The following is a 57168-nucleotide window of genomic DNA, read 5'->3' as shown; positions in this document are numbered from 1 at the left end:
TAGTTAATTTACCACTTATATAAAATCTCTCCCACATAATATACGTATTATTGTTTATAATTTTTATGATTGCATATCGTCTGAAAATATCACGATTTTGGGATGATTTTCCTCAAATGTTCGATTTATCTTTGTTTGTATAAGGAAAGCATTTATTATAATAAATGGTATTCTTAGAGATATTATGTTGAAGGGGTGTTGAAGTGAAGGAAAGTTTTCTATCATATAAAGAAGAAGAAAGGAATGCCAAAATCTTTTTGTGGGTGCTATACGTCATTGTTGTTTCATACCAAATTTTCTATGCAATCGTATTAGAAAATAAATCACTAACGGATAAGGGACATAGCATACTATGGCAAGTTATTTGCGGAACTGCAATACTCGGTGTAAATGTATATTTAATAAAAAAAGAGAAAGTGAATTTTGTGAAATATGCATGTGTATTTGCATACATAGGAATAGAAATTGCTAACATATTTTCGTATATGCTTTATAATGAGGCGGCATTTGATGGGGGAAATATAGTAGAAATTATTCTTATCTTCTTTGTACCTATATTTTTAAATAAAAAATATTTTGTGTTTGTACTTTCAACTATTGTAGGGAAATATGTAATTTACTTATTTGTATTAAAAGAAGTAAAAGGATTTATGTTCCTCATTATGTATACACTCGTATTAATAGCAGCATACATCATTTTAAATCGATTTATACAATACCTTTCAGCAGTAAAGGAAAGTATTAAGATTGCTAGTGAATCACAAAAATTAGCAGTAATCGGAAAGATGGCAGCGACAGTGGGACATGAAATTAAAAATCCACTTGCTTCATTGAAAGGGTTTACGCAATTACAACGAGAGAAGCATGAAGAGGACCCTATTTATAAACAGATGATTTTTGAAATAGAAAATATGAATAATATGATAAAAGAATTGATGGAAGTTGCTACATGTAAACCTTCTATTTATAAAAAACATAATATAGGTGAAATTGTATTACAAGCAGTAGCAATTCTTCGAGAAAAAATGAATGAATCTAGTATCCAGCTTATTTCTAATATCGAAGAAAAGATGATAGAAATTGAATGTGATGAGCGGAAAATGCGAGGAGTTTTTCTATATGTCATAAAAAATGCTCTGGAGGCAATGGAGCAAGGTGGCACATTAGAGTTACGGTTAGAAAATAAAGGACAAGATTATGTAATGCTAAGTGTAATCGATAATGGTTACGGTATTAAGAAAGAGAATGTGGCTCGTGTTACAGAAGCTTTTTATACAACAAAACAGGATAAAATTGGTTTGGGACTTACGGTAGCAGATCGAATTGTCAACGAACACCTTGGTACGTTACATATTTCAAGTGAAAGAGATAAGGGAACGAGAATAGATATTATTCTTCCAAAAAAGTGTGGAAATAATGAAGTACAAGTGGGAGAAAAGCTAGGAGTTACCATATGAATAAAGACGATATATTTAAAAATGAAGAAATGAAGGCGCTGAAAATATATTTAAGTTTATTTTTCATTATATTTTTTGTATACGATCTTGCCTACGAATTTATTGTACCTTTAATAGGAGGAGAGCAAGAAGGAGTAGGACAATTTGAAGATGGTTTAGGTTTATGGCTTTATTTTCTGATGGTGGTTTTATTTTGCATTGGAATATACTTTATGAAATGGAAAAATCCATTTGCAGTAAAGTATATTATTCTAATTGGATATAATCTATTAGATTTTATCCATAATATTATGATTTACTACGGTAGTGATGCTGAGTTTGATGGTGGGAATATAGTAGAAGGATTTTTTATTTTATTTGCCCCACTTTTTGTGAATAAAAGATATTTTTGGTTAGTTCCGAGCATACTTGTTGGAAAATATGCTCTTATAGGAATCATGATTCACTCATCACTCGTTTTAATCCCGATGGCATTATATAGCGTATTTACTATCATATGTTGGATTATGTTTGTAAGGTTCCAATCTTACGTTCGTACGCTTGAGATGATGAATAAAGAAATACAACAAACAGAAAAGTTAGCAACTGTTGGGAAAATGGCTACAGTTATTGGTTCCAAAATTAAAAGACCTTTAGCCAATTTAGATAAATTTGTGAATAAGCAAGCGATTAAATATCCAGAGGATAAAATATATAGTGATATTATGAAACAAGAAGTAGAACGAATTCATACAATCGCTACAGAACTTAGTGGATTTGAGAAATCTAAATCAATAGAATCAGAAGTTCATAATATAGAAGAAATTATCGCTTATGTTATTCGAGTTATGGGGAAGCCTGCTTTAAATCAAGGTGTGCACATACAAGGTATTTATAGTAAAGACATACCATCGATTACATGCGATGAAAAACGATTAAAACAAGTATTTTTTAATTTAATTAAAAATGCGATTGAAGCAATGTCAGTTGGCGGAACGATTACGATTAAAGTGACTGTAGAAGATGCAATCATTGTTCAAGTTAAGGATGAAGGTTGCGGCATTCCAAAAGACAAAATCCCGAAGCTAAATGAAGCCTTTTACACAACGAAAGAAACGGGAACAGGTTTAGGCTTAGTAGTTACAGAAAAAATTATTAAAGACCACAACGGTAAAATGAGTTTTGAAAGTGAAGTTGGGGTTGGAACGACGGTGAAGGTTATGTTGCCGATACAATAAAAAATATATTTTAAAAAGGGAAATCATTTATTTGAGAGTGATTTCCCTTTTTTGTGAATAAAAATCCGGAAGTGTTTACACTATTGGTGCATTATGTATAATTACGAATCTAAGATATGGGTATTTTTATGGTGGTAATATATAGTGAATTTGTCTGTTATTGATTTTTTTAGAATTGAAATGGATATATCTTTTATATACTATAACCACCATTTTTCCTGTGGAACCAAAGTAACATCCACTTCAAAATTTTCTTTAAACCAATTATACATCAATGTTTCTTTCACTTACTACATACATTGTATATTGTTCGTAATTTTCTGTATATATTTTTAAAGAAAAATGGTGGTACAATATATGAAGGATACGAGAAGAGAGGATGAAGATTAGAGTATGTACGTTACTGTAACAGAAGCAGCATATAAAAAGATTGTGGATACGATTCCAAATGAAGCGAAATATATAAAGTTATTTTACGATAATGAAGGTTGCGGTTGTGTAATGAGCGGAATTATCGATTTAGTAGCTGTAGCAGAAAAAGATGAGCGCGATGTGGATATCGAATCTAGCACAATGAATTTTATCGCAGATCGCACAAAGCTTGTATTTATGGATGATAAATTAACAGTTGATTGGCATGAAGGTGGAGGGACGTTTCAGCTGAAGAGCCCGAGCCAATTTTATAATCCAAATATGAAGTTACACGTTCGAGTGTAGTAAAGAAAAGGTGGTTCCAAAACGTATTTTGGAACCACCTTTTTTATTGTATAAGTCGCTATTCTTGTCGTTTTTTGTTGATAAGTCGATATATTTAAAAAATCGCTGATATAATTTCATGCCCCCAAACGTTTCATACAATAAAAAGATTTTTTTCACATAATGAAATGTACATATGATTGAATTTTCTGTATAATTTTATTTGCGGAGGGGATACGCATGGGAAGATGGGGAATTGAGTTATTAATTTTAGCAGTCGTTATTATTTGGGGGATTAATTTTACGATTGCGAAATATGGACTTTTAGAATTTACAGCAATTGAGTTTACTGCACTTCGGATGATATCGGCGGCACCGCTTATGTTACTCCTTACATTTTTTATTGAAAAGTCGGTTTATATGGAGAGAAAAGATATACCTAGATTAATCATCGTTAGCGTTGTAGGTATTGTACTGTATCAAACGTTATTTATGGAAACTGTTAAATATACATCCGCTACAAATGCCTCTTTACTCATTTCTATTTCACCTATTTTTACAACTGTATTTGCGATTATCTTAAAACAAGAAAAGTTTTCTTCTCGAAAGCTTATCGGTTCGATTATTGCCTTTTGTGGTGCAGCCTTAGTTTTAGTAGCAGGGCATTCACTGGCTAGTTCTTTTTACGGGAATGGGATTGGACTCATTACATCAATATGTTGGGGGCTTTATCCTGTTTTAGCTGGTCCATTAATTAAAAAATATTCAGCGCTACGTGTTACCGCATGGTCAGCACTAGTTGGCGCGATTCCACTCTTGCTTTTAAGTGGACCATACGTATTTATAATGCCATTTCATATTACACATGGAATAACACTATTCGCTTTACTATATTCTATTTTCTTTGTAACAGTATTTGGTTTAGTAATGTGGTATGTAGGCGTTCAAAAAATTGGAGCATCACATACGATGGTATATATGTATATAACGCCACTTGTAGCTGTTTTATTTGCAGCTGTATGGGCAAATGAATACGTATCGTTTCAACAAATAATCGGTGGAATTATTATTTTCTTCGGTTTATGGTTTGTGAAATCGGAGAAAGTAAAAGTGCATTCTACTGCGGGGGAACCTATATCAAAATAGGAAAACAGATCACCTATGATCTGCTTTCCTATTTTTTTATTTTTGGTAAGAAGATGAGAAATAAGATCGCAGTAATAAGTGGAATTAAGTTTAAAAATGGAATACGGAAGAGTGTAATAAGAATAATACCCGGAAGAAGGACACCGAGGACAGCGTAGAAAATACTATGGTTTTTCGTGTACCAATATAATGAAAGTCCAATAAGTGCAGGGATAATGAGGTGAATGAGAGCCATTAAAAAATAAATCATTAGACGCCCCCTTTATTTGTGTACTTATTACATCATATCCGTATGTTCATACATTGATATCAATTTTTTCATAAATGGACGAAAAATGTTTGAAAAAACGTCACAAATTATGGGGGGATGATCTTTGAAATCTTGTATAATATTATTTTCTAAAAATATTTAAACAACATAAACATACCGTTTATGTTGTTTTTAATTTGAGTGAAATAAATGTAAGTAGTATAGACTTGAAAAAATTTATTGTTGGATAGATAAAAATTACGGAAGAGGAGAACATCATGATTAGTATGTCATTAAGGTCGTTTAAAATTCAATAGTATTATATACTAGGTATTCTTTTACTAGGCTGGATGGTAACGCCGTTTTCAGCACATTTTTTAGGTGCAGGAATTGGACTTATCGTAAGTATGTATTGCGTTTGGCTTTTAGGGAGACGAATTGAGAAGCTTGGAGATAGTATCGTAAAGAAAACGAAAGCGCCGACGCTCGGTATGTTTAATCGTTTTGCGGCTGCTATTTTAGGCGCTATTATTATGTACGAAATTGAGCACCATATGGTAATGTGGGCATTTGCAGTAGGGATTATGGGCGGTTATTTTTTAATCGTTGTGAACTTAGGTTATTATAGTATGAAAGATGAAAAGGAACTAACAAAAAGATAAAAAGCCTCTTTTTAGATGGAATAGAGGATCTAGCGAGGGATAGAAGCGTTTAAATCCTTTTTTAGCTCCATACGTTGTGAAACTAGAGGGATGTAATTTATATGTTCGAATCCGTAAGTTGTATGTGTAAAAATGAATTTACCCTAGAATAAGGAATCCAGCGATGAATAGTACAACAGGAAGCGAAACATTGCATAAAATACAGGTTTTTGCTTCCGATAAGTTAACATGAAATTACGTATTAGTATGACTTTTATGTTCTTTAAAAAAGTTGGATATAATACAAAAAACTATTCCGGTAATTAGAATAATATATTTTATCGTTTCACTTGTATGCTCAAATAAATTAACGTTAAGCATTACAAGTCCCCAAAACATTTAAATCGCTCCATAACTGAATAAAATTTTTCCTGTACGAGAAAAATTTTTCATAGGTTTCACCCCTTCCTATATATGTAAATTATATCATGAAAAACTAAAAATAAGTAAATATAAAGTGAAAATTCTGTAAATTAACAAACGAAGTCACAGATGAAGAGAGTAACGTTTTACTTTATATAAGATATAGAAAGAAGCTTACGTAAAAAACGTAAGCTTCTTTTTTATGTAAGTGTGTGTAACCGTTAAGCCGCATTGGGTTTTGTCGGTGAGTACGCGAAACTTTACGGTTACACGACACTTATTCATATGAGTAAAGGGTTATTCCAACAGAAAGTTTGCGCTTAAGCGATTGGGCCGCCTAAGTTAATAATGTCTTCAGATACGCTGTCGAACTTTTTGAAGTTAGCTTTGAATTCATTTGCAAGTTCGATTGCTTTTGCTTTATAAGCAGCTTTATCAGCCCAAGTTTGTTCAGGCATTAACACTTCGTCAGGTACACCTGGTACGTGAAGTGGAACTTCAAGACCGAAGATGTCATGTTTAGCTGTTTCAGTTTTCGCAAGTTCACCGCTTAATGCTGCTTGAATCATTGCACGAGTGTAACCTAAGTTCATACGTTTACCAACGCCGTATTCGCCACCAGTCCAGCCAGTGTTTACTAAGAATACTTTCGCATCGTGTTTCTCAATTTTTTCACCAAGCATTTCAGCATAGCGAGATGCATCAAGTGGTAAGAATGGTGAACCGAAGCAAGTTGAGAATGTTGCTTGCGGAGATGTAACACCGCGCTCTGTTCCTGCTAGTTTACTAGTGTAACCACTTAAGAAGTGATACATAGCTTGTTCTTTTGATAACTTACTGATTGGAGGCAATACGCCAGATGCATCAGCAGTTAAGAAGATAATTGTATTTGGGTGTCCTGCAACACTTGGCAGTACGATATTGTCAATCGCATGCATAGGGTATGCAGCACGAGTATTTTCTGTTAAAGTAGTATCGTTATAGTCTGCGATACGCGTTTGGTCATTAATGATAACGTTTTCTAAAACAGATCCAAATGTGATTGCATCGAAAATTTGTGGTTCTTTCTCGTGAGAAAGGTTTACACATTTCGCGTAGCAACCGCCTTCAATATTGAATACACCGTTATCAGACCAACCGTGCTCATCATCACCGATTAATTTACGGTTTGGATCAGCAGATAATGTTGTTTTACCTGTTCCAGATAAACCGAAGAATAATGCTACATCGCCTTCTTCACCTACGTTTGCAGAGCAATGCATAGAAAGGATATCTTGTTCAGGTAATAAGAAGTTCATAATAGAGAAGATTGATTTTTTCATTTCTCCAGCGTATTCTGTACCACCAATTAGTACGATACGTTTTTCGAATGAAACCATAATGAATGCTTCAGAGTTTGTACCGTCAACAGCTGGATCAGCTTTGAAATTCGGTGCAGAAACAATTGTGAACTCTGATTCATGAGTTGTTAATTCTTCTTCAGTTGGACGAATGAATAGTTGATGTACAAATAAATTGTGCCATGCATATTCATTAATAACTTGAATTGGTAGGCGGTAATTGCGGTCAGCGCCTGCAAATCCTTTGAAGACGAATAACTCTTCTTTCTCTTTTAAGTATTCTAAAACTTTCGTATATAATTTATTAAAATGTTCTTCAGAAATCGGTTGGTTCACTGCTCCCCAAGCAATTTTGTCAGCAACCGATGCTTCTTTCACAATAAATTTATCTTTAGGAGAACGTCCTGTATATTTTCCAGTTGAAGCAGAAACGGCACCAGTCGAAGTTAATTTCCCTTCATTTCGCATTAATACTTTTTCCACTAATTGCGGAACACTTAGTTGAATCTGTGCATTGCTTCCGTTCAATAATTCGTGTAAACCAATTTGGACATTCACAGTACTCATATTTATATACCATCCTTTTCATTTAATGAAATATTTCTCGTAATCCCCAACAAGAGTATAACACAATTATATAAATAATGTATACTATTTATTTCTTTTTGTTTGTGTGAATACATTATTTCCTTATTAATATTTCATTTTAGGCGCATTGAGAAAAACTTTCACGAAAATGTGAATATTAATTGACAAATGAATATCATTTCTTTAGTATAGGTTGGGACGGATACTCTCTTATCCCGAGCTGGCGGAGGGACAGGCCCGATGAAGCCCAGCAACCTCACTTGTATTGGTAAACACAAGTGAATAGGTGCTAAAACCTGTGCGAGGCTACAGGTCTCGAACGATAAGAGCGAAGGGCAAAAAGCAGTATGCAAGTAGCAAATTAAACCTTTCCTCTCTATTATGTAGGAAAGGTTTTTCTGTATGCTTGTGTGGGAGAATAAATGTATGTCGCAATCTGTGGCAAATTAAGGATGAGTTCCGTACAATATATACAATTACTGTAGGGAGGTTTACCACATGACAAAAAAACGTCATCTGTTCACATCTGAGTCTGTAACTGAAGGACATCCAGATAAAATTTGTGACCAAATTTCTGATTCAATTTTAGATGCGATCTTATCAAAAGACGCAAATGCACGTGTAGCTTGTGAAACAACTGTAACAACTGGTTTAGTATTGGTAGCGGGGGAAATTACGACTTCTACTTACGTAGATATTCCAAAAATCGTTCGTGAAACAATTCAAGGCATTGGTTACACACGCGCAAAATACGGATTCGATGCAGAAACTTGTGCAGTTTTAACATCTATCGATGAGCAATCTGCTGACATCGCTATGGGTGTTGACCAAGCGCTAGAAGCACGCGAAGGTCAAATGACTGACGCTGAGATTGAGGCAATTGGTGCAGGAGACCAAGGTTTAATGTTTGGTTTCGCATGTAATGAAACACAAGAGTTAATGCCACTTCCAATCTCGCTTGCTCACAAATTAGCTCGCCGTTTAACTGAAGTACGTAAAAATGATACATTATCATACCTACGTCCGGATGGAAAAACGCAAGTTACAGTTGAGTATGATGAAAATGGTAAACCAGTACGTGTTGATACTATCGTAATTTCTACACAACATCACCCAGATGTTACATGGGAAGAAATCGATCGCGACTTAAAAGAGCACGTAATTAAAGCTGTAGTACCAGCAGAATTAATCGATGGAGAAACAAAATTCTTCATTAACCCAACTGGCCGCTTCGTAATTGGTGGACCACAAGGTGATGCTGGTTTAACAGGACGTAAAATCATCGTTGATACTTACGGTGGATACGCTCGCCACGGTGGCGGTGCATTCTCTGGTAAAGATGCAACAAAAGTTGACCGTTCTGCAGCATATGCAGCTCGTTATGTTGCGAAAAACATCGTAGCAGCTGGTCTTGCTGAGAAAGCAGAAGTACAACTTGCATACGCAATCGGTGTAGCACAACCAGTATCAATTTCAGTTGATACATTCGGCACTGGTAAAGTATCTGAAGACGTATTAGTAGAACTAGTTCGTAACAACTTCGATCTTCGCCCAGCTGGTATTATTAAAATGCTAGACTTACGTCGCCCAATTTACAAACAAACAGCAGCTTACGGCCACTTCGGACGTACTGATGTAGATCTATCATGGGAACGTACAGACAAAGCTGCAGCTTTAAAAGAGCAAGCTGGTCTATAATATATGAAAAAAAGCTTTGCGCGGTGAGCGCAAAGCTTTTTTTTATATATAATTACGTTGGAATAAAGCGAAGAATTCAATATCATGCCAAGTGCCATTGCGGAATATAGCTTCTTTACAAGTTCCTTCATGTTGAAAACCGAGCGATTTATATAATTTAATTGCTCTATCGTTAAAAGAAAATACTCGTAAAGAAAGGCGATGTAAATTTAATTCTAAAAATGCATAATCCAATAATAAGATGAAAGCTTCCTTCCCATAACCTTGCCCCCAGTAACCCTTGTTACCAATATCAATAATACATTCAGCGTTTCGATTATACGAATCAATATGAATTAAAGAAGTAATACCAATTGAAAGATGCGTAGCTTTTTCTTCAATGATATAGCTCTTAGAGTTCGGAGAATGAATAAATTGCTGGCAAAGTTTTTCTGTGTCTTGAAGGGAATATTTATCAAGAGTGAGAGTAGTTGAACTCATAACGTCCATATCATTATGCCATTTATAATATGTTAGAATATCATCTTCGGAAAACTTTCGTAACTGGATACGGTTTGATTCAAACAATGTAAGTCCCCCTTTTGTATTTACTATTTTTTGTTCATTATTTCAACAAAAGAGCTACAATAAATCTCTCCTTCTAGCTCAATATACTTTTTCATATTCGTCATGCCATTTGCCGGAAGCGGCATATGAATCCATGCTTTTTCATATGTTTGCATTTCTTTTTGGCATGATTTACAAACAGTTGGCTTTTTTTGAAACATGTGAAATCAACCTTTCATTTGACGTGCTTTGCCCGCGCAAAATGCACTGCTTAGTAAAAATAGCGTGGCGCATATAATACTTACTAATGTAGCGTATGGAATTGCGCCTTTTAGAGAAAAGCCGACAGTGATGGAAGCGATAAATAAGAGGATGAATGTTGTTGTTAATTTTTTGTATAGTTCCATAATAGGTAGACCTCCAATTTATTTTTTAGTACAAGTTTTAAAATTGAATTCTATGTATGTAGAAAATATAAAGAGTAGCTAAAGGTATGTAGTCTAAGGAGTATAAGAAAGTGCGCTTTCCTTTTTATGGTTTTTCATACTTATATTGTATCATGGCGCATTGTTGGCTTCATACATAATTGTGTAAAGATATGTATGATAAAATGAAGAAAAGTCTTTAAGAAAGGAAAGATGAAAAAATGAGCGTAACCGAACATAAAAAACAAGCGCCAAAAGAAGTGCGCTGCAAGATTGTAACGATTTCCGATACACGTACAGAAGAGACAGATAAGAGCGGGCAACTATTACATGAATTGTTAAAAGAAGCAGGCCATACAGTGACTTCTTATGAAATTGTGAAAGATGATAAAGAAAGTATTCAGCAAGCTGTGTTAGCTGGTTATCATAGGGAAGATGTTGATGTTGTATTAACAAATGGTGGAACTGGTATTACGAAACGCGATGTCACAATTGAAGCAGTATCAGCGTTATTACATAAAGAAATTGTCGGATTTGGTGAGTTGTTCCGCATGATTAGTTATTTAGAAGATATCGGAAGCAGCGCAATGTTAAGTAGAGCGATCAGCGGCACAATTGGGCGCAAAGTAGTCTTCTCGATGCCAGGATCTAGCGGAGCGGTTCGCCTTGCGATGAATAAATTAATTTTACCAGAATTAGGTCATATTACATTTGAGTTGCATCGCCAATGAGTAAGTATGCTGGAATTGTATTGGCAGGAGGTATGTCGAGTCGATTCGGTGAACCAAAAGCGTTAGCGAGCTGGCAAGGGAGTACTTTTATTGAGCATATTTTAAAAGTGATGACAAGTACGCTCCAAGAAGTTGTAGTCATTAGTCATTCTGATATAAAAGAGCGAGTAGAGAAACTCGTACAAGTTCCTGTTATCGAAGATATTCCGCACTATAAAGGGAACGGGCCACTTGCTGGAATTGTATCAGGTATGGAATATATAGAAGCAGATTGGTATGCTATTATGCCATGTGATGCGCCAAATGTTTCGCATGAGTGGTTTACCATTTTACTGGAGCAAACAAGCAATGAGTATGATGCAGTTGTACCTATTATTAATGGAAGGAAACAACCGCTACTTGCAGCGTACCATAACCGCGTGAAAGAAAAGATTTATACTTTGCTTCAAGAAGAAAAAAGAAGTATGGGTCAGCTTTTATCACAATGTAATGTGAAATATATTGCTGGTGAAGATATACAAGCAAATGCGGATTGGTTTATAAATGTGAATACGAAAGAAGAATATGTGCAGGCTCAAAAAGACCTTTCAAATGAATGAAAGGTTTTTTTGTATACAGAAATTGGGGAACAATTACTGTATAAAGGTATGTGAGTAAGTTGATTTTAAGGGGAATTCTTAAAATCACTATACAGTTAAAATACTGTATAACCATATATTAATTTTTATGGGTTTTTATTACAAGTCTATTTGTTTATGTTTGTTTTTGTTATAATGAATATAGAAATAATATAATATTTCACCTTGTGTATTATTTATCCGACTTTAATGGGCAGTAAGACCCCCACCTCAAAATTCAGGAAAAGCAAAGAAGTTAGGTGGGGGATGAAGAAAACCCCCACTGATTAAAGTTTCACTTTATTTAAGTAAATTTTACAATTGTATAATAAACTCCCTTCGTTTTTTGAAGGGAGTTTTTCTATTTAAGCAAGCAACTCTGATTCGTTATGCTGAAGGACTTCTTCATATTCGTTAAGCAAGCCACGAAAGATCTCATCCCAGCTTTTTGATTTCGCATAAGATAAAGCTGCTACTCCCATCTGCTCCAATTTTTCTTCATTTTGCAATAAAAAATAAATGGATGATAGAAATGCGTCCTCATTTTTTGGCGGGCAAAGAACTCCCGTTTTTCCATCTGTAATAATATTTTTAACCCCGCCACTATTTGCACCGATGACAGGTGTGCCGCATGCAAGCGATTCAAGTACAACATTTCCGAATGTTTCAGTGGCTGATGGAAATACCATCATGTTAGAACAAGCATATGCTTCAGCTAAATCCACGCCTTGTAAATAGCCAGTAAACGTGACATTTGTTTTCGGAACAGCTTCACGAAGACTTGTTGCTAGAGGACCGTCTCCTGCTATAAGCCAATGAATATCGTTTCGAGTATGCGCTGATTTAACGATAAGATTTTGCAACGTATCAATATCTTTCTCAGGAGCAATCCGTCCAACATAGGAAAGGACATACTTCGCTGTAATATTATATTTTTTCCGGAATACTTCTGTATTGTAAGCTGGATGAAAGAGTGTGCAATCTACACCCCGTCCCCAAATAGAGAGGGCCTGAAAGCCTTTATGTTTTAATTGATGTAATGTTTCAGGAGAAGGGACAAAATTTTTTTGCATATGACTATGAAACCATTTTAAATAGTTCCAAAGCATATTGGAGAGAAATTCGATTTTGTAATAGCGCAAATAAGCATCGAAATCAGTATGATAAGAACCGACAACTGGGATGTTTAACTTTTTCGCATAATACAATCCACAAAGTCCCATGTTGAAAGGTGTAGCAATGTGAATTATGTCAGGTTTAAAGGAAAGAAGTTCTCGCTTAATGCGCGGAGTAGGAAAAGAAAAGCGACATTCTGGATATAATATTGTTAACGGGATACTTCTCATCTTGTTCACATTCGCTACGAAATTATCTTCAGCTGTATGCTGAGGGGCGAAAACAGAATAGGCGATTTTTTCTTTCTGAAAATATCGTGTTAACCGCTCTAACGTTTTCGCAACCCCGTTCACTTGTGGCGTAAAAGTATCGGTAAAAATGGCGACTCTCATCATATCACTCCTTTATGTGAAAAGTGGGATGAATTGATAAAAAGAGATGATGCCAGAGCAAGTGCCGAGACACATACCGACGAATACATCAGATGGATAGTGAAGCCCTAAATAAATGCGAGAAATACCGACGCATAATGCTAACGGTAATAGGAAAATAAGTAAGCTTGGATTATAGCAAATAAATGGAATAAAGACAGAGAAAACGGCTGTTGTATGACCAGACGGGAAAGAGTGGTCTTGTAATGGATGGACTGGATATTTTGCATCCTGAATTGTTAAATAAGGACGTTTTCGTGGATACCATCTTTTTAATATTTGCACAGGAATATGGCTAATTGCTAGCGAAATAGCAGTTGCAATTGCAGCTTGATGCAAAGTTCCACTTGCGAAAATTAAAAAGAACAGTGTGAGTGCGATAGAGAAAGTCGCGCCACCGATATGAGTAATATTGCTGAAAAAGAGATTTAACGTTTTTTGATCAAAGTAGCGGTTAATTCCTCTGAAAATGTAACATTCTATTTTATATAATCCACTGACCTTCATGAAAATTCTCCTCCCTCATCTACATATATATGGAGATATTAGCTTTTATTTTAATAAGATTTTGTTGAGGGAGTAATAATGTTTTGTAAAGAAAAAGTTAGATTTTATATAAAAAAACTGCCAGTATTATGGCAGCTGTAAAATCATTTTTGTAGTGATTTATAATATTGGCCTTTTTCAACGTATTGCGTGCGAATTCGCTCCATGTCTTTACGGTCTTCTTCTGTTAACTCACGAACGACTTTCGCTGGACGACCGAAAGCTAATGTATTCGGCGGGATTTTCTTTCCTTGTGAAACGAGGCTTCCAGCACCGATAAAGGCTCCTTCGCCAATTTCAGCACCATCTAATATAATAGATCCCATTCCAATTAAAGCATCTTTCTTAATATGGCAGCTATGTAAAATCACTTGATGCCCAATTGTTACGTCATCTTCTAAAATAAGAGGATATTGCGGGCTTTGGTGGAGTGTACATTGGTCTTGTACATTTACTCGGTCTCCAATAATTGTCGGTGACACATCACCACGTATGACTGTATTAAACCAAATACTTGATTCCTCGCCAATTGTCACATCACCAGTAATGGTTACGTAGTCAGCGATAAAAGCACTACTCGCAATTTTCGGATTTTTTTCTTTGTAAGGATATATCATGTAAAGCCTTCCTTTCCTAGAGACTAGTTTCAGTGTATCAAATTATGAGAAAGAGTGAAATGGAGGAGAGCCGTATGTGGAATTATGAAGCTGAGCAAGCAAAGGCTGTCATCGTTATTGTGCACGGCGCAATGGAATATCACGGACGTTATGAAGCTGTTGCGGAAATGTGGAATCATATCGGCTATCACGTCGTGATGGGGGACCTTCCGTCACATGGAACGACTTCAAGAAATAGAGGACATATTGATTCGTTTGATGAATACATAGAGGAAGTTAAATTATGGGTGAAAGAGGCAAGAAAGTATCGATTACCTATTTTTCTATTTGGTCATAGTATGGGTGGTCTTATCGTCATTCGTATGATGCAAGAGACGAAGAGAGAAGATGTAGACGGCATTATTTTAAGTTCGCCATGTTTAGGCGTATTAGCTGGACCTTCTGCACCGCTTCAAGCTGCCTCAAAAATATTAAATATTATCGCTCCGAAGTTACAATTTGCAACGAATCTTACAGTGGAAATGTCAACGCGTAATCATGAAGTGAGAGATGCGATGGAGAACGATTCATTGTTCTTGCGCAAAGTATCAGTACGTTGGTATAGTGAATTGATTAAGTCTATTGAAATCGCTCATAAAAAAATAGATGATTTTCCAGATGTTCCGCTCTTGCTAATGCAAGCATGTGAGGATAAACTTGTAGATAAAACACGTGTCCGCACTTGGTTTAATAATGTTAAAATAAGTGATAAGGCTTTTAAAGAATGGCCGAATTGTTATCATGAGTTATTAAATGAGTATGAGCGTGATGAAATTTTGAATTATATTCAGTCATTTACTGAAATACGCATCAATAACATAATAGAAACAAATAAGTAAATTATTTGTACATTGAATAGAGGAGATGAAGGAAGAAGTGAACGTACCGAGTAATCCCATAACGCTCATGGCGAAAGTATACCGTGATGTGTTTCCGGTTGTACACCATGAGCTAGCGATGTGGAAAGAGCGTGCCTACCATATTCCGAATGATGAGCTTCATAGTCAGGCAATCGCAAGTATTGAGCATAAAACGTTTCATTGCGAAGGCGGTGGCATTTTAGCACTATTAGCAAATGAACACCGTGAGGAATGTATTCGTTTTATCGTCGCATATCAAACGATTAGTGACTACTTAGATAATTTATGTGATCGCAGTACATCACTTGATCCGAATGATTTTGCCGCACTGCATGAATCTATGTTAATGGCATTATCACCTGAAGTAGAAGGTGGCGGTAATTATTATCGCTATCGTGATGATCAAGATGATGGTGGTTATTTAGATGAACTTGTTGAAACATGCCAAGATGTTTTAAAGAAAACGAAGCACTATGACAAAATTGCTCCTATTCTTCATGAACTTGCTTGTTATTATTGTGATCTGCAAATTCATAAACATGTGAAATTAGAAGAAAGAGAACCAAGATTACAAACATGGTTTGAAGCACATAAAGAAAACTTACCGGAGATGAGTTGGTTTGAATTTTCAGCATGTGCCGGTTCTACGCTTGGAATCTTCTGTCTTGTCGCATATGCCTTTCATGATGAATTACATGATGAAGATATTGCGAAAATTAGACAAGGATATTTTCCTTACGTACAAGGACTTCATATCTTACTTGATTATTTCATTGATCAAGAAGAAGACCACATCGGCGGGGATTTGAATTTCTGTAGTTATTATGAAAACGAGCAAGTGATATTAGATCGTATGAAACATTTTGTAGAAGAAGCAGAGAAGAGCATTGGTGATTTGCCTCATGCGAAGTTTCATCGTCTCATAAGCCGAGGATTACTTGGTATTTATTTATCAGACCAAAAAGTATCAGCACAAAAGAATATGCACAAAATGGCACGGCGCATTGTAAAATACGGTGGTCTCACTTCACGATTCTTCTATTGGAACGGGAAGATGTACCGAAAGAAAACGGCGCAGTGATGAAGAAAACCACTCATGTAGAGTGGTTTTTTGTTATAATATGGTAAAGGTGGTGGCAGAAATGAAGAGATTGTTTCAAAAGCTATATAACCATATTGAAATAACGTTACTCGTGCTACTCTCCATTTCATTTGTAACTGGAATGTATATGAGATGATGAATAAAGCCGGTGGTCCTACAACGATGGATTATGTAGCTCAAGTTATTATTGTATTGATTATTATAGTAGATATTGTCTTTTTAATAAGCGGTAGAAAAAAAGAAAATAGTAAATAAAAAAGCATTTGTACACGGTAGTACAAATGCTTTTTTACTATGAGTGTATTTTTGAAAATACATATATAAGAAGTTCAATCACAAAAATAGCTAAAACAGATAGTCCGAATAAAGGCATGACAGCGCCTAGTATAACCATCATGATAAAGAAAACGATTATGCTTTTCTTATCTCTTTGCTTTGGCGGTGCTGCTAATTTTCCTTTCGGCTTTCTTGCTAGCCACATTTTTACTCCGTAATAAATAAGGAGCAATAAAGATAATGTCGTTAGTAAGCATAATATTTTATTGGGCCATCCGAATAAATGACCTTCGTGAAGCGGGATACCGTAAGTGAACCATTGCGCAAGTAATCCATAATCACGATAGTCCGTTTTGGAAATAAGTTCTCCGCTATATTGATCAAAGTAAGCTGTTATTTCTTCATTTGGTGCAACATGCATACCTGTAATACCAGAACCGCTCGATTTCGAAACAGTAAACACACCTTTTGGATCAGCTGGTAGTGAAATAACATATGGTTTCTTTATTTTAATTCCGTTTCGCAATTCATCGACAGAAATTGCTTTTGGCTCATTCGAATTCGATTCAGGAGGTGCTTCTTTTCTAGTTGCCCACGGCAATTCTTTTACCTTCGATTCAGACGGTGCCATATACAATTTCGGATATCCGAGTGATTCATTTGACGATGCAATTTTATAAATTTGGTTACCCATAAATCCTGACCATGGCAATCCAGATGCAACTAACAAAACGAGAGGAATTGTAAATATAATACCGATAATAGAATGACGTCGTTTTGCTTTCTCTCGCTTATTGGATGCCGGTGTGTTTTTGAATCGGCGTATACTCATGTACAACCCAGTTACAATTAAAAAGATTGTCCAACATGCCGCAAGTTCTACCGTATAGTTGATGATAGTGCCACCAACTAAAAGAGAACTATGTAATTCCCTCATAATATTGGCAAACGTTTCACTTGCGTTTTGATCCCCAACAATTTGATTATTGCTATCTAAATACACATATTTTTGTTGCCCAGTATACTCATTTGCAATCGTAAGTCTCGTATTATAATCCCCATTAAACTCACTAATTTTCGCCACACTATAATGTGGATATTTTTTCTCTGTTAAGGAAATAGAATCAGCCATCGAAATAGATTCTGTTTGAGCACTCTTCCCAAAATATAAATCTTTATAGATGAAATCCTCAACCTCTTCCCGAAATAAATACCCAATTCCGCTCAGTGACAACGTAATAAGAAGCGGCGTAATAAAAAGCCCAGCATAAAAATGCCAACGCCAAAAAATGTAATGAAGCGAACGATTTACTTTCATGCTCTTAGTTCCCCTAACCTTCCCTATATGAATAACTACTTATTTAATATAGCGAGATTAAGTGTGATTACTTTGAAAGAATTGTGAAGAAAGTTAAAAGTTTTTAAGTATTTTTATGGGTGAGACATACAATACGCAATGCAAAGCTTATTTGAATGAATTAGCTCTGCATTTCCTTTTTGTAGCCTAATTTGAAGCGCTTTTTGAAAACAAGTAAGGGCGGTGTGGAAGTCACCTTCATCTAATTTACTTTTTCCGTAATGTTGGTAGAAAAAATCTTCATAAGCAGGTAAGTCTGGCAGTGTTTGTAGAAGTTCGGCAAAGATTGTATTTGCAGCAGAAAAATTTCTTTCCCAATGATATGTATGTGCGAGACGAAGTTTGTTAATAAAGAGCCCTTGGATGTTGTCTGTTTGTGTGTAATATTCAATGGCCTTCTGTAAGTAATACTTACTGTCAGAAAGGTTGCCAGTGATTCGTTCATAAACACCGATTAATCCGCAGTTTTTCCCATATAACGGTCCTTCATGTAAATGCTCTTTCAAAAGTACAATCCCTTGCTTCATTTTAACAAGGGATAAAGGTTTTTCTCTAAGGTTTTCATCAAACGTGTATCCCATTTCAAAAGGTATATTCATTGGGACCCCCTTATATTTTCTACATACATCTTAACAACCGCTTTCGCAAGACATTGAGAGGAATCAACAAAATCCTCAATCGCCACCACATTCAAATCAGTACATGCAATAATTGCAGTATCAACTTCCTCTCTCAATTGTAAAACGAGCGCATTCCACAATTCGCGAGCTTCTTCAACTTTTCCACTTTTAATATAAGTAATAATTTGATTAATCATATCCTGCCATTTTTCATGATGAATGTACTCTATATTACGCTTTGCAATCCCATCTTGGTAAATACCAGCTTGAACAGTTGCTTCTGTTGCGAGAAGAGCGACTCTTTTTGCAGTTTCAGGAATCGCTTTTAACGTTTCACCAACTATATTCAAAATAGGAATAGAAAGAGATTGCTGTAATTCTTCAAAATAAAGATGCGCTGTATTGCACGGCATAGCGATAAAGCTTGCGCCAGTACTCTCGAGTTTTTGTGCTCCTTCAATAATCGCTTTTTTCATCGCTGCATGATCAATAGGGCGATCCATATAAAACGGTGTTGGGCACGAGTAAATCATCATATGAGGAAAGTCCATATCATGCTTTGCTCCGTATATTGTTTGGCACTTTGCTACAACTGTATCGACGAATGGTCCAGTTGATTTTGGCCCCATTCCTGCTAGTATTCCGATCATTGTTTCGTCTCCTTCAATATGTAATTAAAAACGTTTTTTGCGAACGATAAAAAGAAATAAGGTAAATAATAAAAATGAATATACGATAGCCCAAGCTGTGAGCCATAGCGTGTGAGTCAGTATATTATATTTGTATTGTCCAAGCATTAGAAAGCTTTCGACAGGTGGTAAAAACCATAGTAACTCTTTTTTAAACCGGATAGATGCAATCGTTATAAGCAATATAAATGTAAGACTAAGCCAAGCGGTGCTTGCTTTTGGAATCATATTTCTAGTAAATAAAGATGCGATTGAAATTCCAAGTATAGAGAAAGACATATGAGCGAGAAATCCGACTAAAAATAAAGAAACTGTCATTTTTTCATTAAACATTTGCAAAATAATTGGGTAGATTACGGATATAAAAGATAAAACAGTACAAATGAGAAAAGCTGTAATATATTTCCCTACATATAGTGCGGAAATATTATTTGTGTGAGAAATCGTAATTTGTTCTTGTACAGGATCTTCCGTATGAAAAATTGTGACCGTAATCCAGGCAGATAATAAATAAAGCGCGAGAGCTGTTTCTAAATATGTCGGTACAATAGGAGTCGGTTTATATGCATATACAAAAAGTAAGCTCATGAAGTACATCGCAATAGGAGGGACGTACTTATACGATTTTGTATAGTCGAGAAAATGGTAACGAATAAGAGCAAACATAATAAACCTTCTTTCGATTTAAAAGTTAGGTTGTAGCAGTGTGATAGATGCTTTTTTATGCAATAAAAACTGAAGCATTTCGTTTGTATATTCTTTTTCAATTTGTAATTGAATAAGGTTTTGATTTGAATTGTGTGCAACGTGTATAAAACCGGATTGTTTTTGTAGTTCTATCGCTGAAAATGTTTCGTGAACAATTGCTTCAATATAGACTTGTTCTGCTCCTTTTTGTGCAGAGATATTTTCTGTGATTGTATGATTTGCTAACGTCACAATTCTGTCGGCGAAGTTTTCTAGTAGCTGTTTTTTGTGACATGTGAAGAGTATAGATATACCTTGTTGTTTTAATGAGAGTAAAATATGTTCTAATTCTTGCTGAGAGTTAGGATCGAGCCCAGAAAGCGGTTCGTCTAAAATTAATAAATGTACGTCCGTAAGTAACGCTTGCATAATACCGGTTTTTTGTTTCATACCTTTTGAAAAGTTTCGTATAACGGAATGCCTTGCATGAAGTAAATGAAACCTTTCAAGAAGCAGCGGAATTTTATCTTTTACATATTTTGTTGATAAACCGTGAATGCGGCCGAGATGAAATAGATAATCCTCTAATGTAAAACGAATCCCTTCAGGAAAATGTTCAGGTACATAGCCGATTTGTATATGTTCTTTCCTTTGAATTGTCCCTGCCGTATGTGAAATAAAGCCTGCAATTATTTTGAGTAGAGTACTTTTTCCAGTCCCGTTCCCGCCAATAATGGCGAGTGCTTCTCCTTCTGGAATGGATAAATCAATGTTGTCTAGTATAAGTGATTTGCCATACTTCTTTTGAATTCCCTTTAGTTCTACTAGCAAAGTTCTATCCTCCTATACAGTGTATATATCCATTATATAGGAGAATAACAAAAAGACGTGCAGTGAGTGCACGTCTTTTTTTGTTATGTTTTGTCGATAAGTCGATATAGTGTGTCGAATCGTCGATATATCGAAAAAATCGTTGATATATTCGAAGTTACGATAGATATAATTGAAAAATCGTCGATATATTTATCGCTTCTCAATCGCTACAATAAATGGCGGGTTATTTTGTTGGTTAATGAAGCCGTAGCGCAGTACGTGTGCTTGTTTTTGGTCTAATTCTTCGGCAAATTTGAGAACAGCGTCCCGTTCTACTTGTCCTTCTGGATGTCCGTGGTAAATAACAAGGACGATGATTCCTTCAGGTGCCATTACTTCTAGTAATTGTTCGATCGCTGAAATTGTTGAGTTCGGTTTTGTAACGATATGTTTGTCTCCGCCTGGAAGGTAACCTAAGTTGAAAATTGCGCCTGTTACTTTTCCTTTTGCATCTTCTGGTAATACGGATAGAAGTGTATCGTGACTATCGTGAACTAAAACAGTACGTTCGAAAAGTTCTTTTTCTTTTAAACGAGTTGTTGAGCTTTCAATTGCCTCTTTTTGAATATCAAATCCAAATACTTTTCCGTTATCGCCAACGATTTCGGCTAGGAAGCATGTGTCATGCCCGTTTCCTAAAGTTGCATCTACAGCGTAATCGCCTTCTTTTACTGCCGTTTGCAAGAGAGTGCGAGCAAACGGTAATACACGTTCTAATTTCATTTTTGTTTCTCCTCATTTGCATATTTTCCTTGCCAGCTTCCGCGGCGTACAAATTCTGCATCGATGGAATTTAATACTTCCCATTTATTTAAGCTCCACATTGGACCAATCATTAAATCAGGTGGACCGTCACCTGTGATGCGGTGCACAATTACGTCCTCTGGAATGATTTCAAGTTGATCAACAACGAGACTTACGTAATCCTCAAGAGAAAGGAACTCGAGTTGTCCTTTTTCATATTGCTTCACCATTGGCGTTCCTTTTAGTAAGTGAAGTAAGTGGATTTTAATTCCTTGTACGTCAAGCTTTGCTACTTCACGAGCTGTTTCCATCATCATGTCGTAATCTTCAAGTGGAAGGCCGTTAATAATATGAGAGCAAACTCGAATACCATGCTTACGTAATTTATTTACGCCTTCCACATAAGACGGATAATCGTGAGCGCGGTTAATAAGGTTTGCAGTTCGTTCATGAACAGTTTGTAATCCGAGTTCAACCCAAAGATATGTGCGTTTATTTAAGTCCGCTAAATATGCAACGACATCGTCTGGTAAACAATCTGGACGAGTTGCGATAGAAAGACCGACAACGTCTTTTTCAGCTAGAAGCGGTTCGAATTTTTCTTTTAATACTTCAAGAGGTGCATGTGTATTTGTGTAAGCCTGGAAATAAGCGATACATTTTCCATCTTTCCACTTTGAGCGCATTTTTTCTTTCATTTCATGATATTGCGTTATAACATCATCGCGGCGATCGCCAGCGAAGTCACCAGATCCAGCAGCACTGCAAAATGTACAACCGCCATAAGCAACTGTACCGTCACGGTTCGGGCAATCGAAGCCAGCATCTAATGAAACTTTAAAGATTTTTTCACCAAATTCATTTCGTAAATGGTAATTCCATGTATGATAACGTTTATTGTCGTTTGTATATGGAAAAGGGTTTTGAACCTTCATTACTTTCCCTCCTAAGCCGAGTCAAAATGAAACAAAATCCATTATAACATACTCATAAGGTTCATATGGAAGGGACACACTAAAGGGGAATTGAAGCAAGGAGGGACAATTATGGCAGAGCGTCAATCACTTGAATCGTATATTACACAAGCAGAACAAGCGGTGGAATATGCGAAAGAACAATTAGATCTTGGTATGAGACAAGAGCATTACAATACGATGGAGTATTCGGATGCGCAGTTACAATTAGAACAAGCATATAACGATTTACAAACGATGCAACAACATGCGAATGATGAGCAACGTGAGCAATTAAATAGAGCACGTATGGCAATTCGCCAATTGCAACATCAAATGATTATTACACCGCATTAATAAGGAGTGAATGTAATGGCGAAACGTTCAGATCAAAATAACCCAGAGCAAAAAACGCAAAATGGACATAACGCTGAGTTTTCGAATGAGCTTGATCCAGTTGTTCAAGTGAAACAGCGTAACAGTAAAAAAGGACAACCTCAAAGATCGAAACAATCAGAGTAGACCAGGTCGCAATATGACCTGGTTTTATTTTGTTATATGACAATAATGTAAGATTACTGTAAGGTTTGTCGATAGTTGTAAGAATACATTTCCAGTAGAGTAGGGGAGGATTAAATTTTATACAAGGAGTTGCTTTATGGGGAACAATATGACAAACAAACGAATTGATGAGTTAGATTACATTCGTGGCTTCGCATTACTGGGGATTATTTTAGTAAATATTCTTGCACTACTTAACATTAAAATCCCAGATCCTAATACAGTGGATGCTAGTTATCAAAGGTTTTTATACTTATTTGTAGAAGGTCGTTTCTTCTCAATCTTCTCATTCTTATTTGGAGTGGGATTCTATATCTTTATCTCTAGAGCAATTGCAAAGGGCAAAAATGGATATGTTTTATTTTTACGCCGCTTAGTTGCACTATTTATTTTCGGTTTGATTCATCAAATGTTTCAGCCTGGAGAAGCATTAACGTTATATGCAATTTGCGGGTTGATCGCTTTACCATTTTATAAAGTGAAAAAACAAGTGAACTTAGTTATTGGTCTTATTTTAACAATTGCCTTTAGCGTAATGGGTGCTAAGGAACTATTGCCACTTGGCTTAATTTTATTAGGGCTTGCTGCAGGGCAATATCGTACATTTGAAAATCTTGCGCAAAATATAAAGAAAGTCGCTATTTTTACAGGTGTTATGTTTGTTTTAAGTGTCGTAGCTGTATGGTATCAATACGGGCACGTGCCTGCTGATCCATTTGTAAATATGATACTAATGAATGAGGACGGAACAATGGATGCTGCAAGCCAATTTTTAAAAATTGGTGTTACAGTTGGCCCAATTATTTCAGCTTTCTATGTTGGAGCATTAATTTTACTACTTCAATTAAAACTAGTTCAAACATTGTTAGCGCCACTGAAATATTATGGTCGTATGGCTTTAACGAATTATATCGGTCAAACTGCAATGATTTTAATCGCAGGAAGTGTATGTAACTTTGCGGGAAATTTAACTTACATGCAGACGTTATATGTGTGTATTGCAATTTATGCAATTCAAATTGTGTTTAGTGTGATTTGGATGAAAATCTTTAAAATGGGTCCATTAGAATGGATTTGGCGTGTTATTACGTATTGGACGGTAACGCCTTTAAAGAAATAAAGAGAGAAGTGGGCCGTTCCTTTTGTGGAACAGCCTATTTATATTGTCGGGTTTTGTCGATAAGTCGATATATTTTGAAAATCGCTGATAAAAGTAGGAGAATCGTCGATATATTTGAAAAATCGCCGATATAATTTCAGTTACCGATTCACTATTTCACTAGTATTAATAGCCAAGCTTACAAACACACCTTTTTTATCTTACAAAAGTGTAAGGTAATTGTAATGTTAACAAATAGCAGTTCAGCTCCAAAAGGCGCAAAATAGGTAATGGAAAAACAAGCGTAGGAGGATATATATGACGAAACCAGTTGTAGACGTGAAAAACGTTCAAAAAGTGTACGGTAAAAAAGGTGAGAATCAATCACACGCATTAAAAGGTGTATCATTCTCAATTCAAGAGGGTGAGTTTGTTGGGATTATGGGACCATCTGGTTCTGGTAAAACGACATTATTAAATGTAATTTCAACGCTAGATAAAGCAACGGGCGGCGTTATTGAAATTGCGGGAACGGATATTACAAAAATGAAGCAAGGTGAGCTTTCAGATTTCCGTTCACAAAAGTTAGGATTCATCTTCCAAGATTTTAACTTATTAGAGAATTTATCTATTTACGAAAACATTGCACTTCCATTATCTCTTCAAGGTGTCTCATCACGAAATATTGGACCAAAAGTAGAAAAGGTAGCAGATATGTTAGGCATTTCGGCAATACTTCAAAAGTATCCATCTGAAGTATCTGGTGGACAAAAGCAACGTTCAGCAGCAGCACGTGCGTTAGTGCATGAGCCTGCAATTATTTTAGGGGACGAGCCAACAGGAGCGCTTGATTCTAAAAATGCAACGAGTTTACTTGATGCGATGACAAACTTAAATAAAGATCAAGGCGTATCTATTATGATGGTTACACATGATCCTTACAGTGCAAGTTACTGTCAGCGTATTTTATTCATTCAAGATGGTGAGCTATATAAAGAAATTCACCGAGGCGGTACACGTGAAGAGTTTTATAAAGAGATTTTAGATGTGCTAGCAGACTTAGGCACACAAAAAGCGTAAGAAAGGAGGTTCTAAGGCATGTTATTCAAACTTTCCATGTCAGGACTAAAAAGTAAGCTGAAAGATTATATCGTCTTACTTGTTGGTCTTGTCATGTCGATTTCAATTTTTTATATGTTCCAAACGTTAGCACTAAATAAGGCGTTTATTGAATCCAACTCAGTTATTCAATCAATTGGATTTGTATTCCAAGCAGGTTCATTTTTACTTGCTATTATAACGTTCTTCTATATTTTATATGCGAACTCTTTCTTATTATCTCTTCGTCAAAAAGAGTTTGGTATGTATATGATGTTAGGAGCAAAAAAGCATAAAGTTACATTACTTATGTTTATCGAAACAATCGTATTAGGCGCTGCGTCTCTTGCGATCAGTATTACAGTTGGTGTAGGACTTGCAGAAGGTATCGGACAGTTGTTAATGAAACAATTAGAGTTTGCTGGTGAAGGCTATAAAGCATTTTACCTTCCATCAATGACCGTTACTTGCATTTTCTTCTTAGCACTATTTGTATTATCAGCAATTATGAATAGTATTAAGTTATCACGTATTTCTGTACTGCAACTTGTACATGCAGATGCACAAACAGAACGTGTTGCGGTAAAAGGAAAAATGACAGGTGTAGTTGCATTCCTAGCGGTTATTTTATTAGGCATTGGCTATGCATCGATGATTTACATGGAAAAACTAAGAGAAATGGGAATCCTTATTGCATTAGTGACAACAACAGCTGGTACTTACATGTTATTTGGATCACTTCTTCCTGTTATTATTAAAAAGTTAAAAAGTAATAAAAAGCGTAGTGAAAAAGGGCTTAACGCTTTTACATTTGCACAATTAAACTTCCGTATTAATAGCTTAACAAAGGTACTTGCAACAGTAGCGATGTTAGTTGCGCTTGGAGCCGGTGCCATTTCAGGTGGTATGGCGTTTAAAAATAACGTTATAAAAATGGTTGATGGTTTCGTAATATATGATTCAGTAGTTCATAATCCAACTGCTGAAGAAAAGAAAATTTTAGACGATATTACATTTAAAGAGAAAAGCGAATATCGTTACAAAGTCGATGATAAATACGTTTACTATGTAAAAGAAGATTTAGAGAAAAATCGTCCTTTAGTAAAAGATATGTCAAATATCAAATCAATGAAGGATATAGTGAACACGAAAAAAGTTTCAGAGGAACTACCAGTGGGTGCAGTTTCTAGAGAAATGAATGAAAAAGGTGCGAGTGCTAAAGAACTTCCACAAGAATGGGACGAGGCTTTCAGAACAATCGAGCCATTCTACGTACATGAAGATCATGCAATTAAAATTGTAGATCAAAAAATGTACGATACTGTAAATGGTAAAGAAGGAATTGTATTTACTGGAAAAACAGATGATTTTGAAGCACATAAAAAAGAATGGAAAAAACTTGACGAGTTGCAGCTAGATAAATATAAAAATGTAAAAGCTGAAAGATTAGATAGTAAATATCAAGCTTACGACATGTTCTATGGCGTTGCGAGCGGAACAGTGTTTATGGGATTCTTCCTTGGAATTGCTTTCTTAGCAATGATGGCAAGTTGTTTAATGTTCAAAATTTTTTCTGGTGCATCAAAAGATATTACACGTTATCAAATGCTTCGTAAAATCGGGGTGCGCCGTGAATTATTAACGAAATCCATTTATAAAGAGTTATTCTTAGTCTTCTTATTCCCAGCAATTGTAGGTATTGCTCACGTATTAGTTGGTATGAATATTTTCGGATTTATTTTAATCGATCCGTACTTCCGTATTTGGGTACCAATCATAATTTTCGTAGTTATTTACACGATTTATTACTTCATTACAGTTCAATTGTATAAAGGAATTGTTCTTCCGAAAGAAGAATAATAAAAACCGAGCGAAATTGCTCGGTTTTTATTATTTTCAGAAAAAACACTTTAATGTTACTGAAATATATAATATAATGTAAATAAGTAACATAATATAAAAGTAGAAGCAGCTGGATAAGGAAAGGAGGAATCCGATCTGTAGAAAGAGGCTGAACTTGTATCCCCTATTATTCCTACCCCTACTGTATTTGCACAATTATAAATTTCCGAGCTTAAAAGTATATTGTAAAAATAATGGATAATACATGGAAATCTCATAGCGTGATAAGGTAAAATGGACAACATGATGAGAAAATTACCGTTCATAAGATGAGGAGAATACATGTATGGAAGTTGTAGAGGCATTAAAAGATATAAGCCAAATTGAGGCGATGAAAAAGTATTTAAAAGAGCACTCACAGCGAGATTATCTTTTATTTGTTATTGGAATTAATACAGGATTAAAAATTACTGAGCTACTTAGTATGAAATTTGAAGAGATATTAAATGAAGATGGAACTGTTAAAGAGTTTTATTCTCTTCCTGTGAAAGATGAAAAGTTTAAACAAGATATTTATTTAAATACAAAAGTAAAAGAAGCACTTTTAGAGTACGTACAATCTATTGATGTGAAAAGAGAAAACTACGTATTTCAATCTAATAAAACGAAAAATTCAATTACACGTCAACAAGCGTATCGTGTCATTCATAATGCTGCTGAAGCGGTTGGGATTGTTGGTAAAATCGGAACAAACTCAATGAGAAAAACGTTTGGATTTCATGCATACAAAAGAGGGATAGCGATTGCACTATTGCAAAAGCATTTTCATCACGCAACGCCATCAGAGACGCTCAAGTATTTAGGAATCTCAAAAGATGAAGAATTTAAAACCGAGATTGATGTTGATTTGTAAAAGCCGTAACTAAAAACTTTAGGAGGCGGGAATATGAATATTCGAGAGAGTGAATTACCGGGCATTGGATGTAAGTTTGAAGTAATTACAAAAGGTAATGAAAAGCTGGTTATTGTTATTCACGATGATGGCCGAAGAGAAATGTATCATTTTGATGCAGATCATGATGAAAGTATTTCAAGCATTTCTCTTCGTGATTCGGAAGCGAGACAAATTGCGGCTATATTAGGCGGAATGGTATATAGACCGCAAGCTTTAGACACAATTGAGATGGCTTTTGAAGGATTATCAATTGAATGGTTTAAGGTGGAGAATCATGCACCAGTCGTACAAAAAACAATTGGTAGCTTACATGTCAGAAAAACATATAACGTAACGATTATTGCTATTTTAAAAAAGAATATGAAGAAATTCTTTAATCCAGGTCCAGACTCTATTATTGAAGCTGGCGATATGCTCGTGTTATCGGGCGCGAGACATGAAGTGAAAAGAATTATTAATGAATTGCTTTCATCAGGAGGTGATTCATAATCGATGGATACTTTAATCTTTGAAGTTGGAACTGCGTTAGTATTAGTAGCTTTTGCAGCTATCCTCGCTGCGAAGTTAAAGTTTTCGATTATTACGTTTCTCATTATACTCGGTATGTTAGTGGGGCCTCATGCCCCCGATTTAGGACTTATCGATTTAAGGTTTATTGAAAGCGGAGAAGTTATTTCCTTCCTCGGCCGCGTTGGCGTCATATTCCTCCTATTCTACTTAGGTTTAGAATTCTCAATTAAAAAATTAATTAAATCAGGAAAATCAATTGCTTTCGGGGGGACTGTTCACATATCACTTAATTTCTTATTAGGTTTGCTTTATGGATATGTGGTGGGATTTCCCTTATTAGAGACGTTAATTATTGCTGGAATCATTACAATTTCATCAAGTGCAATTGTTGCAAAAGTCATTGTTGATTTAAGAAGATCTGGTAATAAAGAGACTGAATTAATATTAGGAATCATCATGTTTGATGATATTTTTTTAGCTGTATATTTATCAGTCGTTTCAGGGTTAGTACTCGGTGGTGCCACATCATTTGTAGGTGCTCTTACATCGGTGTTAATCGCAGTAGGGTATATGCTACTATTCTTTGTAATCGCTAGAAAAGCTACGTCGTTTTTAAATAAAATATTAGATATTTCCTCAAATGAAATTTTTATTATCGTAATATTCGCTATTTTATTCTTCGTAGCAGGATTTTCTGAAACGATTCATGTCGCTGAGGCAATTGGAGCGTTATTGTTAGGACTCGTCTTTTCTGAAACAGAGCATAGTGATCGGATTGAGAAGCTCGTCGTCCCATTCCGTGATTTCTTTGGAGCTATATTCTTTTTCAGTTTTGGTTTAAGCATAGATCCGTTTTCACTTGGAGGAGCAGTGTGGTTGGCCTTAGGTGCAGTTTTCATTACTCTAATCGGTAATTTTACTGCTGGAATGATTGCGGGACGTAAAGCCGGGTTATCCCATAAGGCTTCTACGAATATCGGTTTAACACTCGTATCACGCGGGGAATTTTCTATTATTGTAGCGAATATCGGCATTGCCGGTGGCTTAATGGTAGCGATTAAACCGTTCTCTGCTTTATATGTTTTAATATTGGCATCGTTAGGACCGTTATTAACGAAAGAGTCTGGGAGAATATACTCTCTACTAGATAAGGTATTTAAATGGAGTGCGAAAGAACGTGCAAAGCGAGAAAAAGAAGTTGGATAGTATAAAGAGGCTGCATGAACTTCATGCAGCCTCTTTATATAGTGTTGCTGTTGTCGTTTTTTGTCGGTAAGTCGATATATTTTAATAATCGCTGATATATTTCGAGAATCGTCGATATATTTTCAAACAGCAATCAATATAATTTCATTTACCGACAAACCATTATCTGAATTTCATCAACTATTAATCAGTTGCCTTCCTATTTAAAAACGACTACAATTTTACTGTTATAGATGAACGAAAAAATAGAATAGGAGGGGAGACTATGCCAAGGAAAGTATGGCTATTAGTAGCTGGGATGATTATTAATGTCACGGGTGCTTCTTTTTTATGGCCTTTTAATACAATTTATTTGCATGATCACCTAGGAAAATCTTTATCTGTGGCCGGAATGGTATTAATGATCAATTCGCTTACTGGTGTAATCGGAAACTTGCTCGGCGGTGTTTTATTTGATAAATGGGGCGGTTATAAATCAACTTTAGTAGGGATTGTCATTACACTCGTATCGATTTTAGGTCTTGTGTTCTTCCACGGTTGGCCATTATACGTTGTATGGCTAGCGTTAATCGGTTTTGGTTCTGGAATGGTCTTCCCATCGATGTATGCGATGGTTGGTACAGTTTGGCCAGAGGGCGGAAGACGAGCATTTAATGCGATGTATGTTGGACAAAACGTTGGTATTGCGATCGGAACAGCGTGTGGTGGATTAGTTGCATCGTATCGTTTTGATTATATTTTCTTAGCGAACTTTATTTTATACTTTGTTTTCTTCTTAATTGCTTTTATTGGATTCCGTGGTATGGAAGACAAAAAAGAGCCAGGAGCGCAAAAAGAAGCCGAAACGGAAAAAGGCTGGTCACTTACACCAGGATTCAAAGCACTTCTTATCGTATGTGTAGCATATGCTTTATGCTGGGTTACATACGTACAATGGCAAGGAGCAATTGCAACACATATGCAAGAGTTAAATATTAGTCTTCGTCACTATAGTTTATTATGGACGATAAACGGAGCGATGATCGTTTGTGCACAGCCACTAGTTAGTATGTTAATTCGCTGGATGAAGCGTTCGTTAAAACAACAAATTATGATTGGGATTCTTATTTTTGCAGTGTCATTCATTGTATTAAGTCAAGCGCAGCAATTTACGATGTTCCTCGTTGCGATGGTAACATTAACAATTGGTGAGTTATTCGTATGGCCAGCAGTTCCAACGATTGCAAATATACTTGCGCCAAAAGATAAGTTAGGGTTTTATCAAGGTGTTGTAAATAGTGCGGCGACTGTAGGGAAAATGTTCGGGCCAGTCGTTGGCGGAGCAATTGTGGATTTATACAATATGGAAGTATTGTTTATAGCAATCATGGTAATGCTTGTAGTAGCGCTTATCGCAACGAGTATTTATGATAAACGAGTAAAAGTAGAAGAAACAGTTGAAGAAAAAATTGCAGTTTAGTTTGACGGAACATGTTCACATGTTTTAGAATATATTTAAATAAAACAACCTTTAGAACAAGGGAGATAGCTCGGCTGTCTTAAGACGAATTCGTTAGTTATTAAAAGTAACGATTAACCGAGAAGCCCCGCTTTAAGTAAGCTCTTTAGAGATACGAAGTGGAGGGTAGTTCAAATTAACTCATATGTGTAATAACAGTGAGAAGGAGTAGTAGTAATAGAAGCTGGTTTAGAGAGTTGACGGTCGGTGCAAGTCAATCCACGTTTCGTTATGAACTCGCCTTTGAGTTGCAGTTGTGAAACTAATAGTAGCAATTGCCGTTAATCCACGTTACGGATCTAAGCGAATGTATATTTGTACATTAATTTAGGGTGGTACCGCGGGAATCTATAACCTCTCGTCCCTTTCTAGGGATGAGAGGTTTTTTGTATTTTGGGCGGTGAAAATAAATAGAATTTCAAGGAGGGTATCTCATGAGCTTTAATCATCAAGAAATTGAGAAGAAGTGGCAAGGGTACTGGGAAGAGAATAAAACATTCCGTACGCCAGATGAGACAGAAAAACCAAAATTTTATGCACTAGATATGTTCCCATATCCATCAGGTGCAGGCTTACACGTAGGACATCCAGAAGGTTATACAGCAACAGATATTTTATCTCGTATGAAGCGTATGCAAGGATATAACGTTCTTCATCCAATGGGATGGGATGCATTCGGTCTTCCAGCAGAGCAATATGCACTTGATACTGGAAACAGCCCAGCTGAATTTACAGAGCATAATATTAATACATTCCGTAACCAAATTAAATCATTAGGTTTCTCTTACGATTGGGACCGTGAAGTAAATACAACAGATCCAAACTACTACAAGTGGACACAATGGATCTTCCTAAAACTATTTGAAAAAGGCTTAGCTTACGTTGATGAAGTACCTGTAAACTGGTGCCCAGCACTTGGTACAGTACTTGCAAACGAAGAAATCATTGACGGTAAGAGTGAGCGCGGTGGACATCCAGTTGAGCGTCGTCCGATGAGACAGTGGATGTTAAAAATTACAGCTTACGGAGATCGTCTATTAGAAGATCTAGATGAGCTTGATTGGCCAGAAAGCTTAAAAGATATGCAACGTAACTGGATCGGTCGTTCTGAAGGTGCCGAAGTACACTTCAATATCGATGGTACAGACGAGAAGTTCACAGTTTTCACAACGCGTCCTGATACATTATTCGGAGCAAGCTACTGTGTACTTGCTCCGGAACATGCACTTGTTGCTGATATTACAACTGCTGAACAAAAAGAAGCTGTAGAAGCTTACATTAATTCTGTAAAAATGAAGAGTGATTTAGAGCGTACAGAACTTGCGAAAGAGAAAACTGGTGTATTCACTGGTGCTTACGCAGTTAACCCAGTAAATGGTGAGAAATTACCAATCTGGATCGCTGATTACGTTCTTGCAACTTACGGAACAGGTGCTGTAATGGCAGTTCCAGCTCATGATGAGCGTGACTATGAATTCGCATCAACGTTCAATCTTCCAATGAAGGAAGTTGTAAAAGGCGGAGACATTACGAAAGAAGCATACACAGGTGATGGTGCACACGTAAACTCAGCATTCCTTGATGGCTTAAATAAAGAAGAAGCAATCGCAAAAATGATTGAATGGCTTGAAGCAACGAGTGCAGGAAATCAAAAAGTAACGTACCGTCTACGTGACTGGTTATTCAGCCGTCAACGTTACTGGGGTGAGCCAATTCCAGTAATCCACTGGGAAGATGGCACAATGACAGCTGTGAAAGAAGAAGAATTACCACTAGTTCTTCCGAAAACAGAAAACATCCGTCCTTCAGGTACTGGTGAATCACCACTTGCTAACATTGACGAGTGGGTAAATGTTGTTGATCCTGAGACTGGGAAAAAAGGTCGTCGTGAAACGAATACAATGCCACAATGGGCTGGTAGCTGCTGGTATTACCTACGTTACATCGATCCAAACAACAGCGAAGCACTTGTGGATCCTGAAAAAGTAAAACAATGGCTTCCAGTTGATATTTATATCGGCGGAGCAGAGCATGCTGTACTTCACTTACTATATGCTCGTTTCTGGCATAAAGTATTATACGATATCGGTGTAGTTCCAACGAAAGAGCCGTTCCAACAATTATTCAACCAAGGTATGATTTTAGGTGAAAACAACGAGAAAATGAGTAAATCAAAAGGTAACGTTGTAAACCCTGATGATATCGTAGCAAGCCACGGTGCAGATACACTTCGTCTATACGAAATGTTCATGGGACCATTAGATGCTTCAATCGCTTGGTCTGAAAATGGTCTTGACGGAGCTCGTCGTTTCCTAGACCGCGTATGGCGCCTATTCGTTCAAGATAACGGTGAACTAAGTGAGAAAATTACTGATGCACCAAATAAAGAGCTTGAAAAAGCTTACCACCAAACAGTGAAGAAAGTAACAGAAGACTATGCAGAGCTTCGCTTCAACACAGCGATTTCTCAAATGATGGTATTTATCAATGATGCATACAAAGCTGAAACACTTCCGAAAGAATATGTAGAAGGTTTTGTAAAAATGATTGCACCAGTTGCACCTCACATTGGGGAAGAGCTATGGAGCAAACTTGGATACAATGAAACAATCACATATGCAAGCTGGCCAACATTTGATGAGTCTAAACTTGTAGAAGATGAAGTTGAAATCGTTGTTCAAGTTATGGGTAAAGTTCGCGCAAAACTAACAATGAGTAAAGACGCATCAAAAGAAGAAATGGAACAACTTGCACTTGAAGCAATTCAAGACCAAATTGAAGGGAAAACAGTTCGTAAAGTAATTGTTGTTCCTGGAAAACTTGTTAATGTTGTTGCAAATTAATTTATTCTAAATAAAAGCTCAGAGTATGTATACTCTGAGCTTTTTTGTGTAGAAAATAATCTCTGGATCACCCTAGTCTAAGTTTTCAATTATTCCACTACGTACAAATAAAAGAGCGGAATTCCAATACAGACAAACACCTATTTTTCTATAGGAAATATGATAAAAAAGGTAGGCTAAATTGAGTAGAAGAGGTGAAAGGAATGAAAGGGATGGACAATAATGCACCACATGGCTTTTTCGGAGGTGGATCGGATAGTTATGAACAAATGATGTTAATGGGAGGCGGACAACAAGGATATGGCGGAATTCCGAGCTGGTTGGGTGGAACACCTGGAGGATTTTCCACATCAGTAGCTGGAGCACAAACTGGAATTCCAACATTAACAGGAGGATTTCCATCATCAGTAGCTGGAGTGCAAACAGGAATCCCAACATTTGTAGGCGGAGCAGCGGGAGGAGTACCAGTAGGCGTACCAACTACATTCCCATCTTTCGTTGGAGGAGTACAAACAGGATTTCCGGTACCGGGAGTAGGTGGTTATCCACAAGGTTTTTACGGTCACCATGGCCACCACGACGGTCATCATGGACACCATCATCAAGGTCACCATGGCCATCATGGGCATCATCACCACCATGGCCATCATGGACACCATCACCACCAAGGTCAACATGGCCATCATGGACACCATCACCACCAAGGTCACCAAGGTCATCATGGACATCATCAACAACAAGTACATCACCACGGCCACCATCATATACATCCGCAGGCTGTTCTTTATCAAATTCATCAAGATCAACATGGTCACCATGGCCACCACGGCCACCAAGGTCAACATGGTCATCAAGGCCACCACGGCCACCAAGGTCAACATGGCCATCAAGGTCACCACGGCCACCAAGGTCAACATGGCCATCAAGGCCACCACGGCCACCAAGGTCAACATGGTCATCAAGGTTACCAAGGCCAACAACACCAACAACACCAACAACACCAACAATACCAACAATACCAACAGTATCAACAACAACAATCTTCTCCTTGGACAGGTGGAATTGGAGCAGGAGGAGCGGGGGCAGCAGCAGGAGCGGCTAGCATTAGTGGAGCAGCAGGATATGCGGGACACGTGGGTCATTAATGATTGCCAGAAAAAAAGACATAATAAAAAACTGCTAGGAAATCCTAGCAGTTTTTTTCAGCTTCTTGGCGTTGACGTTCGATTTCAGCACGAAGTTGTGGTTCTGGTGCTTGCCAGCCTTCAGGTTTTAGAATTTTACCGTCACCTTCGCGGAATCGAGGTTTCCCGTCAGGGAATAGTTTTGCCATGTTTGCGTTATTTACAATTTCGAATCCTTTATCAGGACGTACGCCCATTTCGGCAAACGTGCCGAATGCAAAGTAAATAAGGTCAATCAGTGCATCATATTGATCTTCAACAGTCGTTGCTTCTAGAAATTCTTCTAACTCTTCTTGCATAAAACTCGCACGGATTTTTGCACGTTCTTCTGTTAATTTTGTTGGAGTATTTGTTACGGGATGTCCGAATACTTCATGCATTTTTGCAACAAGTTCGTACCCTTTATCTAAACCTTTTTCGTTTGTCATGTTGTTTCATCCTTTCTCGCTTAGTGCCGAATCTCATTGTAACATAAGGTGATTATGAAATGAAAAGAACATCTTATAGAAAATAAGATGCTCGCCTGTTATTCTTCTTTCTTAATTAAAATGGATAAAATAAGATCGATGCCAAACATACCAACGAGCAACATTGGTATAACGACAAGTAAATAACGTGTGAAGGAAACATTTTTTAAGTATGTATGAGCAAATAAAAAGACGCCGAGAAATAAAATACCATTTAAAATAGGCTTTACTAATTTTTTAGACATAAGCTCCCCCATAAACATCTTCTCTCTCTATCTAAAATAAAAACTCCTCTTTCCGTTGTATCATGCCGGGAAGAGGAGTTCAATCATTTCTCATTCAATTACACCAGAATTTGTAATATTTACAGTGTATTTTATATGAATTGGAACATCTTTGTACATTTTTCTCCACTCTTCTAATTTGAATGGACGATAATGGTGTTTATATTTTGCTCCTAGCCCGAGGGGATCGACATTTAAAGATTTAAACTGCTTAATTAACTTAGCAGCTTGTTTATCTAATTGCTTTTGAACATCTTTTTCAATGTTTTTTGTGTTTTTATTATTTTCTAAGTTAATTTGTTTTGATAGTTCTTGAATACGTGCATCAAGATGAACGTGAATGAAAAAAGAAGGCTTCCCGTTTTTAATCTTTATATCTTAATATGGAATGGAATGAATGTTGTTAACCACTACGTATGCAGAATCCGTTTTAAATTCATGTGAATCTAATTTATGTTTCTCTAATAGTTCTTTAAAGATGAACATATCTTTTTCCGCAATTTTACCGATATATTTATCCTTTTTAAAAAGACCAATTCCGGTAATTTTTATTTTATCACCATGCTTCTTTAAAATGGGAATATAGTAGTCTTGTCCTTCTTGATAATAACGGAATGCTCCTACATGTAGGTTATCCGTTGGTAAAGGACCGGTCTCCATATTATGTTCTAGCAATTTTTTTATATAAATTGCAACGTTGTATGAAGTCGAATATTTGCCTTTTAAAAGTTCAGTACCATTCCCCTCTAATAAAGCAGCATATAAAGCGTTCCCTATATTCACATCTCGAAGTAATGTATCGAATGAAGTAGCCATTCCTGTTTTAGCAAGTCTTATCGTATATAGAGCGACACGCATTTGTCCGCTAGCAAAAGGTTGAGAAGATTCTAACGATGTATCTGCTTTTACTTGTTTTACCGCATTTGCAGTTCCTTCAAAAACTTGAACTTTATTTCCCTTTTTCTGAATGGGGCAAACGAATGTCACTTTTACTTTATTATCTTTTGCAACGTCAAATACGGTTCCTTGAATAAGTTGTACATCATCGATAATGTTTTTTTGTAAACATCCCGTTAGACTGAAGAATGTTATACAAGAAATAAGTATTAATTTGCTTGTGCTTTTGATTTTTTCCATTTTCTTTTCACCCACACAATGATAAATAGGATTGGGATGTATACATAAATGAGCCAAAAACTAACTTTTGCTGCATTACTAATAAAATTGTTAATATCGTGCCTGTTTGTTAAAAGTTGTGAAACAATAAGCGTGATAAAGAAAAAAGCAATTAAAATACCTCGTTGTTTTACACGAAATATTTCGTGAGTTGCTCTCATTGACGCCCATAAAGGGAGGATAAAACTTGAAATAATAACAAGTGCATAGCCTGAAATTGCAATATATTCGAGTCTTTCTATAAATGGTAATTGAATGACTTGGGTCATAGAAAGTTGGGCCCATATCGTTTTTAACAATTGTTTTTCACTAAAAAAAGAAAAGGCTAAAAGGGTGCTAAATAGATATAGAAGATTTGAAAATAGTGCTCCGAGCTGAGCGTATTTATGAGATTGCATAGGCTTTTTCACAAATGGATACACCATGAGGTAAATCTCAAAACCGGTCATACTGTAGATTGACAGTTGAGCGGATTTTAAAATGTCTGAAAAAGAATGTGTAAATATAGGTGGTAAATTATCCTAATGTGAGTATTTCAAAACGAATAAACTTAGAAATAAATATCCTAATGTACCACCAATAGAGATGACGCAAATACCGGTAATTACACGAAATCCAGAAGAGATAATGTAATAGCTAACTAAGCACAAAAAGAGTGTTAACATAAAGGTGGAAGCGGTAGGAAACATCCATACTTGAATAATTTCAACATACGTTCGAATAACCGAAATACTGACGATTAAAAAATAAGCTGCAAAGATGATATTAAAGACATTTCCTATCCACTTTCCAAACGTTTGCCTTTGTAAATCAATTAAATTTCCATTTGTTTCTTTTAATAAAAAATACATCATCCATATAAGGAGATGGATACAGAGTCCTGTGATTACAACGCCCATCCATCCGTCATATCCAGCGGCCTTTGCGATGATTCGAGCGAAGCCGAGAACGCCAGCACCGAACTGTGCACCGTGAATTAAGAAGAAAACGAAGATAGGAGATATTTGATATTTTTCTTGAACTTTACTCATCGAATGCACCTCATTTCTTAATCATCAAAGTCTGATCTATGTTTTGTTGAAATTCCTTTCGCTGCTTTTTTTACATGTTGTGGCCTTGCTTGTACATCCCGTGTATCAATCATTGTTAAAGGGAAACGGATCCAAGAATCTTTAACAGATTGTTGTCTTGTTGGGTAGAACAAAGCGTACGGCTTGCGTAAAGAAGTAAGTCTAAATAGGTGCGTAAATAAGAAGATAAATCCAAGTGAAATCCCGAAAAGTCCTCCTATTTCTGCAAATATGAGAAACGGGAAACGTAGTAATCGAACCGCATTACCCATTTTATAAATAGGTGTAATAAAGGAAGCGAGTGCTGATAAGGCAACGATAATTAATAAAATATTACTCGTTAAACCAGCTTGTACAGATGCTTGTCCGATTACGATACCGCCTACAATACCGAGCGTTTGACCAACTTTCATCGGTAACCTTGCCCCAGCTTCTCTCAGTAAATCGATTGCGAGTTCTAAAAAGAGTGCTTCAATTAAAGGCGGGAATGGTACTTGCGCCCTTGATAAAATTAAAGTTTCAAGTAAATCACTCGGAATGAGTTCATAATGATAATTTAAAACTGCAACGTATAACGGTGTAGCACATATAGAGAATAAAACGGAAATAAGACGTAAAACCCTTGAGAATGTAGCGTATAGCCAAGAGACGTTGTAGTCTTCTGGTGAAATGAAAAAATCGAAATAGGATACAGGTGTTAGTAAAACACTTGGAGAACCGTCCACAAAAATAGCGATTTTCCCATCGATTAGTGCTTTTGTAACTCTATCAGTGCGTTCTGTATTGATATAGAGAGGGAAAATCGACTTTTCTCCCATCAATTCTTGTAAATAAGCACTATCATTAATTTGATCATATTCAAGAGCACGTAAAGACTCCTCTAGAAAATCAACATTATCTTTTTCAGCAAGGTTGTCTAAATACATCATGACAACTTTTGTTTTGGAAAACTCACCGATAATCATCTCTTTTGTTTGTAAATCTAAAACAGGAAGACGTTTTCGTACTAAATTTATGTTTGTATCAATATCTTCTACAAAACCTTCTTGCGGACCAATAACAGTCGATTCATTTAAAGGAGGAGTTGGTGCACGATAATTATCAATTGCAATATTTGCGAGCATACATTTTTGATCTTGTTGATTTACTTGAACAATCGCATGCCCCTTTAAAACCATGTCCTCAATTTTTTGTAAATCGTTCGTAATTGTAATGCCGCTCATCGGAATATGTTCCTTCAGCTCTTCTAGTGATGCGTTAGGTCGTTCTAAAAGAGTGGGCATTAAATATTTTTGTAATTTCTCTCCATCAAGCGAAGGACGATAGTAAGAAATCCAATAAGGCATCGTTTCGTCGTCGGATGTATGATAATTCACAAAATCACTAGACTTTTTCAGCTTCTCTATTAAATCTTGTAAAGAATGAATACGATCTTTTTCTGGTTTCGAAAAATCATAAATACTATTACCTTTAGAATTTTGTTGCTTATCCTGATTTGAGTTGTCTTGTTTAGAGTGTTGCTGTTGACCCTGACCGGAGTCGTTCTGCTTAGAATGCTTCTGTTGCCCTTGATTCGATTCGTCTTGCTTAGAATGCTTCTGTTGACCCTGATCGGAGTTGTTCTGCTTAGAATGCTTCTGTTGCTCTTGATTGGAGTCGTCTTGCTTAGAGTGTTGCTGTTGACCCTGATCGGAGTCGTTCTGCTTAGAATGCTTCTGTTGCTCTTGATTGGAGTCGTCTTGCTTAGAATGCTTCTGTTGCCCTTGATTGGAGTCATCTTGTTTAGAATGCTTCTGTTGCTCTTGAGAAGATTCATCTTGTTTAGCACTTTGTTGCTGATTTTGATTCGATTGATTTTGCTGCTTATCTTGAGAAGATTCCTTGTGTTCCTCTTTTTTTTGCTCGCTATTGTTACCTTTATTATGTTTCGTACTTCTAGTCTGTTCTTTGTTGTCGTCCTCTTGATTGTTAGGTTTTTGCTCCGAATTATCTGTTTCGTTTTTCTCTGTTGTATTTGATTTTTTTTTCTTACGTAGCCAATTCCAAATCATATGTATGCCCTCTTTGATTGTGTAATATAGTGCTATTTTGTGGCTAATTTTGTATATTATTCATTTATTTATGAAAAGAAGGAGGAGATGGGTTTGCATAGAAAAAATCCTTTAGTAAGCAGTACATACTATGACGAGAAGAGGGCGAGTCTGTGCAAATTGTAAAAAAGGAGAAATTTATTTTAAAGGAGTTTACATTTGAAAATGGTAGGACAATTCCTGTTCAAATGGGGTATGAGACTTATGGTACTTTAAATAGAGAAAGGTCAAATACGATTTTGGTTTGTCATTATTTTAGTGCAACTAGTCACGCGGCAGGAAAATATACAGCGCATGATGAGGAGTCTGGCTGGTGGGATGGTTTAATTGGACCGGGAAAAGCAATTGATACAAATAAATACTTTGTTATATGCACTGATAATCTTTGTAATGTGCAGGTGAAGAACCCTTATGTAATTACAACGGGACCGAAATCGATTAATCCGAAAACTGGAGATGAATATGCGATGGACTTTCCGGTTTTTACATTTCTTCATGTAGCTCGTATGCAATATGAGTTAATAAAAGATATGGGAATCGCAAGGCTACATGCTGTAATGGGACCGTCAGCTGGCGGGATGATTGCGCAGCAATGGGCTGTTCATTATCCTCATATGGTAGAGCGGATGATTGGTGTTATTACGAACCCGCAAAATCCAATTATTACGTCGGTAAATGTAGCGCAAAATGCAATTGAGGCTATCCGGCTGGATCCAAGTTGGAAGGGCGGGAAATATGGAGAAGAGCAGCCAATGAAGGGGCTTCAGTTAGCAAATAGAATGATGTTTATGAACGCGTTTGATGAGCATTTTTATGAAACAACCTTCCCTCGTAATAGTATAGAAGTAGAACCGTATGAAAAGGTTTCTTCATTAACATCATTTGAGAAAGAGATAAATAAATTGACATATAGAAGTATAGAGTTAGTAGATGCAAATTCGTGGATGTACACTGCGAAAGCAGTTTTATTACATGATATTGCACATGGATTTTCGTCTTTAGAAGACGCACTGTCTAATATAGAAGCAAATGTACTTATGATTCCGTGTAAACAAGATTTGCTTCAGCCGTCACGTTATAATTATAAAATGGTAGACCTATTGCAAAAACAAGGGAAGTATGCAGAAGTATATGAGATAGAAAGTATAAATGGGCATATGGCGGGAGTATTTGATATTCATTTATTTGAAAAGAAAGTGTATGAGTTTTTAAATCGGAAAGTATCTAGTTTTGTGTAGAAAATAAATGATGTGAAAAAGGTGCAATGTATGTAGTAGGCACCTTTTTTTACATGATTTGTAGGCGGAAAATATATGTGGCAATTGCTATACCGAAGAATGCAATACTAAGTAATAGAAATAAGAATGACATTTCTTGTGGTGATTTTATCTTTTTATTATTTTTCATACTAAGTGCAATAATTGCAGCGAGTAAGAACACAATGCTCATAATGAAAAGAAAAAGTGTTATTTTAATCGACTCCCTTCATAAAACAAGTATATTGAGGATACAATGCACGAGTTATGTTTGTAAAGGATAAGTTTTACGAGAAAATTGAGAAATAAATTCTCCGTTCTTTGCGTTCTTTCTTTCGCGTGCTAAAATTGATGAGAAATGATTGTTTAAAGAAGAGATTAAAGGTTTTATTGTATATAAGGAGGAACGAAATATGACAGAAGTGAAAACAATTACTACAGAAGAAGTACAAGAGCGTTTAGAAAACGGAGAAACGTTATTTTTAGTAGACGTAAGAGAAGATGAAGAAGTAGCAACAGGGAAAATTCCAGAAGCTGTACATATTAAAATGGGGGATATCCCAAATAAAGTAGATTTCTTTGATAAAGAGAATGAATATATCTTTATTTGTCGCTCGGGAATGCGCAGTGAAAATGTATGCCATTATTTAAATGAGCAAGGCTTTAAAACAGTGAACATGGTTGGCGGTATGCTTCAATATGAAGGCGAAATCAAATAAGTAGTTTAAAAAACTTGAAACGAGTCTGTTTCAAGTTTTTTTCTTTTGCATACAGTGTACAAAAGGGGGATAGGTAAATGGGGATTAACTTACGGAAAGTAAAAATTATAAATAATACAGGGGCTGTTAATGTCGGCGATTGTTATGATATCTCACCTTTAGCTGTAGCGAAAGTGTATGCAGGTGCTGGAGGATCGAGTGCGGCTATTTTTTTAAATGGGAAAAGACAGCCAGAAGCGGTCATTAGAACATCGGTGTTTCTTCCGCCATTAGCAACGAGTACACGTACATTAGGCTCATAGAAGAAAGGTAGAGTGTAATTATGCCTGCTCATATAAAAGAGTTTGTTATTGTGAATAATACTGGGAATATATTTACAGGTGATAATTTGAGTGATACTTCATTTACTGCTTCGAAATCGTACAGTGGTTCAATGGGATGCACTTGGATTGATGTTGTTACAGTAATAGGGACGGAGACGAAGCTTTGTTTACAGCCGGGTGATTCGGTGACGACAACATATACAAGAGGCACTCCTGCTGGTACTGTAACAGGAACAAATATGGGGCAAAGTGTAAATGCATCGGGTATAGCACAAGCTGTCCCTAATACAGATAATATGGATTCAGTTGCTGGACTCCCTTAAGGAATTAAGGGAGTTTTTATTATTTAAAATAAAAATAGTCTTTGAGATTATTTTTGTAAATACATATTAAGAAGAGGTTTGTTTAATGTAAAAATAGATGGTGTGTAGGTGGTGAAAGTGTGAGAGAGCGCGATAAACAAAATTCATTAAATTCTAATTTCAGAATTTCACCAAATCTTATTGGGCCTACCTTCCCCCCCTGTTCCAACTGGATTTACAGGTATAGGGATTACTGGTCCAACCGGTCCACGAGGCCCGACTGGCCCACAAGGACCGAGAGGGTTTCAAGGTCCGATGGGGGAGATGGGCCCGACAGGACCTCAAGGCGTGGAGGGAATTCAAGGACCCGTTGGACCAATAGGCGCAACGGGTCCAGAAGGACAGCAGGGGCCACAAGGGTTGAGAGGACCACAAGGAGAAACTGGAGCGACAGGACCTCAAGGTGTGCAAGGGTTACAAGGTCCGATTGGTCCAACGGGAGCGACTGGGGCACAAGGTATACAAGGGATACAGGGATTACAGGGACCAATTGGAGCGACGGGACCTGAGGGTCCACAAGGAATTCAAGGAGTTCAAGGATTACCAGGAGCAACAGGTTCACAAGGGATACAAGGAGTGCAAGGGATACAAGGTCCACAAGGACCGAGTGGAAATACAGGGGCAACTGGAGCGACTGGTGAGGGGATAACAGGTCCAACTGGGATAACAGGCCCAACAGGGATAACTGGACCATCAGGAGGACCTCCAGGTCCAACCGGTCCGACTGGAGCAACAGGTCCGGGGGGCGGACCGAGTGGAAGTACAGGGGCGACTGGAGCAACAGGAAATACAGGAGCAACAGGAAATACAGGGATAACAGGAGCAACGGGAACTACAGGACCGACTGGAAGCACAGGAGCACAGGGCTTGCAAGGAATACAAGGGATTCAAGGACCAATTGGGCCAACAGGTCCAGAAGGTCCGCAGGGTATTCAAGGTATTCCTGGTCCGACGGGAGTAACTGGTGAACAAGGAATTCAAGGAGTTCAAGGTATTCAAGGGATAACGGGAGCAACAGGAGATCAAGGTCCACAAGGTATACAGGGGGTTATAGGGCCTCAAGGTGTAACAGGAGCAACCGGAGATCAAGGCCCACAAGGAATACAAGGAGTACCAGGGCCATCAGGAGCAACAGGACCACAGGGAGTTCAAGGGATACAAGGTGCGATGGGTGATATAGGACCAACAGGTCCAGAAGGCCCAGAGGGACTGCAGGGCCCGCAAGGAATACAAGGTGTGCCAGGGCCAGTTGGAGCAACGGGTCCAGAGGGTCCCCAGGGGATACAAGGCATTCAAGGAGTGCAAGGAGCAACAGGCCCACAAGGTCCACAAGGAATTCAGGGAATACAAGGTGTGCAAGGGATAACGGGAGCAACAGGAGTACAAGGAGCAACTGGAATTCAAGGGATACAAGGGGAAATAGGAGCAACCGGTCCAGAGGGTCCTCAAGGAGTGCAAGGAATACAAGGGGCGATTGGTCCAACAGGGGTAACCGGTCCAACAGGGGTGACAGGTCCGTCAGGAGGACCTGCCGGACCGACCGGCCCAACGGGGCCATCAGGTCCAGCAGGAGTGACAGGTCCATCAGGTGGACCACCTGGCCCGACAGGAGCAACAGGTGCGACAGGAGTAACAGGAGATACCGGGGCGACAGGCTCAACTGGAGTGACCGGAGCGACAGGAGAAACGGGAGCAACCGGAGTGACGGGTTTACAGGGGCCGCAAGGAATCCAAGGTGTTCAAGGAGAGATAGGTCCAACCGGTCCACAGGGTATTCAAGGTCCGCAAGGAATCCAAGGAGTAACGGGGGCAACAGGAGCACAAGGTCCCCAAGGAATTCAAGGTCCACAAGGCGACATAGGTCCAACCGGCCCACAAGGAATTCAAGGTCCACAAGGTCCTCAAGGAATCCAAGGAGCGACGGGGGCAACAGGAGCACAAGGCCCACAGGGAATCCAAGGTCCGCAAGGTGACATAGGTCCGACCGGCCCACAAGGCCCACAGGGAATCCAAGGCCCGCAAGGAATTCAAGGTCCAACGGGAGCAACAGGAGCAACCGGAGCGACAGGTCCCCAAGGAATTCAAGGCCCGCAAGGGATTCAAGGTCCAACGGGGGCAACAGGAGCAACCGGTTCACAAGGTCCAACTGGAGATACAGGTCCAACCGGAGCTGGAGCCACTGGAGCGACCGGTGCGACAGGAGTTAGTACAACTGCAACATATGCATTTGCGAATAATACATCTGGAACCGCTATTTCCGTTTTATTAGGTGGTACGAATATACCATTACCGAACAATCAAAATATTGGCCCAGGAATTACTGTCAGTGGAGGGAATACTGTATTTACAGTTGCGAGTGCAGGGAATTATTATATAGCTTATACAATTAATCTAACGGCAGGATTACTTGTAAGTTCCCGTATAACTGTAAATGGCAGTCCGCTTGCAGGAACGATAAACGCCCCGACAGTGGCTACTGGTTCCTTTAGTGCAACAATCATTGCTAACTTGCCTGCTGGAGCCACTGTTAGCTTGCAATTATTTGGAGTAGTTGCAATAGCTACATTATCTACGGCAACGCCAGGAGCTACTCTAACGATTATTAGATTGAGTTAATAAGAAGAAAACCTTGAGGCTTCTATGCTTCAAGGTTTTTTATCTCCTTATTTGTATGTAGTCTCATTGATTAGGAAAGTTTTACTTTATTCACATGAGCAAAAACATCGCAGTTCGAAAATATATTATAATAGAATGAAAAGAAAGAAATTTGGCAGAAAGGGAGGGTGGCGATGCAGGAGATGGTTACAGATTTTTTTGGACGCCCACTTCAAGATTTGCGTATATCTGTCATTGATCGTTGCAATTTTAGATGTACATATTGTATGCCAGCGGAAGTGTTTGGGCCAGATTATGCTTTTTTGAAAGATGAGTTTTTACTGACGTTTGATGAAATTGAGCGTTTGGCAAAACTATTTGTTAGCATTGGTGTACGAAAAATTAGACTTACTGGTGGCGAGCCACTACTTCGTAAAGATTTAACAAAACTTATTGCACGTCTCGTGAAAATTGACGGGCTATTAGATATAGGATTAACGACCAATGCAATTCATTTAACGAAGCAAGCAAAAGTATTAAAAGAAGCTGGATTACATAGAGTAAATGTTAGTTTGGATGCAATAGATGATGATGTATTTAAGGCTATTAATGGCCGGAATATTAATACGAAACCTGTTATAAAGGGAATTATGGCTGCAAAAGAGGCTGGGCTTGATGTAAAGGTAAACATGGTTGTGAAAAAAGGGATGAATGATCATCAAGTACTTCCGATGGCTGCGTATTTTAAAGAGCAAGGAATCCCGCTTAGGTTTATTGAGTTTATGGATGTTGGTAGTACAAATGGATGGAATTTTGATCAAGTTGTTACGAAGCGAGAGTTAATTGAGATGATTCATCGCGTGTATCCGCTTGAGCCAGCTGAAGCGCATTATTTTGGTGAAGTTGCGAAGCGATATCGTTACGTTGGAACAAATATTGAAGTCGGTTTTATTACTTCTGTTTCTGAGTCCTTTTGTTCCTCTTGTACGAGAGCGAGAATTTCAGCAGATGGAAAGTTTTATACTTGCTTATTTGCGACAGAGGGACTCGACCTAAGGGAACTTCTTAGAGGAAATCTTTCGGATGAGGAGTTAGTAAGCGTTATACAAGATGTATGGATGAATAGAAAAGATAGGTATTCGGATGAACGGACAGAAGAAAGTGCGAAAAATCGTCCGAAAATTGAAATGTCTTATATAGGAGGATAAGAAGGGAGGCTATCGTATGCAGGAGCGATATTCAAGGCAAATATTATTTTCTGGTGTTGGAGAAGAAGGACAGAGAAAAATTAGAGAGAAGCATGTGCTTATTATTGGTGCTGGAGCTCTTGGTGCAGCAAATGCAGAAGCGATTGTTAGAGCAGGTGTTGGAAAAGTAACAATTGCGGATCGTGATTATGTAGAGTGGAGTAATTTACAAAGGCAACAATTATATACAGAAGAAGATGCAAAGCAGTATAAACCGAAGGCGGTAGCAGCGGCAGAGCATTTAAAAGCGATTAATTCTGAGGTGGAAATAAATCCGGTTGTGACTGATGTAACAGTGCAGGAAATGGAAGAGTTAGTGAAGGGTGTAGATTTAATATTAGATGCGACAGATAATTTTGAAACGCGTCTTCTTATTAATGATATTTCACAAAAGTATAATATTCCATGGATATATGGTGGTTGTGTCGGAAGTTACGGAGTAACGTATACAATTGTACCAGGAAAAACACCGTGTTTCCGCTGTTTAATGGAGCATCCAGCAAGCGGAGCAACATGTGATACGGCTGGTATTATACAGCCGGCGGTGCAATTAGTAGTTGCGCATCAAATAACAGAAGCGTTGAAAATATTAGTAGAAGACTATGGGGCGCTTCGCGAAACGATGTTATCGTTTGATCTTTGGAATAATCAACAGATGGCATTTAAAGTGAATAGACAGAAAAAAGAAACGTGTTTATCTTGCGGAAGATTACGTACATATCCGAGTTTAACATTTGAAGCACAAACGAAAACAGAAGTGTTATGTGGACGAAATACAGTACAAATCCGTCCAGGTGTGCGGAATGAATTTAATTTAGAAGAAATTAAAAAGCGCTTACAAAGAAGTGTGGATGTAAAGGCTACTCCGTATTTAGTATCGTTTCTGGTAGAGGAATTTCGTTTTGTTTTATTTACAGATGGCAGAGCTTTTATTCATGGGACGAATGATATAAATGTAGCAAAACGTTTATATACAAGATACATAGGTTGAACCTAAAGGGAAGTCCTTTAGGTTCAACAGGGAGAAGGTTAAGACTTTCTCGCATAATCTCCACTTTTTCCACCTGTTTTTTCAAGTAAGTACGTTTCGCCGATAATCATACCTTTATCAACAGCTTTACACATATCGTACACGGTAAGAGCGGTAGCGGAAGCAGCTGTTAAAGCTTCCATCTCAACACCGGTGCTACCTTCTGTTTTAACTTTTACTTCAATCAGTAATCGATATTGTTCATCGGATTGTTTCCAATCGAAAGAAACGTCAACACCTTTTAATAATAAAGGATGACACATTGGGATAATATCAGAAGTGCGTTTTGCAGCCATAATACCAGCGATTTGTGCAACTGCTAATACGTCACCTTTCCCGATTTCATTATGAGAGATTTTATCGTAAATTTCTTTCGTAACGACAATGCTAGAGCGCGCAATTGCTGTTCGAACGGTTGCTTTTTTGTCGCTTATATCAACCATTTTCGCGCGTCCTTGGTCATTAAAGTGTGTGAATGAAGACATGGAATTCCTCCTTGAAGTAATTTCTATTTAATATATAAAGTTTAATCGAGATAAAAAAAATTGCAAATATGGGGTGAGAAACGATGGTAGAAAAACGAATTCCGATTCAAGTTGCTGAGGCAGTAGAGAGAGTAATGGAATATGCGAAAATTGGTGAAGTAGAAGAAGTTTCTATTACGGAAAGTTACGGGAGAATTCTTGGGGAGGATGTTGTCTCTGATCATGACGTTCCTCATTTTGATCGTTCTCCTTACGATGGTTTCGCAATTCGAGCGGAAGATACGAAAGAAGCAAATCAAGAGAATGCAATTGAGTTTGAAGTAATAGGAGAAATCGGAGCGGGGTCTGTTTTTCTAGATACAGTAGGATCTTTTCAGGCGGTTCGTATTATGACAGGAGCAGCTATTCCAGCGGATTGTAATGCAGTTGTAATGCTAGAACTGACGGAAGGCTTTGAGAAGAACGGAAAAACATATATGAAGTTAAAGCGTCCTTTTCATAGTGGCGACAATGTGTCATTTAAAGGGGAAGATATAAAACAAAATCAAGTTCTCGTTCAGAAAGGTGTTGCAATTAATCCAGGTGTTGCGGCCTTATTAGCGACGTTTGGATATAGTACTGTGAAAGTTGTAAAACAGCCTGTTGTTGGTATTGTGACGACAGGAAGTGAATTGTTAGAAGTACATGAGTCGTTACAACCGGGGAAAATTAGAAATAGTAACTCTTATATGATTGCTGCTCAAATTATGAAAGCTGGAGGTAAAGTCCGATATTATGGCCAACTTGCCGACGAGTTAGATGCATGTTTTACAGCTGTTCAATCAGCGATGGATGAAGTTGATATTTTAATTACGACAGGCGGTGTGTCGGTAGGAGATTATGACTACTTGCCGGCTATTTATGAAAGATTACAAGCGAATGTACTCTTCAATAAAATAGCGATGAGACCAGGAAGTGTAACGACTGTAGCTGAAGTTGATGGAAAGTTACTTTTCGGTTTATCAGGGAATCCGTCAGCTTGTTACGTAGGATTTGAGCTATTTGTGCATCCAGTTATAAAAACATATTTGAATGCGAAACAACCTCACGTATATAGAGCAGATGCTATTTTACAAAAAGATTTTCCAAAGCCGAATCCGTTTACTCGTTTTGTAAGAGCAAAGGTGACAATTGTGGACGGGGCATTACAAGCGATGCCGGTCGGTTTAGATAAATCGAGTGCGGTATCTTCACTTGCAGATGCGAATGCTTTTATTGTGTTGCCTGGAGGAACGAGAGGCTTTGAGGCAGGGATGAAAGTGTCTGTATTATTGTTAGAGCACGCTGAGGGATGTGATTGGCCATGGGCAAAGCCCCTTCAATCTTACAAATAGTAGGGTATCAAAATAGCGGGAAAACAACACTTGTTGAGAAAATTGTACATGTATTAACTGAAAGCGAAATGAAAGTTGCTACGATTAAACATCACGGGCATGGAGGGTTTCCAGAAGTAGCGCAAAAAGATAGTGAAAGGCATAGAAAGGCCGGTGCTGTCGTAAGTAGTGTAGAAGGTGCTGGGTTACTTTCATTGTCATCATTAAGAGAGGAATGGTCCTTGCAAGAAATTATCCGTTTATACGAGTTTTTTGAAGTGGATACAATTTTAATTGAGGGCTATAAAAAAGAGAGCTATCCAAAAGTGGTGTTACTTCGTTCTGCGGAAGACGTTGAACTTTTACATAAAGTAGAAAATATAGTAGCAGTTATTACGTGGTATGATGCTCCTGCAAACTTACGAGAAGAATATAAAGTATTTCATATAACAGAAGAAAAATTGTACATAGACTGGTTTTTACAAACGGTAAGGAGTGCGAAATGAAAAATACGTATTATGAAGTAATTGATACAGAAATTTCAATTGAAGAAGTAGCGAATAAGGTTATTCGCCGCGAATGTGGTGCTGTTACAACATTTATTGGAACGGTTAGAGAGTTTACGAAAGGGCGTCGTACATTATACTTAGAATATGTCGCTTATAAAACGATGGCAGAAAAGATGCTAGAGAAAATCGGATCAGAAGTGAAAGAGAAGTGGCCAGGTACACACGTTGCGATTACACATCGCATCGGTACACTGCAAATTTCTGATATTGCGGTTGTTGTGGCTGTTTCAACGCCGCATCGTAAAGCGGCTTATGAAGCAAATGAATACATTATGGAACGCATAAAACAAATTGTTCCAATTTGGAAAAAGGAGTTTTGGGAAGATGGAGACTCTTGGATTGGCGATCAATTAGAAAAAACGCCATATCCGGCGGGAGAGCCTGGGAAGGAGCTATAAGTATGATTCGAGTATTGTTATTTGCGAACTTGCAAGAAGAAGCAGGAAGAAGTGAATTACAAATAGAGAAAGAAAGTATTACGGTTGCAGAGTTAAAAGATGTTATTGCAAAAGAATATAATGTACCAGTCACAGAACCAATTATGGTTGCGATTAATGAAGAATATGCAAATGAAGATGATACAATTCAATCTGGTGATGTTGTTGCACTAATCCCACCAGTGAGCGGTGGTTAATATTGGATTCATTAAAACGACTTTCCTATATAGGGAAAGTCGTTTTTTTATGGCGTTTTTGAGAACACTAACGTATAGAACAAGGAGGGCGTTATGAAAAAATTATGTGTAATGCTAACAATGATATGTTCTATCTTTTCCTTTTTGCCAAGTTATTCTTTGGCAAAAGAATCGAATGAACAACTTTTAGAAAGTGCATTATTAAATCGATATTATTCTGTGATAAGACAAGTGACAGAAGACCAATATGAATGTGCTTCAGTTATCAATATAAAGCGTCTCGGCAAGAATGGTGAGTTCGTTCCTAGATATGAAGTGACGCTACAATTTCTTACATTTCAAGGAGCACATAATCCGCCAAATGATAAAGTTACGCTTACTTTGGAAGATTATTTAGATCACGTAAGGATAAAGAAAGTGGAGCGAGAAAAGAATGTTTCTGGTGCTATTGCAGAAAAGATTTGTGAAAGGGAAAAAGAAAAAATAAAAGCTCACTCTACTGATTCAGAGTGATAACCTATGACATTTAGTAAAGAAAGGTAATGAGCGATGGATATATTTTTAGCGATTTTACCAGCTATATTTTGGGGAAGTATTGTGCTATTTAACGTAAAACTGGGAGGGGGGCCTTATAGTCAAACGCTCGGTACAACGTTTGGCGCGCTTATTTTCTCGATTGTTGTTTATATTTTTATGAAACCAGTATTGACTCCTACTGTTATCGGAGTTGGTATTGTGTCAGGTTTATTTTGGGCGCTCGGTCAGGCGAATCAATTAAAAAGTATTGATTTAATGGGCGTTTCAAGGACGATGCCGATTTCAACAGGACTTCAATTAGTTGCGACAACTTTATTTGGAGTCATCGTATTTCATGAGTGGTCCACGACAATATCAGTTGTCCTTGGTGTTTTGGCCCTCGTTTGTATTATTATCGGTGTTATTTTAACATCGCTTCAAAGTGAAGAAGAAAAGAGTGCAGAGCAAGCGGGGAATTTTAAAAAAGGCATTATCATTTTATTGATTTCAACAGTCGGCTATTTAGTTTATGTAGTAGTGATTAGACTATTTAAAGTAGATGGTTGGTCAGCTTTGTTGCCACAAGCAGTTGGTATGGTGTTAGGGGGGATTTTGCTTACGTTTAAACATCATCCATTTAATAAATATGCAATACGAAATATTATTCCAGGATTAATTTGGGCAGCTGGAAATATGTTTTTATTCATTTCACAGCCGCGTGTTGGAGTGGCAACAAGTTTCTCGTTATCGCAAATGGGAATTATTATTTCGACACTTGGTGGGATTCTTATATTAGGTGAAAGAAAAACGAAACGTCAATTAACAGGGATTGTTGTCGGTATCATTTTTATTATTGCAGCCGGAATTATGTTAGGTATAGCAAAAAGTTAAAGGAGGTATGGAAATGTATAGTGATTTAGAAGGAAAGGTTGTCGTTATTACAGGATCAGCAAGTGGTCTTGGAAGAGCAATGGGAGTAAGGTTTGCTGCGGAGAAAGCAAAGGTAGTGATTAACTATCGCTCACGGGAGTCAGAAGCGAATGATGTGTTAGAAGAAATTAAAAAGGTAGGCGGAGAAGCGATTGCTGTAAAAGGTGATGTGACGGTCGAATCAGATGTGGCGAATCTCATTCAATCTGCTGTAAAAGAGTTTGGTACGCTTGACGTTATGATTAATAATGCAGGGATAGAAAATGCGGTACCATCGCATGAAATGCCGCTTGAAGATTGGAATAGGGTAATTAACACAAATTTAACTGGTGCTTTTTTAGGAAGCCGTGAAGCGATTAAATATTTTGTAGAACACGATATTAAAGGATCTGTCATTAACATGTCGAGTGTTCATGAGAAAATTCCGTGGCCGCTATTCGTGCATTATGCAGCTAGTAAGGGCGGTATGAAACTAATGACAGAAACGTTAGCGATGGAATATGCACCAAAAGGTATTCGAGTAAATAATATAGGGCCAGGTGCAATTAATACGCCGATCAATGCAGAAAAGTTTGCTGATCCTAAAAAACGTGCTGACGTAGAAAGTATGATACCGATGGGCTACATTGGAAAACCGGAAGAAATTGCAGCAGTCGCAACGTGGCTCGCTTCCTCAGAGGCGAGTTATGTAACTGGAATTACGCTATTTGCAGATGGTGGAATGACGTTATACCCATCGTTTCAAGCTGGGCGAGGGTAATAGAAAAGGACGAAGAGATAAAACTCTTCGTCCTTTTTTACAAAAAAAAATAGCGGCCAGCTATTTTAAATTTAGTGATTAATTGTATCTTGAAGATATTCTGTTGCTTGATGTTCAGAAACATTTTGTACGAGTGCAACTTCACTAATCATCATTTTTCGGGCATTATCTAGCATTTGTTTTTCGCTCGCATTTAAAGCTCTCTCTTTATTGCGGCGAAGTAAATCCCGAACAACTTCTGCACTATCTTGCAGATTGCCGTTTTTCATTTTTTCCATATTCATTGTATATCTTTGTTTCCAGGAAAGTGATGTATCTGATTCCCCGTTTTGAAATTCAAGAAGTATATCATCTAACGTACCTTTATCTACGATATAACGAATACCTGATTTTTGTAATTGATCCATCGGAAGCATTACTTGCATATCCTTACTAATGATACGTATTACACAATATTGACGTATTGTTCCTAATATTTCTTTCTCTTCAATGGCTTCGATGACTCCTGCGCCGTTCATTGGATAAACGATTTTATCACCAATTTGAAACAAATCATCCACCTCCATATGTGGTAACCATCTTTAATGATAGCATAAGTAAATGTAAATGTAAATGTCAAATTTTATATAATACCATAATAATTACATTTGAGTCAATAAGTAAAAGCTCTTTTTATATATATTTTTTTTACTTTTATTTATGGATGATTTTTTTAGAAAAATAGTACAGGTGGAGAAAGGAGGCATATCCACTTATTTTTAAGCATAAAATGTAAAATCGCTAATACAATATACCTAAATCCGTTCTTTGCAAAGGAGGGAGAGAAGGTGGGGCGCACAATAAAAATTGATATTACAAATAAAGTGGTAGCTAAATTTAGACCAGATTATTTGGAATTGTATACGAGTAAATTTATGATAGGTAAGTTTTATGTCTATACTGAAGGTAAACAATATGTGTTAGAAGACGGATATATATATGAAGACGGAAAGTTTTATCGCATCATAGATACGCACCGTGGCAATAATCAAGCGGCGGAGGGCTGCGATCTAGGATGGTGTTAACATGATTCGTGTAAAAGTGTTTGATGAAAGTCACGAAAAAGACTTAGAAGACGCTGTAAATGTTTTTTTGAAAAAGATTGATGATAGTAACTTTGTAGACATTAAGTACCAAGTCGGTGTTTCTATTAACGATGACGAAAACCAAATTTATTGTTTTTCAGCAATGATCGTTTATAAAGCATAAAAAAGAGCTGGATGAGCCAGCTCTTTTTTATGCTTTATGTTGGGACAACATGTGTCGGTAATACGTTCATAATAGATTGGGTTGCGCCTAATTTCTTTGTCGTTAAAAGAGGCTCCCCTGTCTCATGATTTTGGGCATCTTTACACATACCAAGGTGATAACGATCACCTAAAAATGGATCAATATAAAAACCGTTTTTGAATACTTTATCATTCGGATGTTTTTCATGGTGAATATCAGAGCAGTTAATGCAATAGAACATAGCGTTCAACCCCTTTTTATTTTTGTTTGAAAAAAGTGAGTCGGTAGTCATTTCGCTCCTAAGGAAATGTTGAGGAGAAGAGAAATAACTACCTACTCAAATGGTGGGCATATTCCTTCTGATTTTTCATATCTCGCGTAGTGTCCCTGAGGGAAGGAGGAGAGACGAAATACGCATGATATACGTAAGGCGCTTCTTCCAAGATGAATGATGGAGTTTCATGTTGAGAGAAGTTTTTATTTTTTGTTGCCTTTGTGAGTATATTATGAGGAAATGTTCGGAGGGTGTTTGTCCTGTTGAAAAAATGTTGAGAATTTCTCAACAGTAAAAAAGCGTTAGCGTTGACATGAAACTAAAAGGTATTATATTATCGAAGTGTAACCAAAAGGTGTTATATTTGATTGCCGAATAAAGGAGAATGGAAATGGAACAACAAAATACATTAACTGACATTAAACAAACGATCGTTTTTAACGCGCCTATTCAAAAGGTGTGGAATGTAGTATCAACTGCAGAAGGGATTGCCTCATGGTTTATGCCAAATGATTTCGTATTAGAGGTAGGACATGAATTTCATATACAATCACCATTTGGACCATCACCATGTAAAGTATTAGAAATCGATGAGCCAAATCATCTATCTTTTTCATGGGATACAGATGGCTGGGTTGTTTCATTTCATCTGAAAGACCTAGGAGATAATAAAACAGAATTTACGTTAATTCACGGCGGCTGGAAACACCCTGATGAAATTCTTCCGAAAGCGAATGCGAAGAGCTCTATTATTCGCGACAGAATGAGCGGAGGCTGGGTAGCGATTGTAAATGAAAAACTGAAAAAGGTTGTCGAAGGCTAAGTGTCCTCATCAGCAGCGAAATATGATGTGTTTCAAGCAATTGCTGATCCAACCCGCCGAGAAGTAATACGATTATTAAGTGATAAAGAGTTACCGATTTCCAAAATAACGGATCATTTTCCGATGAGTCGTACCGCGGTTGTAAAGCATCTTCATATTCTTTCGGAAGCGAATTTAGTAAGCGGAAGAAAGAGCGGAAGAGAGAAGATATATCGCTTGCATCCAGAACCATTAGAGGAATTACAACAGTGGCTCTCGTATTATGAACGTTTTTGGGATAATAAATTGTCCATGCTGAAACATATTGTGGAGAATGAAGAGTAAAAGAGGATGACCATTTTGGTCATCCTCTTTCTTATTGCTCACTCGTTTGTGTAGCGGGCTTTAATAAAAGCCAAGCGATAATTAATGTACATACTGCTAATACGAAAGTGCTCATATAAATGACGTGTACACTTGATGCTAATGCGGATTGAGATTCGCTTACTACGTTTGCTGTAGTTCCGCCGTGTCCGCCAGATACAAGGTCAAGGTTTTTAATACCACGTGCGTGAATCATCGTATTGAAGATTGTGCCAAATACTGCCGCACCTAATGTTTGGCTAAATGTATTGATAAATGTGTTTAAACCTACTGCTGTCCCGCGTGTTTGAGCTGGTACGGCAGCTTGAATTGTTACCATGTAAATCGGTGTCACAAGCCCCATTCCTAAGCCGAATAATCCGACTGCCACATAAATAAGGAACGATGGTGAATGTGTTGATAATGTAAATAATAAGAACGTAGCGACTGATAAAATGCTAGCCCCAAGTAAAATGATTTGTTTCGTTTTTAATTTTCCTACTAAGTTACCAGAGAAAATAGCTCCAAATGTCCACATAACAGGGATTGGCATTAAAATAAGTCCGGCTTCTGTTGCATTTTTTCCTAATACACCTTGGCTCCAAATTGGAAGGTACATTGTAATACTAATAATCATTGCGCCAGCGATAAGCGTTAATATATTAATCGTAGATAATGTACGGTTAGAGAAAAGTGCTAGCGGAATTAATGGTTCCGGAGATTTTTTCTCGATGAATAAGAAAATAATGAATGAAACGACGGCGAAGATTAATAGGCCGATAATTGTTATATCTCCCCAGTTTTGCTTACTGCTACCTGTTAATAATGCGTATAGTAGAGCAATCGTACTTAATGAGAATACTGTTGCACCAAGATAGTCGATATGGTGCTTAGCAGGCTTAATAGATTCTTTGTAGTAAATGGCAATCATTAAGCAAGCGATAATTCCAAATGGAACGTTTAAGAAGAAAATATAACGCCAAGAAAGAGAATCAACTAAAAATCCGCCGACTAATGGTCCGATAACACCTGAGACACCCCATGCCCATCAACTTAAGAACGAAAACAAAATGAACTTTCGTTCAAACAAACTAAAAAACACGTAATGTACTTT

General features: G+C 37.3%; 60 protein-coding genes, 6 pseudogenes, 1 riboswitch and 1 other annotated feature. Of the genes and pseudogenes, 40 read left to right on the top strand and 26 right to left on the bottom strand.

From position 1 onward, the window contains the following. Positions 1-203 precede the first annotated feature (203 nt). From PDQ33_RS12500 to PDQ33_RS12485, 4 genes are all read left to right on the top strand, one after another. Entirely contained in the window at positions 204-1457 is a 1254-nt protein-coding gene (locus PDQ33_RS12500) for an ATP-binding protein (RefSeq protein WP_270755819.1), read from the top strand. Beyond that, on the top strand, positions 1454-2674 hold the full coding sequence (locus PDQ33_RS12495; protein ID WP_061132008.1) for an ATP-binding protein: 1221 nt from the start codon (positions 1454-1456) through the stop codon (positions 2672-2674). The genes PDQ33_RS12500 and PDQ33_RS12495 overlap by 4 nt, the downstream gene beginning before the upstream one ends. A 393-nt stretch (positions 2675-3067) precedes the next feature. Next, complete coding sequence (locus tag PDQ33_RS12490; protein WP_000289578.1) at positions 3068-3391, top strand: iron-sulfur cluster biosynthesis family protein; 324 nt, start codon at positions 3068-3070, stop codon at positions 3389-3391. A gap of 219 nt (positions 3392-3610) precedes the next feature. Next, positions 3611-4516 (top strand): DMT family transporter, encoded by a 906-nt coding sequence (locus tag PDQ33_RS12485; protein WP_061132009.1) that lies wholly within the window; start codon positions 3611-3613, stop codon positions 4514-4516. Between the two features lie 28 nt (positions 4517-4544). Here PDQ33_RS12485 and PDQ33_RS12480 read toward each other — a convergent pair whose 3' ends face one another. After that, positions 4545-4766, bottom strand: a complete 222-nt coding sequence (locus PDQ33_RS12480) for a hypothetical protein (protein WP_000639042.1) — start codon at positions 4764-4766, stop codon at positions 4545-4547. Between the two features lie 323 nt (positions 4767-5089). Between PDQ33_RS12480 and PDQ33_RS12475 the strand changes: the two genes are divergently transcribed. Continuing rightward, positions 5090-5428: an ATP synthase subunit I gene (locus tag PDQ33_RS12475; RefSeq protein WP_270755822.1), complete on the top strand. Its 339-nt coding sequence runs from the start codon at positions 5090-5092 to the stop codon at positions 5426-5428. 234 nt (positions 5429-5662) lie between these two features. On the opposite strand, the pseudogene PDQ33_RS12470 reads toward PDQ33_RS12475, so the two are convergent. Both PDQ33_RS12470 and pckA read right to left on the bottom strand, forming a co-directional pair. Then, positions 5663-5860, bottom strand: a pseudogene (locus PDQ33_RS12470) (hypothetical protein). A 290-nt stretch (positions 5861-6150) separates the two neighbouring features. Beyond that, complete coding sequence (gene pckA, locus PDQ33_RS12465) at positions 6151-7737, bottom strand: phosphoenolpyruvate carboxykinase (ATP) (protein WP_000108804.1); 1587 nt, start codon at positions 7735-7737, stop codon at positions 6151-6153. 228 nt (positions 7738-7965) lie between these two features. Further along, a riboswitch (SAM riboswitch) is annotated at positions 7966-8087 on the top strand. 169 nt (positions 8088-8256) lie between these two features. On the opposite strand from pckA, the gene metK reads away from it, so the two are divergent. Beyond that, positions 8257-9456, top strand: coding sequence for a methionine adenosyltransferase (gene metK, locus PDQ33_RS12460; RefSeq protein WP_000163125.1), 1200 nt, complete (start codon positions 8257-8259; stop codon positions 9454-9456). Positions 9457-9498: 42 nt separating this feature from the next. On the opposite strand, the gene PDQ33_RS12455 is transcribed toward metK, so the two are convergent. From PDQ33_RS12455 to PDQ33_RS12445, 3 genes are read right to left on the bottom strand one after another with little or no spacing between them, the layout of a single operon-like run. Continuing rightward, positions 9499-10023 carry a GNAT family N-acetyltransferase gene (locus PDQ33_RS12455; protein WP_000464127.1) on the bottom strand — a complete coding sequence of 175 codons (525 nt, stop codon included), beginning with the start codon at positions 10021-10023 and terminating at the stop codon, positions 9499-9501. A 23-nt stretch (positions 10024-10046) separates the two neighbouring features. Further along, the gene (locus PDQ33_RS12450) at positions 10047-10223 is read right to left on the bottom strand and encodes a hypothetical protein (protein ID WP_061132010.1); all 177 of its coding nucleotides are present in this window, start codon (positions 10221-10223) and stop codon (positions 10047-10049) included. Positions 10224-10229: 6 nt separating this feature from the next. Next, complete coding sequence (locus PDQ33_RS12445) at positions 10230-10409, bottom strand: hypothetical protein (protein ID WP_000424795.1); 180 nt, start codon at positions 10407-10409, stop codon at positions 10230-10232. A gap of 239 nt (positions 10410-10648) precedes the next feature. Here PDQ33_RS12445 and PDQ33_RS12440 point away from each other — a divergent pair, with 239 nt between their 5' ends. Beyond that, positions 10649-11158, top strand: a complete 510-nt coding sequence (locus tag PDQ33_RS12440; protein WP_061132011.1) for a MogA/MoaB family molybdenum cofactor biosynthesis protein — start codon at positions 10649-10651, stop codon at positions 11156-11158. Next, positions 11155-11757, top strand: coding sequence for a molybdenum cofactor guanylyltransferase (locus PDQ33_RS12435; RefSeq protein ID WP_000049606.1), 603 nt, complete (start codon positions 11155-11157; stop codon positions 11755-11757). The genes PDQ33_RS12440 and PDQ33_RS12435 overlap by 4 nt, the downstream gene beginning before the upstream one ends. Positions 11758-12140: 383 nt before the next feature. Here PDQ33_RS12435 and PDQ33_RS12430 read toward each other — a convergent pair whose 3' ends face one another. From PDQ33_RS12430 to PDQ33_RS12420, 3 genes are all read right to left on the bottom strand, one after another. Continuing rightward, on the bottom strand, positions 12141-13283 hold the full coding sequence (locus PDQ33_RS12430) for a glycosyltransferase family 4 protein (protein WP_061132012.1): 1143 nt from the start codon (positions 13281-13283) through the stop codon (positions 12141-12143). 12 nt (positions 13284-13295) lie between these two features. Continuing rightward, on the bottom strand, positions 13296-13829 hold the full coding sequence (locus PDQ33_RS12425; protein ID WP_000868600.1) for a phosphatase PAP2 family protein: 534 nt from the start codon (positions 13827-13829) through the stop codon (positions 13296-13298). Between the two features lie 143 nt (positions 13830-13972). Beyond that, positions 13973-14485: a gamma carbonic anhydrase gene (locus PDQ33_RS12420; protein ID WP_000640211.1), complete on the bottom strand. Its 513-nt coding sequence runs from the start codon at positions 14483-14485 to the stop codon at positions 13973-13975. A 74-nt stretch (positions 14486-14559) separates the two neighbouring features. On the opposite strand from PDQ33_RS12420, the gene PDQ33_RS12415 reads away from it, so the two are divergent. The 3 genes and pseudogenes from PDQ33_RS12415 (at position 14560) to PDQ33_RS12405 (ending at position 16741) form a co-directional block, all read left to right on the top strand. Then, positions 14560-15363, top strand: a complete 804-nt coding sequence (locus PDQ33_RS12415; protein ID WP_000267442.1) for an alpha/beta hydrolase — start codon at positions 14560-14562, stop codon at positions 15361-15363. A gap of 37 nt (positions 15364-15400) precedes the next feature. Then, the gene (locus PDQ33_RS12410; protein WP_270755810.1) at positions 15401-16465 is read left to right on the top strand and encodes a tetraprenyl-beta-curcumene synthase family protein; all 1065 of its coding nucleotides are present in this window, start codon (positions 15401-15403) and stop codon (positions 16463-16465) included. A 61-nt stretch (positions 16466-16526) separates the two neighbouring features. Further along, positions 16527-16741: pseudogene (locus PDQ33_RS12405) on the top strand (hypothetical protein). A 37-nt stretch (positions 16742-16778) separates the two neighbouring features. Here the strand turns inward: PDQ33_RS12405 and PDQ33_RS12400 are convergent. The 7 genes from PDQ33_RS12400 to PDQ33_RS12370 all read right to left on the bottom strand — a co-directional run bounded on the left by PDQ33_RS12400 (position 16779) and on the right by PDQ33_RS12370 (position 22667). Then, complete coding sequence (locus tag PDQ33_RS12400) at positions 16779-18080, bottom strand: PepSY-associated TM helix domain-containing protein (protein WP_270755808.1); 1302 nt, start codon at positions 18078-18080, stop codon at positions 16779-16781. A 113-nt stretch (positions 18081-18193) separates the two neighbouring features. Then, on the bottom strand, positions 18194-18718 hold the full coding sequence (locus PDQ33_RS12395) for a hypothetical protein (RefSeq protein ID WP_061132015.1): 525 nt from the start codon (positions 18716-18718) through the stop codon (positions 18194-18196). Further along, positions 18715-19389 (bottom strand): aspartate/glutamate racemase family protein, encoded by a 675-nt coding sequence (locus PDQ33_RS12390; RefSeq protein WP_061132016.1) that lies wholly within the window; start codon positions 19387-19389, stop codon positions 18715-18717. Before PDQ33_RS12390 ends, PDQ33_RS12395 begins: the two co-directional genes overlap by 4 nt. A 24-nt stretch (positions 19390-19413) precedes the next feature. Then, complete coding sequence (locus PDQ33_RS12385; protein WP_061132017.1) at positions 19414-20094, bottom strand: hypothetical protein; 681 nt, start codon at positions 20092-20094, stop codon at positions 19414-19416. Between the two features lie 18 nt (positions 20095-20112). Beyond that, on the bottom strand, positions 20113-20946 hold the full coding sequence (locus PDQ33_RS12380; RefSeq protein ID WP_270755806.1) for an ABC transporter ATP-binding protein: 834 nt from the start codon (positions 20944-20946) through the stop codon (positions 20113-20115). Positions 20947-21138: 192 nt separating this feature from the next. Then, complete coding sequence (locus tag PDQ33_RS12375; protein WP_000764489.1) at positions 21139-21711, bottom strand: class I SAM-dependent methyltransferase; 573 nt, start codon at positions 21709-21711, stop codon at positions 21139-21141. Then, positions 21708-22667, bottom strand: coding sequence for a TIGR01212 family radical SAM protein (locus PDQ33_RS12370; RefSeq protein WP_000868018.1), 960 nt, complete (start codon positions 22665-22667; stop codon positions 21708-21710). The genes PDQ33_RS12375 and PDQ33_RS12370 overlap by 4 nt, the downstream gene beginning before the upstream one ends. Positions 22668-22778: 111 nt before the next feature. On the opposite strand from PDQ33_RS12370, the gene PDQ33_RS12365 reads away from it, so the two are divergent. The 11 genes from PDQ33_RS12365 to PDQ33_RS12315 all read left to right on the top strand — a co-directional run bounded on the left by PDQ33_RS12365 (position 22779) and on the right by PDQ33_RS12315 (position 35442). Next, complete coding sequence (locus PDQ33_RS12365; protein WP_000840865.1) at positions 22779-23042, top strand: YtzC family protein; 264 nt, start codon at positions 22779-22781, stop codon at positions 23040-23042. Between the two features lie 15 nt (positions 23043-23057). After that, positions 23058-23207: a hypothetical protein gene (locus tag PDQ33_RS12360; protein WP_001129345.1), complete on the top strand. Its 150-nt coding sequence runs from the start codon at positions 23058-23060 to the stop codon at positions 23205-23207. Between the two features lie 136 nt (positions 23208-23343). Next, a complete protein-coding gene (locus tag PDQ33_RS12355; protein WP_061132018.1) occupies positions 23344-24366 on the top strand; it encodes a DUF418 domain-containing protein in 1023 nt (340 codons plus the stop codon). A 297-nt stretch (positions 24367-24663) separates the two neighbouring features. Continuing rightward, a complete protein-coding gene (locus PDQ33_RS12350) occupies positions 24664-25425 on the top strand; it encodes an ABC transporter ATP-binding protein (RefSeq protein ID WP_061132019.1) in 762 nt (253 codons plus the stop codon). An 18-nt stretch (positions 25426-25443) separates the two neighbouring features. Then, positions 25444-27303, top strand: coding sequence for an FtsX-like permease family protein (locus PDQ33_RS12345; protein ID WP_270755801.1), 1860 nt, complete (start codon positions 25444-25446; stop codon positions 27301-27303). 328 nt (positions 27304-27631) lie between these two features. Further along, positions 27632-28198, top strand: a complete 567-nt coding sequence (locus tag PDQ33_RS12340) for a tyrosine-type recombinase/integrase (protein WP_000454214.1) — start codon at positions 27632-27634, stop codon at positions 28196-28198. Positions 28199-28231: 33 nt separating this feature from the next. Beyond that, entirely contained in the window at positions 28232-28729 is a 498-nt protein-coding gene (locus PDQ33_RS12335; RefSeq protein ID WP_001026039.1) for a cation:proton antiporter regulatory subunit, read from the top strand. A gap of 3 nt (positions 28730-28732) precedes the next feature. Continuing rightward, positions 28733-29956, top strand: coding sequence for a cation:proton antiporter (locus PDQ33_RS12330; RefSeq protein ID WP_270755799.1), 1224 nt, complete (start codon positions 28733-28735; stop codon positions 29954-29956). Between the two features lie 265 nt (positions 29957-30221). After that, positions 30222-31415, top strand: coding sequence for an MDR family MFS transporter (locus tag PDQ33_RS12325; protein ID WP_061132022.1), 1194 nt, complete (start codon positions 30222-30224; stop codon positions 31413-31415). A 188-nt stretch (positions 31416-31603) separates the two neighbouring features. Beyond that, positions 31604-31823, top strand: a binding site (T-box leader). Positions 31824-31888: 65 nt separating this feature from the next. After that, complete coding sequence (leuS, locus tag PDQ33_RS12320; protein ID WP_042875829.1) at positions 31889-34297, top strand: leucine--tRNA ligase; 2409 nt, start codon at positions 31889-31891, stop codon at positions 34295-34297. Between the two features lie 203 nt (positions 34298-34500). Next, positions 34501-35442, top strand: a complete 942-nt coding sequence (locus PDQ33_RS12315) for a hypothetical protein (RefSeq protein WP_270755796.1) — start codon at positions 34501-34503, stop codon at positions 35440-35442. Positions 35443-35486: 44 nt separating this feature from the next. Here PDQ33_RS12315 and PDQ33_RS12310 read toward each other — a convergent pair whose 3' ends face one another. The 5 genes and pseudogenes from PDQ33_RS12310 to PDQ33_RS12290 form a co-directional block, all read right to left on the bottom strand. Next, on the bottom strand, positions 35487-35909 hold the full coding sequence (locus PDQ33_RS12310; RefSeq protein ID WP_000180554.1) for a hypothetical protein: 423 nt from the start codon (positions 35907-35909) through the stop codon (positions 35487-35489). A 98-nt stretch (positions 35910-36007) separates the two neighbouring features. Then, positions 36008-36193 (bottom strand): hypothetical protein, encoded by a 186-nt coding sequence (locus PDQ33_RS12305; RefSeq protein WP_000038783.1) that lies wholly within the window; start codon positions 36191-36193, stop codon positions 36008-36010. A 90-nt stretch (positions 36194-36283) separates the two neighbouring features. Continuing rightward, positions 36284-37369, bottom strand: a pseudogene (locus PDQ33_RS12300) (Ger(x)C family spore germination protein). Next, positions 37339-38439, bottom strand: a pseudogene (locus PDQ33_RS12295) (spore germination protein). The pseudogenes PDQ33_RS12300 and PDQ33_RS12295 overlap by 31 nt, the downstream one beginning before the upstream one ends. Positions 38440-38456: 17 nt before the next feature. Beyond that, the gene (locus PDQ33_RS12290) at positions 38457-40529 is read right to left on the bottom strand and encodes a spore germination protein (protein ID WP_270755794.1); all 2073 of its coding nucleotides are present in this window, start codon (positions 40527-40529) and stop codon (positions 38457-38459) included. Positions 40530-40681: 152 nt separating this feature from the next. Between PDQ33_RS12290 and PDQ33_RS12285 the strand changes: the two genes are divergently transcribed. Then, positions 40682-41806, top strand: a complete 1125-nt coding sequence (locus PDQ33_RS12285; RefSeq protein ID WP_001167607.1) for an alpha/beta fold hydrolase — start codon at positions 40682-40684, stop codon at positions 41804-41806. A gap of 49 nt (positions 41807-41855) precedes the next feature. On the opposite strand, the gene PDQ33_RS12280 is transcribed toward PDQ33_RS12285, so the two are convergent. Then, the gene (locus tag PDQ33_RS12280; RefSeq protein WP_000171893.1) at positions 41856-42038 is read right to left on the bottom strand and encodes a hypothetical protein; all 183 of its coding nucleotides are present in this window, start codon (positions 42036-42038) and stop codon (positions 41856-41858) included. Positions 42039-42237: 199 nt separating this feature from the next. Between PDQ33_RS12280 and PDQ33_RS12275 the strand changes: the two genes are divergently transcribed. The 6 genes and pseudogenes from PDQ33_RS12275 (at position 42238) to PDQ33_RS12250 (ending at position 48061) form a co-directional block, all read left to right on the top strand. Then, positions 42238-42543: a rhodanese-like domain-containing protein gene (locus PDQ33_RS12275; protein ID WP_000141219.1), complete on the top strand. Its 306-nt coding sequence runs from the start codon at positions 42238-42240 to the stop codon at positions 42541-42543. Between the two features lie 77 nt (positions 42544-42620). Continuing rightward, on the top strand, positions 42621-42845 hold the full coding sequence (locus PDQ33_RS12270) for a spore germination protein (RefSeq protein WP_000512463.1): 225 nt from the start codon (positions 42621-42623) through the stop codon (positions 42843-42845). A 20-nt stretch (positions 42846-42865) separates the two neighbouring features. Then, a complete protein-coding gene (locus PDQ33_RS12265) occupies positions 42866-43189 on the top strand; it encodes a hypothetical protein (protein WP_001110853.1) in 324 nt (107 codons plus the stop codon). A 119-nt stretch (positions 43190-43308) separates the two neighbouring features. After that, a pseudogene (locus tag PDQ33_RS12260) lies at positions 43309-45844 on the top strand (BclA C-terminal domain-containing protein). 173 nt (positions 45845-46017) lie between these two features. After that, positions 46018-47031 carry a GTP 3',8-cyclase MoaA gene (moaA, locus tag PDQ33_RS12255; protein WP_001157136.1) on the top strand — a complete coding sequence of 338 codons (1014 nt, stop codon included), beginning with the start codon at positions 46018-46020 and terminating at the stop codon, positions 47029-47031. 16 nt (positions 47032-47047) lie between these two features. Next, positions 47048-48061, top strand: a complete 1014-nt coding sequence (locus PDQ33_RS12250) for a molybdopterin-synthase adenylyltransferase MoeB (RefSeq protein WP_001158102.1) — start codon at positions 47048-47050, stop codon at positions 48059-48061. Between the two features lie 38 nt (positions 48062-48099). On the opposite strand, the gene moaC is transcribed toward PDQ33_RS12250, so the two are convergent. Then, complete coding sequence (gene moaC / locus PDQ33_RS12245) at positions 48100-48585, bottom strand: cyclic pyranopterin monophosphate synthase MoaC (RefSeq protein ID WP_046198213.1); 486 nt, start codon at positions 48583-48585, stop codon at positions 48100-48102. A gap of 83 nt (positions 48586-48668) precedes the next feature. Here moaC and moeA point away from each other — a divergent pair, with 83 nt between their 5' ends. From moeA to PDQ33_RS12210, 7 genes are all read left to right on the top strand, one after another. Next, the gene (gene moeA / locus PDQ33_RS12240) at positions 48669-49958 is read left to right on the top strand and encodes a molybdopterin molybdotransferase MoeA (RefSeq protein WP_061132026.1); all 1290 of its coding nucleotides are present in this window, start codon (positions 48669-48671) and stop codon (positions 49956-49958) included. Further along, the gene (mobB, locus tag PDQ33_RS12235) at positions 49928-50443 is read left to right on the top strand and encodes a molybdopterin-guanine dinucleotide biosynthesis protein B (protein WP_000513637.1); all 516 of its coding nucleotides are present in this window, start codon (positions 49928-49930) and stop codon (positions 50441-50443) included. Before moeA ends, mobB begins: the two co-directional genes overlap by 31 nt. Then, positions 50440-50904: a molybdopterin synthase catalytic subunit MoaE gene (gene moaE, locus PDQ33_RS12230; RefSeq protein WP_000799835.1), complete on the top strand. Its 465-nt coding sequence runs from the start codon at positions 50440-50442 to the stop codon at positions 50902-50904. The genes mobB and moaE overlap by 4 nt, the downstream gene beginning before the upstream one ends. 2 nt (positions 50905-50906) lie before the next feature. After that, positions 50907-51140, top strand: a complete 234-nt coding sequence (gene moaD / locus PDQ33_RS12225; protein ID WP_000621789.1) for a molybdopterin converting factor subunit 1 — start codon at positions 50907-50909, stop codon at positions 51138-51140. A gap of 93 nt (positions 51141-51233) precedes the next feature. Next, complete coding sequence (locus PDQ33_RS12220) at positions 51234-51653, top strand: DUF3888 domain-containing protein (RefSeq protein ID WP_000732111.1); 420 nt, start codon at positions 51234-51236, stop codon at positions 51651-51653. 36 nt (positions 51654-51689) lie between these two features. Further along, positions 51690-52547: a glucose uptake protein GlcU gene (gene glcU, locus PDQ33_RS12215; protein WP_000350853.1), complete on the top strand. Its 858-nt coding sequence runs from the start codon at positions 51690-51692 to the stop codon at positions 52545-52547. A gap of 13 nt (positions 52548-52560) precedes the next feature. Continuing rightward, positions 52561-53346, top strand: a complete 786-nt coding sequence (locus PDQ33_RS12210) for a glucose 1-dehydrogenase (RefSeq protein WP_000286685.1) — start codon at positions 52561-52563, stop codon at positions 53344-53346. 71 nt (positions 53347-53417) lie between these two features. On the opposite strand, the gene PDQ33_RS12205 is transcribed toward PDQ33_RS12210, so the two are convergent. Next, positions 53418-53912, bottom strand: coding sequence for a CarD family transcriptional regulator (locus PDQ33_RS12205; protein ID WP_001998466.1), 495 nt, complete (start codon positions 53910-53912; stop codon positions 53418-53420). A gap of 261 nt (positions 53913-54173) precedes the next feature. Here PDQ33_RS12205 and PDQ33_RS12200 point away from each other — a divergent pair, with 261 nt between their 5' ends. After that, a complete protein-coding gene (locus tag PDQ33_RS12200; RefSeq protein ID WP_000533800.1) occupies positions 54174-54410 on the top strand; it encodes a DUF2553 family protein in 237 nt (78 codons plus the stop codon). 1 nt (position 54411) lies between these two features. Then, positions 54412-54594, top strand: a complete 183-nt coding sequence (locus tag PDQ33_RS12195; protein ID WP_000621751.1) for a sporulation protein Cse60 — start codon at positions 54412-54414, stop codon at positions 54592-54594. 34 nt (positions 54595-54628) lie between these two features. Here the strand turns inward: PDQ33_RS12195 and PDQ33_RS12190 are convergent, their stop codons facing one another. Then, positions 54629-54856, bottom strand: coding sequence for a DUF3973 domain-containing protein (locus PDQ33_RS12190; protein ID WP_000498984.1), 228 nt, complete (start codon positions 54854-54856; stop codon positions 54629-54631). A 424-nt stretch (positions 54857-55280) separates the two neighbouring features. Here PDQ33_RS12190 and PDQ33_RS12185 point away from each other — a divergent pair, with 424 nt between their 5' ends. After that, positions 55281-55712: an SRPBCC family protein gene (locus PDQ33_RS12185; protein ID WP_061132027.1), complete on the top strand. Its 432-nt coding sequence runs from the start codon at positions 55281-55283 to the stop codon at positions 55710-55712. Next, a complete protein-coding gene (locus PDQ33_RS12180; protein WP_000098837.1) occupies positions 55713-56036 on the top strand; it encodes an ArsR/SmtB family transcription factor in 324 nt (107 codons plus the stop codon). Between the two features lie 31 nt (positions 56037-56067). Here the strand turns inward: PDQ33_RS12180 and PDQ33_RS12175 are convergent. Next, positions 56068-57096: pseudogene (locus PDQ33_RS12175) on the bottom strand (MFS transporter); the annotation flags it as partial. Between the last annotated feature and the right edge of the window lie 72 nt (positions 57097-57168).

The sequence above is a fragment of the Bacillus cereus group sp. Bc031 genome, from assembly GCF_027716265.1.
GTDB lineage: Bacteria > Bacillota > Bacilli > Bacillales > Bacillaceae_G > Bacillus_A > Bacillus_A paranthracis.
The sequence above is the reverse complement of the archived record's forward strand: the minus strand, read 5'-3'. Positions and strand labels throughout refer to the sequence as shown.

Excerpts from the sequence above, each read along its gene's own strand:
- PDQ33_RS12495 (WP_061132008.1), top strand. The coding sequence starts at position 1,454 with ATGAATAAAGACGATATATTTAAAAATGAAGAAATGAAGGCGCTGAAA.
- PDQ33_RS12490 (WP_000289578.1), top strand. The coding sequence starts at position 3,068 with ATGTACGTTACTGTAACAGAAGCAGCATATAAAAAGATTGTGGATACG.
- PDQ33_RS12485 (WP_061132009.1), top strand. The coding sequence starts at position 3,611 with ATGGGAAGATGGGGAATTGAGTTATTAATTTTAGCAGTCGTTATTATT.
- PDQ33_RS12480 (WP_000639042.1), bottom strand. The coding sequence starts at position 4,766 with ATGATTTATTTTTTAATGGCTCTCATTCACCTCATTATCCCTGCACTT.
- pckA (WP_000108804.1), bottom strand. The coding sequence starts at position 7,737 with ATGAGTACTGTGAATGTCCAAATTGGTTTACACGAATTATTGAACGGA.
- metK (WP_000163125.1), top strand. The coding sequence starts at position 8,257 with ATGACAAAAAAACGTCATCTGTTCACATCTGAGTCTGTAACTGAAGGA.
- PDQ33_RS12450 (WP_061132010.1), bottom strand. The coding sequence starts at position 10,223 with ATGTTTCAAAAAAAGCCAACTGTTTGTAAATCATGCCAAAAAGAAATG.
- PDQ33_RS12445 (WP_000424795.1), bottom strand. The coding sequence starts at position 10,409 with ATGGAACTATACAAAAAATTAACAACAACATTCATCCTCTTATTTATC.
- PDQ33_RS12440 (WP_061132011.1), top strand. The coding sequence starts at position 10,649 with ATGAGCGTAACCGAACATAAAAAACAAGCGCCAAAAGAAGTGCGCTGC.
- PDQ33_RS12435 (WP_000049606.1), top strand. The coding sequence starts at position 11,155 with ATGAGTAAGTATGCTGGAATTGTATTGGCAGGAGGTATGTCGAGTCGA.
- PDQ33_RS12430 (WP_061132012.1), bottom strand. The coding sequence starts at position 13,283 with ATGAGAGTCGCCATTTTTACCGATACTTTTACGCCACAAGTGAACGGG.
- PDQ33_RS12425 (WP_000868600.1), bottom strand. The coding sequence starts at position 13,829 with ATGAAGGTCAGTGGATTATATAAAATAGAATGTTACATTTTCAGAGGA.
- PDQ33_RS12420 (WP_000640211.1), bottom strand. The coding sequence starts at position 14,485 with ATGATATATCCTTACAAAGAAAAAAATCCGAAAATTGCGAGTAGTGCT.
- PDQ33_RS12415 (WP_000267442.1), top strand. The coding sequence starts at position 14,560 with ATGTGGAATTATGAAGCTGAGCAAGCAAAGGCTGTCATCGTTATTGTG.
- PDQ33_RS12400 (WP_270755808.1), bottom strand. The coding sequence starts at position 18,080 with ATGAAAGTAAATCGTTCGCTTCATTACATTTTTTGGCGTTGGCATTTT.
- PDQ33_RS12395 (WP_061132015.1), bottom strand. The coding sequence starts at position 18,718 with ATGAATATACCTTTTGAAATGGGATACACGTTTGATGAAAACCTTAGA.
- PDQ33_RS12390 (WP_061132016.1), bottom strand. The coding sequence starts at position 19,389 with ATGATCGGAATACTAGCAGGAATGGGGCCAAAATCAACTGGACCATTC.
- PDQ33_RS12385 (WP_061132017.1), bottom strand. The coding sequence starts at position 20,094 with ATGTTTGCTCTTATTCGTTACCATTTTCTCGACTATACAAAATCGTAT.
- PDQ33_RS12375 (WP_000764489.1), bottom strand. The coding sequence starts at position 21,711 with ATGAAATTAGAACGTGTATTACCGTTTGCTCGCACTCTCTTGCAAACG.
- PDQ33_RS12370 (WP_000868018.1), bottom strand. The coding sequence starts at position 22,667 with ATGAAGGTTCAAAACCCTTTTCCATATACAAACGACAATAAACGTTAT.
- PDQ33_RS12365 (WP_000840865.1), top strand. The coding sequence starts at position 22,779 with ATGGCAGAGCGTCAATCACTTGAATCGTATATTACACAAGCAGAACAA.
- PDQ33_RS12360 (WP_001129345.1), top strand. The coding sequence starts at position 23,058 with ATGGCGAAACGTTCAGATCAAAATAACCCAGAGCAAAAAACGCAAAAT.
- PDQ33_RS12355 (WP_061132018.1), top strand. The coding sequence starts at position 23,344 with ATGGGGAACAATATGACAAACAAACGAATTGATGAGTTAGATTACATT.
- PDQ33_RS12350 (WP_061132019.1), top strand. The coding sequence starts at position 24,664 with ATGACGAAACCAGTTGTAGACGTGAAAAACGTTCAAAAAGTGTACGGT.
- PDQ33_RS12345 (WP_270755801.1), top strand. The coding sequence starts at position 25,444 with ATGTTATTCAAACTTTCCATGTCAGGACTAAAAAGTAAGCTGAAAGAT.
- PDQ33_RS12340 (WP_000454214.1), top strand. The coding sequence starts at position 27,632 with ATGGAAGTTGTAGAGGCATTAAAAGATATAAGCCAAATTGAGGCGATG.
- PDQ33_RS12335 (WP_001026039.1), top strand. The coding sequence starts at position 28,232 with ATGAATATTCGAGAGAGTGAATTACCGGGCATTGGATGTAAGTTTGAA.
- PDQ33_RS12330 (WP_270755799.1), top strand. The coding sequence starts at position 28,733 with ATGGATACTTTAATCTTTGAAGTTGGAACTGCGTTAGTATTAGTAGCT.
- PDQ33_RS12325 (WP_061132022.1), top strand. The coding sequence starts at position 30,222 with ATGCCAAGGAAAGTATGGCTATTAGTAGCTGGGATGATTATTAATGTC.
- leuS (WP_042875829.1), top strand. The coding sequence starts at position 31,889 with ATGAGCTTTAATCATCAAGAAATTGAGAAGAAGTGGCAAGGGTACTGG.
- PDQ33_RS12315 (WP_270755796.1), top strand. The coding sequence starts at position 34,501 with ATGAAAGGGATGGACAATAATGCACCACATGGCTTTTTCGGAGGTGGA.
- PDQ33_RS12310 (WP_000180554.1), bottom strand. The coding sequence starts at position 35,909 with ATGACAAACGAAAAAGGTTTAGATAAAGGGTACGAACTTGTTGCAAAA.
- PDQ33_RS12305 (WP_000038783.1), bottom strand. The coding sequence starts at position 36,193 with ATGTCTAAAAAATTAGTAAAGCCTATTTTAAATGGTATTTTATTTCTC.
- PDQ33_RS12290 (WP_270755794.1), bottom strand. The coding sequence starts at position 40,529 with ATGATTTGGAATTGGCTACGTAAGAAAAAAAAATCAAATACAACAGAG.
- PDQ33_RS12275 (WP_000141219.1), top strand. The coding sequence starts at position 42,238 with ATGACAGAAGTGAAAACAATTACTACAGAAGAAGTACAAGAGCGTTTA.
- PDQ33_RS12270 (WP_000512463.1), top strand. The coding sequence starts at position 42,621 with ATGGGGATTAACTTACGGAAAGTAAAAATTATAAATAATACAGGGGCT.
- PDQ33_RS12265 (WP_001110853.1), top strand. The coding sequence starts at position 42,866 with ATGCCTGCTCATATAAAAGAGTTTGTTATTGTGAATAATACTGGGAAT.
- moaA (WP_001157136.1), top strand. The coding sequence starts at position 46,018 with ATGCAGGAGATGGTTACAGATTTTTTTGGACGCCCACTTCAAGATTTG.
- PDQ33_RS12250 (WP_001158102.1), top strand. The coding sequence starts at position 47,048 with ATGCAGGAGCGATATTCAAGGCAAATATTATTTTCTGGTGTTGGAGAA.
- moaC (WP_046198213.1), bottom strand. The coding sequence starts at position 48,585 with ATGTCTTCATTCACACACTTTAATGACCAAGGACGCGCGAAAATGGTT.
- moeA (WP_061132026.1), top strand. The coding sequence starts at position 48,669 with ATGGTAGAAAAACGAATTCCGATTCAAGTTGCTGAGGCAGTAGAGAGA.
- mobB (WP_000513637.1), top strand. The coding sequence starts at position 49,928 with ATGGGCAAAGCCCCTTCAATCTTACAAATAGTAGGGTATCAAAATAGC.
- moaE (WP_000799835.1), top strand. The coding sequence starts at position 50,440 with ATGAAAAATACGTATTATGAAGTAATTGATACAGAAATTTCAATTGAA.
- moaD (WP_000621789.1), top strand. The coding sequence starts at position 50,907 with ATGATTCGAGTATTGTTATTTGCGAACTTGCAAGAAGAAGCAGGAAGA.
- PDQ33_RS12220 (WP_000732111.1), top strand. The coding sequence starts at position 51,234 with ATGAAAAAATTATGTGTAATGCTAACAATGATATGTTCTATCTTTTCC.
- glcU (WP_000350853.1), top strand. The coding sequence starts at position 51,690 with ATGGATATATTTTTAGCGATTTTACCAGCTATATTTTGGGGAAGTATT.
- PDQ33_RS12210 (WP_000286685.1), top strand. The coding sequence starts at position 52,561 with ATGTATAGTGATTTAGAAGGAAAGGTTGTCGTTATTACAGGATCAGCA.
- PDQ33_RS12205 (WP_001998466.1), bottom strand. The coding sequence starts at position 53,912 with ATGGAGGTGGATGATTTGTTTCAAATTGGTGATAAAATCGTTTATCCA.
- PDQ33_RS12195 (WP_000621751.1), top strand. The coding sequence starts at position 54,412 with ATGATTCGTGTAAAAGTGTTTGATGAAAGTCACGAAAAAGACTTAGAA.
- PDQ33_RS12190 (WP_000498984.1), bottom strand. The coding sequence starts at position 54,856 with ATGTTCTATTGCATTAACTGCTCTGATATTCACCATGAAAAACATCCG.
- PDQ33_RS12185 (WP_061132027.1), top strand. The coding sequence starts at position 55,281 with ATGGAACAACAAAATACATTAACTGACATTAAACAAACGATCGTTTTT.